Raw genomic sequence first — 57,671 nt, forward strand, 5'->3', positions numbered from 1 at the left:
TCACTGGCGTTTGCTATAATGTGGCTGCCTATGTACTGCTGAACAAAATCTATACAGCAAAGATCAACAGACCCTAGGCATTGCTTATCAAAATTAGCATAAGACAAATTACAACCCGTAATATAAGCAGAACAAAAATACATTTTGTTAGAAACATGATTGACAAAGTTTGCCTGTGAGAAATTAGCACCTTTTAGATCACAGTCTCTCAATTCAAGACCAAAACAGTTTGCCCCTTGGAAATTCGCCATTGAAAGCATGCTATTCATAAATGAAGCATCTCGTAGGTCTGCATAGATAAAGTTACATCCTTCAAAATCATTCGGCTCAATAAATGTACAACTAATGAATTTAGCATCACGTAAATTCGCTCGATTAAAATTACAACCAAAAAATTTACAGTGAGAAAAATGGTGAGAGCTCAAGTCTTGGCCTGAAAAATCAATTTGATCATACGTTTTATGAGAATAATTCAATGTTGTAACCTCTTGATTAAGTAAGATTAAGACTAACATATGCAGCCATATTGGCAATAAAGTAAACCCACATAATAACAAATAGTTACACGCCACTAAAATAGCCAAAATAAGGCATCAAACAGGCCCTATAAGGCAAGGGAAATGAAATCAGCCTAAGCGGCAGGCTAGGGGAAAATTACACGCCGGATATGGCCGCGTAGAGCCGGAAAAATCAAAGAGGGTTATATAATTTATGGAATATAAAATTTACTGGACGATTTACGTTCACATTTGTAAATGTAAGTTGTTATGGGGCAGAAGCGAGTTAGTCGTCCCCTCGGATAAACTTCCTCACAGAGGGAAAGTGACAGACTTTTTGCAACCAACCAAACCCTGCTGTTTTCCTGTTGCAGTAAATTGTCACAAAAATTTTACCCTTGTGACTTATTAATGAAAACAAATGGTTGCGAGGGTTTTGCGGGGGCGTCTAGCCGCTGATTAATTCCGAGCATTGCAGCTTGCTTAAGCTGGTCTATTTTGAATGTTACGGCTTATTTCTGCCGAGGTGACAAGTGGCTTGTTTTAGTAAATGGCCGACTTGTTTAGGATCACTCTTTAGGAGCAGTAACATGCGAACAACACATAAGCTTTCCGATGCCTTAATTATGCTACACACACAAAAACAAACGAAGCGAGGGTGGCTGCAAACCTATGTCATCCCTCATTCGTCAGTGAAGGTGCTGCAAATATGCACCTCTACACCGCAACAAGACCAAACGATGTGTTGTTTAAGCTGTTACTTTAATCGAAAAACTTTTCGTAACGGGCAATGTTACGGAGAGATAGACCAAGAACATTTTGTTATTCATTAATGGCTGGATCAAAAACGCTCCAAACCGTGCATTGCACCATTTGGAGCGTGGTTTTATTTAAGTAAATAGTAAAACTATTAGCTACGGCTAGTTACTTCAAGTAGATGATAACCAAAATCGGTACGAACAGGGCCTTGTACCGTATTTACTGGCGCACTAAACACCACTTTATCAAACTCTGGAACCATCATACCTGGGCCAAATTCACCTAATTCACCACCTTGCGCGCCAGAAGGGCAAGATGAAAATTGCTTGGCCAAATCAGCAAAATCTGCGCCATTTTCAATTTGAGCTTTAAGCTCGTTACATTGTTGCTCTGTTTCTACTAGGATGTGTCTTGCTGATGCGAGTGCCATATATAATTCTCTTATGTTTGATTAATAACAATAAAAGTTTACCTGATGCTCGGTGAATTACCACCCCAGCAAGACGAGTTTCTGCCTTAAGCTTAACTCGGTTCAAATAAACATATTCAACCGTAGAGCATAAATAAGGCGCGGATTAACGCGCCCTGCAAGGAGTTGAACTGAGATGCGCTACCTAGCTGTTAGTTAGACTTTTTACAAAAACAGGTTAGGATTACAATACGAGTGCCATTTACTCGGCCTTCAATATGCTCAGGATTATCAGTTAAAGAGATGCCGCGTACCGCGGTGCCACGTTTAGCCGTAAAGTTTGCACCTTTTACTTCTAAGTCTTTGATTAAAGTGACCGTATCACCAGCTTGTAGCACCGCACCATTACTGTCGAGAGTCGGTTTTAAATTCTCATCTGGCATGCCCGACTTAGCCCACTCAAGTACGTCATCTTCTAGGTACAGCATGTCTAGCATGTCACGGGCCCAATCTGTTTCGCTGCTTAAGCGCTTAAGTTGACGCCATGCCATAACTTGTACCGCTGGAACTTGACTCCACATACTGTCATTTAGGCAGCGCCAATGGTTGGCATCAGTAATTTCACCTTGGTCTACTTGGCTTAAACAGTGGCTACATAATGTAATGTTGCGCTCACCTAAGTTGCTGGCCGGTGTTACTTCATAAACGGCTAAATCAGTTTCAGAGGCACATAAATCACATTGAGTATTCATAAATATTGATCCTTACTGGTCATAAAAGTCAGCATCACTGACTGAGTAAATATTATTTTATTTTTGGTATTGCTGTTGGTTGTAATGTTTGCGGCACACCGAAATGTACTTATCATTACCGCCTATTTGAATTTGTTCGCCTTGGGTAAGCACTTCACCTTCATCATTCACCCGTATCACCATATTTGCTTTACGGCCACAATGGCAAATCGTTTTTAGCTCTATCAGTTTATCTGCCCATGCCAATAGATAGTGGCTACCTGCAAATAACTCACCGACAAAATCGGTACGCAAGCCATAACACAAGGTTGGAATTTTTAATTCATCAACCACTTGCGTTAATTGTTTTACCTGCGCTTTTGACAAGAATTGGCTTTCATCAACCAATAAACAGTCAATTTTTCTAGTCTGATGCAGAGCGCTCACTTGTTGAAAAATATCCGTCGTATTATCAAAAATATGAGCGGTTTGACTTAAACCAATACGCGAACTAACTTTACCCACTTGGTCTCTGTCATCAATGGCGGCGGTAAAAATCTGGCTGTTTAAACCCCGTTCATAATAGTTGTATGCCGACTGTAATAAAGAAGTCGATTTACCCGCGTTCATGGTGGAATAATAAAAATACAACTGCGCCATAATGCTACCGTCAGTTTAAAAAGCGCGTATTCTACCGTGAATAGGCTGTTGGAAAAACTGATTCAGGGCAGGGAATAGGGATAAACTTTACCGTCGTGCTCAATTTGGTTAATCAAATTTGATTCCGCTGCTGATTTTTTCTGGCCAAAGCGATCAAAAGAGACTAATTCTTCGAGGGGCAATCGATTCGCCCAGCCTTTGCTTTGTAGCTCGGGTTGTTCGAAAAACTCACTCACATAGCCAACACATAAATAAGCGATTGGCACCACGTGCTCAGGAAGCCCAAGAATATCTTTCATTGCTTGTTCATCAATTATACTGACCCAACCAACACCTAAACCTTCTGCTCGCGCCGCTAACCAAAAATTTTGTACCGCGCATACCGTACTATATAAGTCCATGGTGGGAATGGCTGTTTTGCCTAATACCACTGGGCCGCCGCGCTCGCGATCACACGTAATGCACAAATTAATCGGTGCTTCTAAAATGCCTTGAAGCTTTAATGCGGGATAAAGTTCGCGTTTCTTTCCTTCAAATAATGACTCAGCATGTTGATTTGCTTTTACAAACTCAGCATGGATTTGTTGTTTCACGGTTTGAGATTGAATGACTAAAAAATCCCATGGCTGCATAAAGCCAACCGATGGCGCGTGATGGGCGGCGTACAACACTCGACTGAATATTTCATCGGGAATGGCAGTAGGTAAAAATTGTCCCCGTACATCGCGGCGGTTGAAGATGGCTTTGTAAACGCCTGATTTATGCTCAGCTGCAAAGGGGCCGTTGTCATTTTTCAAGTGTGAAGTCCTTATTTCTTACCAATGATTATTAGGTTCATTGTGCAGTTACCATTGAATGAGCAATTTTACCCTACAAAAGTGCGCATTTTTAAATGGATAACGATATAATGCGTCGATTATTGCAAACGAGTACAGAGCATGGCACAGACAGGTATTTTCAATTCATTACAGATAGTAAAAATGGTTCCATTTGGGATTTATTTAGACGCAGGTGATCTGGGTGAAGTGCTTTTGCCAAGTAAATTTGCCCCCGCTGATGTCAGTGTTGGCGATGTCATTGACGTGTTTCTTTATACTGATTCTGAAGACATGGTGATTGCCACAACACAAAAGCCTTTCGCTTGTGCTGGTGAGTTTGCTTATCTAAAAGTGGTTGCGAATACTCAGCCCGGAGCCTTTTTAGATTGGGGTTTAGAGAAAGATTTATTAGTGCCGTTTAATCAGCAACGTGTGCCCATGGAAGTAAATCGCAACTACGTGGTGTATGTTTATCGTGATGAGAAAACGCAACGTCTTGCCGCATCGACAAAACTGGATCGCTTTTTAGATAAAAAAGTACCGAAATTTAAGAAAAATGAAGCGGTTTCAGTGTTGATCGCGCAGCGTACAGATCTGGGTTACAAGGCCATCATCAACAGTACTTTTTGGGGCGTTATCTACACTAACGAAATTTTTAAACCTATCCGTGTTGGCCAAACGCACACCGCTTACATCAAGCAAGTGCGCAGCGACGGCCGAATCGATTTAAGTTTACAGCCGCCAACACATGAAATTGTTGATGAATTAAGTCAAGCAATACTCGAGCACCTAAAACGCAACGGCGGTAATAGCACCCTGAGTGATAAAAGTGATCCTGCAGTAATTTCTCAGCATTTTGGTGTCAGCAAAAATGCATTTAAGCGCGCCATTGGTGGGCTTTTTAAAGCAGGGCGAATTGCGCTAAGCAAAGAAGGCATGAAGTTACTTGATTAAGTATAATCAAATAAAAACAAAGAGTTAAATAGTTAAAAGGAGCCGAATGGCTCCTTTTTTATACTCACACTTTTTTCAAATTGCCTGAGCTCGATTTAATGGGAGCATAGCCGCGCCAAACGTTACGGCATCTTTGTTGGTAACCTTCCGGAATATTTTTTGAGAAGGTTAGCTTATAATGACGGCCTGATTTAACGGCGAATATGTCACCTGAAATCTGAGTTTGTCCGCTAAAAATACGCTCAATTTCTGTTTGAAAGTAAGCGGGAAACATACCGCGTTTAATTATTATCTGGCCATTTTTTACGTTAACCCAAATAGGGGCTGTGATCCTAAGTAGCATGGTTTATCCCTTTACTTCAGTAAACTTAGGATAAGAAAACTCGTAACCAGAAACAAGCAGCATTTACCGAAGATCCACTGATGTATAAATAGAAAGCGTGGCTAAATCACTATGACCAGCATTTTTCATTACTGTTTGCAGCGGCTGGTTTTGTGCAATGGCATGGGAAATACCAGTATGACGCAAAGAATGGATACTGAATCCCCGCAACTCTTGCGCTTCATATGGCCATTCTTCTTCCATTGCATTGGCTGTTTTATCAAACACATCATTAACAATGCCGCGAATTGCTTCAATTCCTAATTGTGAATCTAGCACGCCGGCGTCTCGGCCATGAGTGCCAGCTTGATGACGCGTAAATAACGGAATTTTTTCATCAGGTAAAGGCAACGGGCTCAAACCAAGAAATTCACGATATGCTTTTAAAGCAATCATCACAGGCTCAGGGCAGGGAATAATACGACTTTTTCCTCCTTTACTTTGTGGAATACTAAATACCCAAACGCCACTGCGGTGTTTTTTAAAATTGCTCATTAATGGCGTAAAACCGGGACGGGCAGCAATTTCGGATACCCGAGGATAAAGATAGTAGAGCAGGGTAAACAACAACTTCGTTCGCTGATGTTTGTTCGGGTCTTCCTCTACTAAATCATCTACTTGCGCCGTGACATATTGCCATTGCACTTCACTTAATGCTTTGTCGCCATCTTCAGACTCGGTAACGCGGGTATTATTTACATTAAGGCGGCGAAGTAAAACCGCCGCAGGATTTTTTTCTGCGTATTCAACATCTGCTAAAAATAGAAAAAAACCACTTAGTAATGAAAGTTGTGCTTTAAGGGTGGCAGTTTTACGAATATAGCCGCCAGCACCGCGCAGAACAAAAGGGCGCCACTTAGGGTTAACCTGCACGAGATCTGTGTTTTTATCGGTAATAAAATAAGGGTAAGAAGTTGGAGCCACTAACTCTTCTGGGGGATCATTACAAAAGTCGATGAATTTTCGCATCATGATTCGGTCAACTTGTTTCAAACTGATTTTCTGAACGAACCAGATCCAATTAAACAGCAGGTTGAGCTCACTGCGAATTGATTTGAAGTTGTTTGGGCTGTAGCGATTCTCGGCTAAATATTCAAAAGCTAAGTGATATGAATAACTGGCATCCTCAATCTGTCTATCTAACTGAGTCACTAATGTGTTGACATCCGCAAGGCCGCTATCAAGATCTTCGGCGTGGGGGAACAAAGGTATAAATTGGTGCTGTATTTCCATCAAATAAATGATCCGTATAATTAGCGTTATACGGATCATTTTAACTGTATATAAATACAGTTAAAAGTACATTCACGTAAAATAATGACTTTATACGATTTCTACGTCTAATCTCGGCTTGTATCCACAAGGTTGGCAGTAGATTATTATGTTAATAGACAGTATTACTGCTCTTTGTCGTCATTAAGCGATACCACAGGCAATGGAAATCACATTAAACTAACGGGCTCCCAACAAAATCGATGCAATCGCTTTGTTTGTGGGTGTTATTTGCTCTATATGATTATTATTAAGCCAATTTATAGGAGTTAATGTGATCTGTATTTTTTCGCGTTTCTATGTGAAATTTAATTAAGATTTAAGGTGAATACTCACATCTAGAAAAGACAATCGCGATAACTAAATGCAATGTTTACTTGCTAGATACCTAATCTCACGAACTTTAACCATAACTGCACGTTAGCTTGTGATTGAGAGTTGCTATTGAGAATTAAACAGATGATGTTCTGACATCAGCTAGATGCATGTTGCCGCAGCTATTTATAATACAGATTGGAAAGTTCAACGCGTCATCCACAAAGCACGTTAGCTAACAAAAATATTAAGGCACACCTAACATTTGTGACGGCGTGCATTTCATTATTAAAATTATTGTCACGAATGTTAATGTTCTTGGCGATGTATTTGAGCATGAAGTATTTAAGCCTTAGGTTTCACACGAATTCATCTTGTTGTGGAGCATTGTCACAGCAATGACAAGAGTGTTGAAATAAATGAGCAAGACATTTACAACTCAAACCACGACGATAACACCAATGCGATCGGTTAAACGCTAGTTAGAGATTTAACACTGGTAGAGCACTCATGGCATAAACTGTCTGAGCTACTGTGATTATCGACCCAAAACCCCGCACATATCTAACTGCGCATTATGTATATTATGTTAAATAGGTGGTAAATATTGGCATATCACCATACCTTAACCTCATATAAATCACTCGTTTACAATATCTTAGTCTCTGCGCATATTTGTATATCTGTATTGCCCTTTGGCTAACGTTTTGTTTTGATGATTATCTGTTGGCAATGGACAACGGTTTAATAAATACTAAACTAATCAATACTATAATATTCCATGTATTTTATTATCTGATCCCAGCACAAGCTCCCATTGGCTGTGAACTCTATTGTCGGAGCCATTATGAAATCAGCTGACCAGCCCATTAATGAAATTGAACGTGTTACCGCCTTGTATGAATATGACATTTTGGACACAGAGGCTGAGCGAGTGTTTGATGATTTAACTGAGTTAGCTTCGGAGATTTGCGAAACCCCGATTTCATTAATAAGTTTAGTGGATCCCAAACGGCAATGGTTCAAGTCTAAAGTTGGCTTAACTGCAAATGAAACTAGCCGAGACATTGCTTTTTGCGCCCATGCTATTTTACAAGACGATGTATTTGAAGTATCAAACTCGTTACAAGACGAACGCTTTTTTGATAACCCGCTAGTCACAGGCGGACCTGAGATCCGCTTTTATGCAGGTATGCCTCTGAAAACACCAAGCGGACATAATATTGGCACCTTATGTGTGATCAGTGATCAACCAAAAACATTATCCCACCACCAGAAAAAAGCGCTAACAATATTAGCTCGTGAGGTAATTTCACAACTTGAGTTACGTATTCAAAATAAAAAGCTCGCACTTGCGAATAATTTCAAAACACAATTTTTATCAAATATTTCACATGAAATACGAACGCCGCTCAATGCTATTATTGGATTGTCTGATTTATTGTTAAAAAGTGACTCAGTGAAAAATCTAAATAGTGAGCTGCTCGGTTACATCGATCAAATTTCCTTAAGTGGCGAGCAGTTACTTGGTATTGTTAACTCCGTGTTAGATATCGGCAAGATTGAAGCCGGTAAGATGGAGCTTGAGTGCGCAGCAACCAATATCTCAGAAGCGATACATAGCACCATCGCTTCACTAAAACCTTTTGCCCATAGAAAAGGCGTAACCATTTATCTTGATGAGTCATCTCATTGCCCTACTCTAGCCAGTCTTGACCGGACTAAGTTTTCTCAGGTATTAAGTAACATAGTTAATAATGCGATTAAATTTACACCTGTGCGTAAACAGGTACATATAAGATATTTTTATAAAAATAACACCTTACACCTGAGTGTTATTGATCAAGGTATTGGTATTTCAAGCGAACAGCAGAGCCTTTTATTCAATCGATACATGCAAGTTGGCCATGCAGCTCAAGAAGGAACAGGTCTTGGGCTTTATATTTGCAAGAGTTTAATCGATCTTATGGGAGGGCATATTTATCTTCATAGTGAAATTGGCCACGGCACACAAGTCGATATTACTATCCCTATTGTGCCCCTCAAGGATGAGCATTTTGAACCGCTGAATGACCATCAACTCACTAGCCGCACTGTTGAGCATATTTTGGTAGTTGAAGACAATAAAGTAAATCAAATGGTCTTAGTTGCTATTCTGGATAAATTACAGATCCGTAGCACGGTTGTTGACACTGGTGAGGCGGCTATTTTAGCGGCCAAACACACGAATTTCGATGTTATTTTAATGGATATAAACTTACCTGGCATTGATGGAATTCAAGCAACCATTGAACTTAAAGCCCTAAATTTCAAAGGAAAAATAATTGCTTTGACGGCTGATGTTTTCCGAAGTCATGATGATAAAGCCTTATTCAATGACTTTTTAACAAAGCCAATTCAAATTGATCATTTGCACAAAGCGCTAATGAGCTAGTTAGCCCAGTTTAGTGCTAAGAGTTACATACATGGCAATCGGTAACCAAACGAACTCCTTTTTCACCTATTCAAATGCACAGTGTTAGGCGGATTGATACCTTGTCACCTAATGAGCTTTATTTGCCTCTGCTTGTGCTACTAGCGTCGTAAACTGTGCATTTTTATGTAATGAAGAAAACACAACATCGTGTTGCAAAAACTTGCCTTTACTATAACCGTTATCAACAGCTTTTCTAAGGGATCGTAAAGCCATATTGTGGTCGTTTGCGCTGTATAATCGTGCCCGATACACATTAAGATGAGAAAGTTTTACCCCGTTATTATTGAGATGCGCTACTTGCTCTAGGCCTTGTTGCCTTATTTGCGCTGCCTCAACCGGACGATTTTCTTGCTCTAAGCTATATGCAAGACTCCCGTAATAAAAAGCACTGCTTAGCAAAAGTTGATCATATGAATGGCTAGCTGTATTCAACGCAGAACTAAGATTTTTTATTGCTAACTTATAATTACCTGCATACATAGCAGCTACACCATATATGGCTTGTATGGCAGGAGTTGCTTTTTGATCGGAATGTTTTTGTAGATAGTCTTGTACTAATGTAAGTAAGTGTTGTTGTTGACCTTGGGTTAAGTACACGGCTTCATAAGCTGAAAATGTTTGCATAATGGGCCTGCCATCGAGTTTTTTCAGTGCTGCCTTCGCCTCATTAAACAGACCAAGATTAGCTAAGTTTATACTCTGATAAACCCAAATTTGACGTTGATTTGGTGTTATTTCTAGTCTTTTTTTACCCCAGTGGTAAGCGATCTCACTCTGCCCAACTGCTGTTGCAGTAGCAATGGCTTGTTGTGAATAATAGTAAGGCATGGGTTCGCTTAATAGTGAATTAATAATCTCGATATTTTTTTTCAACTGGCCATTTTGTAAACCTATGATTGCCTTTAAAAATATCAATTCATTGCTTTTTACTGTTTTTTGCTGTGCATTAAGTAACGCTTGTTTAGCCTGATTTATTTCATACTCTGCTAAATAAGTTTTTATTACCATTAAGTGAGCGGCTAAGTTTGTTTGATCGCTGCTTAATACTGTCTTTGCGCTGCGCCTGGCTTCTGCGTAGTCATGGGCATAAAACTGAATTTCACTCAGCCCTAATAATGAATCAGCCAGCTCTGGGGTCAGGCTTAAAGATCGATACAAGTGTTTTTTTGCTAACTTTAACCACATTGGATCATCGTCTTCACCAATGTATCTTTCGAGATAAAGAGCAGATAGAGCCGAGTACGCACGACTATGTTGGTCGTCAATAGTGATGGCTAGTAATAAAAGATCAATGGCTTTCGCGACTGCTTCTGGAGAGTGCCTTCGTGCTAAGCTTTGGGCTTTTTGGTATAAATCTTCGGCACTTTTGACGATGATCTCTTCATTGTTTAATTGTGTAAACATTTCTCTCAACAATGACAGCTGAACTTGCTCCAGCTGCTCTCGTGATACGTCGCTCCCACCGGACCATATTTGAATCCCATCTCTACCTCTAATTAATGATATTTCTATGTGGTATTTACCTGAATAAAGGCCATCAACCTGGCCCTCTATCAGGTAATCTGCTGCAAGCTTTTCAGCTATTTCGGTTGCCGACAGATCTTTTTTCGCAAGTGCTGCTGTTGAGGTGTGCGACACGATACGTAGGTTTGTAGAGCGGGTTAACAAGTAACTTAAATTCCAGGCGCTAGCCTCAGCTAAACCGCGCTGTCCTTGGAGTGCAATATTATTAGTAAAAGGTAATATTGCTATTGTATGGGGCTTCGAAACAGTACTGCTATGATAGAAAAAATTAATAATAAACAAACATATAGCAGATAGCGAAACGACAACCAGTAAACTTTTCCAGTCATTTAATAATGTGCATTTAATGTGGTCGCTTTTTTCGTTAGGCTCTGTCTCAGTAGCCTCACATTTTACTAAAGGAGTATCGCAAGGACTTGTTTCATTAACATGCTGTGCTACTTTTTCCACATATTGGTTAACCTTGGCAATAAATTTGTAGCCTTTTTTCGGCACTGTACTAATGTAGCGAGGATCACTGGCCTTATCAGATAAGGCTTTTCTTAGCTGAGCAATGGTTTGATAGATAGAAGAGTCTGTAACAATTCGATTTTGCCAAACTTGTTCAAGTAATTCGTCAGTGCTGATAACCTGTCCGGGTCGCTGGCAGAAATAGAGTAACAATGCCATCACTTTAGGTTCAATTGTTTTTTGCTGTTGTTGATTGATAATTTTATTTTCGCTGGCAACAACTACCCAGTCGCCTACCTTGTATTGCATAACCATCCTTTACACCGCTAACCAATTTCAGTTAGCTGCGTTAACTACTGAGAAAATCCCTACTCACTTTTTCGCCTTGCTCCACTCCATGGCATTTGTACGTTAGTGTTGTGATATTTTAAAGTCAGACATTGTTAATTAGCTCCTCTCAACGGCGAGCTTTACTTTTTTTTTACAATTAAGTTCATTATGTCCTAGTTAGATAAAAAACACCTAATGGATTTCTCAGTTCCTTCTGATCATTACCTTTAAGCTATTGTTTTTAATATTTATAAATCATTCAGATAACGCTTATGTTTCTGTTAAGATTTATAACATTTTACTCAATATTATGCCTCTCGTTTACCACGTAAACATATCAATTTAACTTTTAACGGATTCAAAAGTTAACCGTAACCAAGGATGAGTAGACTTAAGGTATAAAAATATGTCGGCTCAAAATGTTCACCAACGAAAACAGCTCAGTGTCATTATTCCTACTTACAACCGAGCAGAGCTGTTAAGGCACACACTTATTTCTTTGCAGTACCAATCGCTTTCGACTGAATTTTTCGAAGTTATTGTGGTTGACGATGGTTCAGTGGATCACAGTGAAGCAGTATGTCATGATTTTTCATCGGTTCTAGATATTAAATATTTTCATCAACAAGATAAAGGGTTCCGTGCTGGTAAAGCACGCAACATTGGCGCTGCTATTGCCGAGGGCGATTACTTAGTTTTTATCGATACTAGTGTTGTCCTTGCCAGCCATGCGCTTGCTCATCATTTAGCAACCCATCAGTCATCCCCTACTCCTATCAATATTATTGGTTATGTTTATGCCTTTGGCTTACGTGGTAATGACGTAGAGCCAGTGATCCCTATGATGAGTAGTGATAATGCCGATGCAAGCTTGGCCTATCTTAAAGATATTTCAGCCCTTGATCAAAGAGAGCCGCAATACCAATTAATGGGCTCTGATTTAAGCCGCTGGCCGGCCGCTTTTGATATTTTTTGGACCTGCCATGTCTCTGTTGAGCGCAAATTATTTATTCAAGTGGGTGGCTTTGATGAAAGTTTTACCTCATGGGGCGGGGAAGATGTCGACCTTGGCATTCGTTTATTTAAAGCCGGCAGTCAGTTTTATTTAGATCGTGATATTTGTTCGTTTCATTGGCCTCACCCAGAAGAAGGTGAAGATAACAAAAATGAGCAAGGTGTTCATATTGCACAAGATTTACATAAAAAATACCAACTATGGGAAACCAGCTTTTACGGCGATCTCTATGGTGAGCCCAATATGTCATTAAATGAAGTGATTGCGCGTTTTGGTGGCCGCTCACAACTGGAGTTGGTAGGTTAATATGGCTAATTATCAGTACCACTTTGTTTCTCGTCCCGATCAGATGAGTGAGAACATTGATTTACTCTTGAATAAATTTCGTCAAGCTAAGATAAAACTCGGGCAGCTCGGTTATATTTCTGGTATCCCGCGTATTGCCTTTAGCCAAATCACCGATGAAGGGTTGCCTGACAACCCAATAAATTTAGCTGACTTTTATGAGGCAATCGAGATAGGTAATCATTGTTATCTTGAGTCTAGCTGCACTCCGGCCTTTCACAGCCAAGCGGTTAAGCTTACGGTTGTAAAGTGTAACCAAGGCGCCAGTGGCACAATAAAAATTGGTAATAATGTGCAGCTGCAAGGCACGGCAATTGTTGCTTATGACAATGTCACAATTGGCAATAACGTCGTGTTTGGTCCAATGGTCACAGTGATGGATTGCAGTGGCCATACCCTCACAGGCCGCGGTCAAGCCGGTGAGGTAGCTAAGCTTAGTCCAAAAGCAGTAAACATAGGTGATAACGTTTGGATTGGTGCTAACGTGATGATTTTAAAGGGCGTTACCATAGGTGCGAATGCAATCATCGGTGCTGGTAGCGTGGTCTATCAATCTATTCCTGAGAACGCGATTGCGTTAGGTAACCCTGCCAACATTGTTAAACATATCAGTCCTGATTACATTAAGGCCGCATCGTGATGGAATTTATCAATCAAATAGGCTGGTTTATTAGGCTACACAAATGGCGTTATTTATTGATTTTTATGGCGATAGTGGCTGCGTCAGTATGCAGCTTAATCCCGCCGTTATTAATTGCCAGTCTTGTTGATCAACTGGCTAAAGCGCAAAGCTTTGACCTGCTAAACCTTTGGCCAACAGTATTGCAGCTAGTCGCCTTAGCCATTAGTACTTATCTGTTGCGTTTTTTCTGGCGCTATTATTTGTTTGGCAGTGCGCTAGAGTTAGAGCGCAACTTAATGGTGCAGCTTTACAGCCATTGTTGTCGTATGCCTGGCCCATTTTTCCAGCGTCATTCAAGTGCAAAATTACTTAATCACCTTAACTCAGATGTTAACGCGGTAAGTCAAGGGGTTGGCAATGGGGTTATATTCTTTGTTGATGCCTTTGTTATGTCAAGCCTAGTATTAGTTGTGCTGGCAACACAAATAAGCTGGCTGCTGACCTTAGTGGTATTGCTACCCTTGCCTATCCTTGCGCTCTCGATCAAACGCTACGGCCAACAAATGCAATCACGGATCCAACAATCACAGCATCAACTCAGTCTGTTCTATCAACAAGTACAGCAAACCGTTAATGGCATTAGTGTTATCAAAGGCCATGCTTGCCAAGGTGTTTCACAGCAGCAATTTGATCATCAGTTAGCGCAGTTAACCCAAGCTAATATTGAACAAGCCCGCGTTGAAGCTAAATACGAGCCGACAACGGCCATGGTCGCTGCGGGAAGTTTCTTTCTTACCCTAAGTGTCGGCAGCCTTTTAGTGGCGCAGCAGCAGATTACCTTGGGTGAGCTACTTGCCTTCAATCTTTATTTGGGCTATTTAATATGGCCAATGAATGCCTTTGGCTTTTTGTTTAGTACCTTAACCATGGCCAGTGTATCAATGAAGCGTATCGAGCAAGTGCTTAACGACGATCAGTTAGGTTATGCACACCAAGCGCCAACGGTGCCCACTAAACAGACAACCTTGATAAAATTAGATGTTGATTACTTTTCTCATCATAATCATCAAGTTGCCAATGAAGATTCTTTTGATGAACCCGACCAAGCTGCGCTTTTATTTAAAGACGTGCACTTTTCGGCGCAGCGTGGCCAAATTCAAGCAATTGTTGGCCCTGTTGCGTGCGGCAAGTCCAGTTTGCTACGCTTGCTGTTAGGCTCAAGCACGATTGAATCCGTGCAGCGTTCATTGCACCCAGATACCAATATTGCTTACGTGCCACAAGATTGCGCCTTGTTTACAGGAACTATTCGGGAAAACATTGCTCTTGGTGACCCCGATGCCAGCCTTAAACGAATCAAGTTTGCTGCTAATTTAGCTTGCCTAAGTAAAGATATCGACACTTTTCCGTTGGGTTATGATACGCAAGTAGGCGAGAATGGCAGTCAATTATCAGGGGGACAAAAGCAACGGCTCGCCATTGCTAGAGCATTACTGACTCAAGCAGACATTTTACTGTTAGACGACAGCTTATCAGCCCTCGATAACGCCACCTGTAGCCAACTTCTGTTCAATCTTAAATGCTGGATGGCGGGCACCAAGACTGTCATTTTAGCATCTAGCCGGTTTGACTTACTCAGTCAGGCTGACAGGGTGTTATTATTGCGCCCAGAGCACCAACCCTTATATCTACCCCATTCAGAATTACTCACTCGAGATAGCTGGTATCAGCAACAATATCAACATGGTCGTTCGACTGAAGGGAGTCATTAATCCATGAACGCATCGATTATTCTGCGCTTATTAAAATATGGTTTAAATCACAAAGCGACCTTATTTCGTGCTTCTTTATTGTTACTGCTAGCGACGGGCTTAGACATGCTGGCGCCTTGGCTAACCATGATTTATATTGACCAATTTGTCGCCGTTGATGATTACGAAATGAGCGCACTAGTCGGCATCGCGGTTATCTATATTGGCGTGATTATTAGCGCCAATGTGCTGTCTTATTTTCAATCCCTAAGTTATTTTGATTTATCGGCAAGTGTTATTAGTGAGCTGCGCCAAGCCAGTTTTCAGCACTGCTTAAAGTTACCCATGGCTTATTTTCATCAGCACAGTCATGGCGAAACCATTAATCGAATGACGCAAGATGTTGAAGCCGTGCGTCACCTATTCAAAAACATTATCGGGCGTACCATAAGAGATATTGTGACCATCAGTGCCGTTATTATTTCTATGCTGCTACTAAATATGCAACTGGCCTTAGTGTGTATTGCTTTTATTCCCGTGTTTATCGCCGTATTTGTTGCCTATCGCCACTTTTCATTACCATTACATCGAAAAATTAAACAGCAGTCAGCGAAAATAAATGGTTTTTTAAATGAGAGCTTACAGCAGGTTCTACTGTTACAGGTATTCAACGCGCAGCCTCGTTTTATTAAGCGTTTGAATGATAAAGCCCAGACAAATATTACACTGAGCCAACGTAATGTCACATTAGAAGCTTTATTACTCCGGCCTATGTTAGAGCTACTGGCTATTTTAATGATGGCTGCGCTTATTTTAAGTTTAGGGGCAATGCCAACTAACCTACTGGCTTTTGGCTTACTCTTCGCCTTTTTTGCTTATTTGGCTCGTTTCTTTGAGCCCATTATTAATTTAATGCAAAGCCAAGGTGAGCTACTGCAATCAGTTGCGGCCGCCGAGCGGGTATTTCAGTTACTTGACTATGAAATGGAATCACCTGGCGGCTCAATACTCTTAAACCATTGCCCAACTATCCGCTTTCATCAGGTAAATTTTGCATATGAGCAAGGTGAATCGGTGTTATCCAATCTTGATTTAACTATCGAACCAGGTGAATTTGTGGCCCTAGTAGGGCCAACAGGTAGCGGAAAAAGTACCATAGCACAGCTACTTAAAGGCTACTACCAAGTAAACAGTGGCCAGATCCAGTTGGACCAATACATCATTACCCAGTACCAAACCAACAGTTTACGTAAAGCCATAACCTTAGTCGATCAAAAGCCTTTTATTATGCAAGGGAGTGTTAGGCAAAATTTGTTATTGGATCTGGTCAATACCGACGACTCTCAGATCCATCATGTTTTAGCACAAGTTGAATTAGCCGCCTGGTTAGCCAGTTTACCTCACGGCTTAGATACCGTTATTGACAATAATTCGCCCCTGCTCACCCTCGGACAAAAACAGCTACTGTGTTTTGCCCGCGCTCTGTTACAAAATAGCTCTGTTATTATTCTCGATGAAGCCAGCGCAAGTTTAGATCCAGCGTCTGAACAAGCCATTGGTCGTGTTATTCAGCAACTGCGCGGCAAAGTTAGCCTCCTGGTAATCGCCCATAAATTAAGTAACATAAAAATGGCTGATAAAATCGTCGTGTTACAACAAGGAGTATTACTTCAACAAGGCAAACATGCCGATTTAGTACGCCAAGGCGGTGCATATCACCAGTTGTTAGCGTGTAATGATAGCCAACCGAACAACATTGTTGCTTAACGCTTTTAACTTAAATTGTAAATATAACATAAGGTTAGATTTATTCTTTTGATTTGAGCACATTATCGAAGTGTGCTATAGGCGTTCTTAACAAATAGCATGATGGCATAAATAACAACTGTTTCTTGGTAATTCTTAGTAAATAACTCATGGCTCATCATGATTGTGCCGCTAGCCTATCACTGCTAGAATTACCTGTATACTTATACAGGTAATTTAGTATGAAGATCATTCCTATCAAAGCAGCTTGTGGCATTACTGGTTTTGAGTCACCTGCTGCCACTTATACTGAGCAAGGGTTAACACTTGATGAATTGTTAATTGAACATCCCAGTGCTACTTTTATTGGCCGTGCGTGTGGCGACAGCATGCGTAATGTGGGCATCATGGACAATGACATATTAATTGTTGACCGAGCTTATCGCTATGCGCATTTAGATGTAGTGGTGGCTAATTACAATGGTAATTTTGTTTGTAAAATCATAGATATAAAGAATAAACGATTGATCTCTGGCAATGAGAGTGAAGCAGATATCATGATTCACGAACACGATGAATTTGTGATTGAAGGGGTGGTCACCCGCTCTATCCGGTTACATAAACCCAGTCATTTATTACTGGAATAATGGTCATGTTTGCCTTAGTCGACATTAACGGCTTCTATGCCTACGCCGAAGCCGTATTTGATTTATCATTACGCCATCGTCCCATCATTGTATTAACCAATAACGACGGTTGTGTATGTGCCATGAATCGACAAGCCAAGGCTCTGAACATTCCCCGCTTTGCGCCCTACTTTAAAGTAAAACAGCAATGTGAACGCCACGGTGTTGCTGTTCGCTCTAGCAACTATGAGTTATATGCAGATTTATCTAATAAGTTCAGTAACCTACTAACCCAATTTTGTAGCGATATGCATGTTTATTCGATCGATGAAGTATTCCTGAATTTATCTGGCATGACAAAGCTTTGGCCTGATTTAACCTTGTTGGGTCATGCTATTCGCCGCTGCATTTGGACCCAACTGCGCTTACCGGTTTGTGTCGGTATTGCCAACACCCTCACTCTGGCCAAAGCAGCTAACCATGCGGCAAAGAAAATACCGGAATATCAAGGTGTATGTACCATACATAGTGTTAAGCAACGCCAAGCTATTTTAACGCAAATGTCCCCGCAAGATGTTTGGGGAGTAGGCCGACGCATAGCCAAACGCTTGCCGTTACTAGCCGTGAACAATGCCTTTGAGCTAGCGCAAATGAACCCCCATTTTGCCCGCGCCCATTTTAATATTGACATGGCGAACACCGTTCGTGAACTTAATGGCGACGCTGTTAAAACATGGGATAAAGTCAGAGCGGATAAACAGCAAATATTCTCAACACGAAGTTTTGGCGAACGGGTAACAGATGCCCAGTCATTAAATCAAGCCTTAGTACAACATGGCGCCATTGCCGCCAAAAAGGCGCGCGAGCAAGGTAGTTTATGTCACACTATGATGGCCTTTGCAGCCTCATCACCGTTTGATGACAAACCAAGAGCATTTAAACACTTTCACCATTTTCATGTCGCCACCAATGACACCACTGTGATTGCCAACGCCTTAACCGATAACTTACACAAATTATTCCAACCAGGCGTTCCCTACTACCGTGTTGGCGTTGGGTTACTTGAACTCGCAAATGAGCAACATCAACAGCTTGATATGTTCAGTGGCAGTAAAAACAACCCCGCTCTGATGCAATGCATCGACACCATCAATGCGCGTTTTGGTCAATGTATCACCGTCGCAGGTGAAGGAATAACTAAACCTTGGTCAATGAAACGTAATTTTTTATCGCCCCAATACACCACACGATGGCAGCATATTCCTAAAATTCGCTGTTAAGCCAAATGCTCAAGTAAAGCGGTTACTTTCTTTGTTAAATAATCCCGGTGCGGATAGATCGCATAAATCCCCAATAAAGGCGATTGATACTGGGGTAAAACAACTGTCAGAGTGTCACTTTCTAAAAAAGGAGCAGCTGCAAAATCAGGAAGCAAAGCGATTCCAATGCCAGATGCAGCAGCCATTGCCGCTGCCGCGGCGCTATTGACTTCAAGCTGAGCATTAACTCGAACTTGCTCTGTATGACCATTAATTAGCAACGCCCACTTACTGCCCTCGCGGCGATTAGTGTCTACAACACAAGGTAAATCAGCCAGCTGCGAGAGCTTTTCAATCGGGGCATGGCGATCAATGAATGCTGGGCTAGCCACGAGCATTTGCTGACACAACCCTATTTTACGTGCAATCAAGTTCGAGTCGTCTAACCGACCAATCCGAAATGCCAAATCAAAACCGGCGGCAATGAGGTCAACATAATGATCATTAAGCACGAGTTCAATTTTCAGCTTGGGATGCAACTTCATAAAAGAAGGCAACGTTGCCATTAGTGTGGTTTCAGCAAAAGTATGAGGAGCACTAATACGTAAGCGCCCTGTTAATGAATCATTCCCGGTCGGGTTAAGCTGAAATAAACTATCCACTTGCTCGATAATAACCAAAGCATGCTGGTAAACATGGGAGCCCTGTTCAGTGATATGAATTGCCCGAGTGGTGCGATTGAACAAGCGAATATTAAGTAATACTTCAAGTTGAGCAACCTGCTTACTCACAATAGATTTAGTTTTCCCTAAATGCCGCGCAGCCGCAGTAAAGCTCCCCAACTCCACCACAGCAATAAATGTACGAAACAGTCCTAGTTGATTCACTTCATTGTCTCTTTTTAGTAAACAATGTTTCCATAATAATCCGCATTGTTTATTTAAGGAAGATGTCAAATACTGGCTATATCTGATAGAGGCATAAATGAACACTCAATAAAGTAGTAAAAGGAGAACTCATGTTAGTCAATGGGCATTGGCAAGCGGCTTGGGATCCGTACCAAGAAACAGATGATCAAGGCAACTTTAAGCGAGAGGCTGCCAGCTTTAGACATTGGATTACACCTGATGGCTCAGCGGGCCCAACGGGTAATAAAGGGTTTAAGGCAGAAGCCGGTCGTTATCACTTATATGTCGCGTATATTTGTCCGTGGGCGTCGCGTATACTGGCATTAGTCAAACTTAAGCAATTAGAAGATGTTATATCCATCAGTGTGGTCGAGCCATATTTAACCGACTTTGGCTGGTGCTTTGCTGGTGTTGAATCACGTCATGTTAGCGGTGCCACTGAAGACCATTTGCACCAAAAACCATACTTATATCAACTCTATTTACTCGCAGAGCCTATGATGACGGGCCGTGCAACAGTGCCCGTATTATGGGATAAAAAGCAAAACACCATAGTCAACAATGAGTCTGCTGACATTCTGGCAATGCTGGATAACGCCTTTACCCCCTGGGCAAAAAATAAAACAAATTTACGTCCTATTGAACAATTAGATCAGCTGAACCAGCTTAATGAATATTTATATACTGAGTTAAATAACGGTGTTTACCGAGCAGGTTTTGCCCAATCGCAGCAAGCCTATGAAACGGCGGTTGATGACGTATTTCATGCCCTTGAAGAGCTAGAAAACAGACTCTCTGATGGTCGATTATTTCTACTTGGCCAGCATTTAACAGAAGCTGATATACGGCTATTTGTCACACTCGTTCGATTTGACTGTGTCTATCATGACTTATTCAAATGCAATATTAAACCAATCCGAGACTACATCTGGTTAAGTCACTATTTATCCCGTTTATTCTACGACCATGAACTAGGGGAAACAGTGCACTTTGATCATATCAAGCAAGGCTATTACTCAGTTAAAGCATTAAATCCAAATGGTGTCGTTCCGAGTGGGCCAATCACGAACAGAATCGTAAACAAGGTGAAAAAAAGCCATGACCACTAAAATAGCGCCCGCTTTTTTTCTTTCGCATGGTTCGCCAATGCGTGTGATTGAGCAAAGTGCGGCCAATTCTTTTTTAAGGAAGCTAAGTCATAACATAGCTATACCTAAAGCGATTGTGATTGTATCACCCCACTGGGAAACGCAGGGAGTGGCTTTTACCCAGCAGAATAATTTAGCGACCATACATGATTTTTGGGGGGTTCCACCTCAGTTAAGTGAAATTATTTACCCTGCACAGTCAAATCATGAGTTACAACAACACCTTTCAAATTGCCTGACGGCGAAAAATATTAGCCACAGAGGTATAGCTAGAGGGCTAGATCACGGTGCATGGTCCGTTTTATACCTCATGTACCCAAACGCAGATATTCCTACTGTCGGCCTAAGCCTGCCAAAAAACTTCAGTTTAAAACAGTTACATCAATTAGGGGAGGCATTAATACCGCTTAGAAAACAAGGCATTATGATTATTACAACCGGTATGATTACCCATAATTTATCCGAATTTTCAACATCAGGCGAGCCCAGTGAATGGGCCAAATTATTTAGCCAATGGCTGAAAGAAAAAGTGAGCAAAAACGACATAGCAAGCTTATTGCAATATCGCAGCCTAGCACCAGCCGCGGCTTTATCCCATCCAACAGATGAACACTTACGCCCATTGTTTATTGCACTTGGCGCAGGAGCCGGAAATAAAGCTTCATTGATCCATGAATCGTGGGAGTTAAAAAATGGCAACAACACCAGTTGGCAATGGTAATAATAACGGCACATAAGTTTCCATTCGCCTTTCAACTGAAACACGGTAAAATATCATTAAGTTTTGTTTCATTGTGGATTTACCCTTATGTCATCCTTAGCAGATCAGTTATTAAAATCAGGCCTAGTGTCTAAACAGGCCGCGCGTAATGCTCAGTCTGAAAAGCGTAAAAAAAATAAACAAAAAAAGAAAAAAGGCACAATAGAAAAGACCGAGGTACAGCTTGAAGTTGAGAAGGCTGCCCTAGAACAAAAGCTCAAGGACGACGCCCTTAACGAGCAAAAAAGAGTCGCGGCAGCAGCTAAAGAGCAACAAGAGCGCGTAAAACAAATTATTTTACGTAACGCCTTGAAAGACACTGAAGGTGAAATTGAATATAAATTTACCTTTGAAAATGTAATTAAAAAGCTATGGGTAACCCCTAAATTGCAACAAGATCTCATTAAGGGTCTGTTAGCAGTTGTAACAGTAGACGAACGCTTTTATATCGTACTGGATCAAGTCGCTCAGCGCTTGAATACTATTGACGAAAGTGCGGTAGTATTACTGCATGAGAAAAGCGCAGCAACCCAAGCGCAAATTGATGAAGAAGTGGATGACCCTTATGCAGGTTATGAAATTCCTGATGATCTGATGTGGTAATGCCATAAGCATTTTTGCGATGGGTCCAGGCTTACCTTGGACCCATCGAAAAGTCTATAAATCCGGCTCTTCCGGATCGTCCATCGGCTCTAAACTCAGCGATAAACCCGATGACGTCGTCATGGTTTCTCCGTCTGATGTATTACTCTCCTCGCCTTGGCCTTTGTGATACAACTTAAAACGCAAACGTAAGTTGTTTGGTGAATCGGAATATTTAATCGCTTCTTCTTCAGTAATACGTCCTTCAATTGTTAAGTCAAACAAAGCCATATCAAAGGTTTTCATGCCTAGCTCTTTTGATTTTTCCATCACTTCTTTAAGTAAACTAAAATCACCGCGCCTAACCATGTCACGCACAGTTGGACTGCCTAGCATCACTTCAACCGCCGCGCAACGTTTCCCATCAACAGTCGGCACTAAGCGTTGTGACACAAAGGCACGTAAATTGTTACCTAAATCATTAAGTAGTTGTGGACGGCGCTCTTCTGGGAAGAAGTTAATAATACGATCCAATGCTTGGTTGGCGTTATTAGCGTGAAGGGTCGAAATAGCTAAATGACCTGTTTCAGCAAAGGCTAATGCATGCTCCATCGTTTCGCGATCGCGGATCTCGCCAATAAGGATCACATCGGGAGCCTGGCGCAGGGTATTTTTGAGCGCGGCATGAAAGCTTCGCGTGTCTACCCCTACTTCACGCTGGTTAATAATGCTTTTTTTATGCTGGTGAACATATTCAATCGGATCTTCAATGGTGATGATATGACCACCTTGAGTATTATTACGATGGTCAATTAAGGCCGCGAGAGATGTCGACTTACCCGATCCTGTACCGCCGACAAATAACACTAAGCCCGTTTTGGTTAAAATCACCTCTTTTAGCACTTCTGGCAGCTTAAGATCCTCAAACCGAGGAATATCCATTTTGATGTTACGGGCAACAATTGATATTTCATTACGCTGCTTGAAAATGTTAACACGAAAGCGCCCTACACCATGAATAGACAAAGCCAAGTTCATTTCAAGCTCTTGATCAAAAATAATTTTTTGTTCGCCATCCATAATAGAATAGGCTATTTCTTCTATTTGACCTGGCTCAAAGCGCGTTTTATCAATGGGTTTTAATACACCTTGAAACTTGCCACAAGCGGGCGCGCCGGTGGATAGGTAAAGATCGGAACCATCGTTATTCGCTAAGATTTTTAGCATTTGTTCAAACTGCATTGTTTACTCCAAGCCCTACAACAAAATGGGCTAACTAGGTTAAATAATTAATTATCGAGCTTGCCCAGCGTTTTTGATTAAAGGATCAAACTGGGCTTTAAAATGGGTCATAGCTTGTTCAGTGGCCCGAGTGAGCTGCGGATTTTTTAGCTCAATCATATTACGTTCTGTTAGGTTTAACTGAGTTAATGATAAGCCAAATTGAGCTTCAAACATCTTATGGTAATCACCTGAATCATAAACTTTTTGCAAACCTAATGACAATCGTTCAGCCAACCGCGGGTTCGCTTTATTGACAAAATAAAATAAGGGAAAGGGGTAATAAATCACAAAATTATTTTCAATCGCCAGCCCCTTATTTGGATGACTGGCTAACTCCTGAACTATTTCATTGGCTCCACGAGAAAAACAATCAAATCTACCCACACTCAGTTGATCAAATAAAATAGCGTATTTGGTACTTTTCCACAGGGTTAAACCGTTAGCTTCCATTATCGAGGTATCAGGCCAATCTTGATGCTGACCAATCACCAGATGAGAATCAATTAGTTGCCTTAAGCTTGCCAAACCATTAAAACGCGATTGTTTACCATTTTGAATTAAACAAACGCGATAACTCAACAAGGTGCCAGTCACGGGAAACCGCACTGGTATCGCAACACTTTCGCGAAACTTATTGGGCCCAAAAACGGCAATGTCAATGGTCGGTTGCTGCGCTAAATGGCGAATAACTCGGCCTTGTTCCATCGCGTCTGTGGCCACCAGCTCATAATCGCCAAACTCACTTTTAGTCACGTCTAACGCTTTAATCAAAAGCTCAGGCACAATGCTATTAGGGTGCGAAAGTAATTGCTCCCACACTACAATTTTTTCTTTCTCAGCCCATGCGTCAACACTAACAATGTAAGCTAAGAGTAAACAACTTCTTAAGAAAACCATATACTTGCCTTAATTCCTTTCGGATAAATTCTGACAGCTAGTGAGCAACCGTCTTTGCCAACAAAACGGTCTTTATTAATATTAGAACGAACCGTCCGAAGAGACCCTAATAACAATTAATTAACGTGATCTTACTGGCAAACTAACAGAATAAAATGTGACTATTTTATTATTAAGCAAAACTGCTAACATGCATACGGTAAATCACTGATAAATAGGAAAAGTGAATGAAGCGCCAGATAGCGTTAGTTGAAGATGAAGCCGCCATCGCAGCCAATTATAAAGCGGCCTTTGAGCGCTTGGGTTTTAACGTTAATATTTATACCACCCGTGCTCAAGCCTTGGATGAGTTTGCCAGTAAAGGCTTGCCCGATTTAGCCATTATTGATGTTGGACTGGCAGATGAGTATGAAGGTGGCTTTGATCTTTGTCGTCAGCTACGAGAACAATCGGCCACCCTGCCGATTATTTTTCTCACCGCAAGAGACAGTGAACTCGATGAAGTATCCGGCTTACGCTTAGGCGCGGATGATTACTTAACTAAAGATATCAGTCTGCCGCAAATGGTCGCACGTGTAAAAGCCCTACTTCGCCGCGTTGATGCGTTGAATAATCAAATAAATTCACCGAGTGATTCACTAACACGGGGCCCGATGCTAATCGACAACTTAACCATGACCATCAGCTGGCAAGGTCAACCGGTGGAATTAACACTGACCGAGTTTTGGATCGTACATGCATTGGCGAAATATCCAGGCCAAGTAAAATCAAGACAGCAACTGATGGACGCAGCTAACGTGGTTCAAGATGACAACACCATTACCACACACATCAAGCGGATCAGACAAAAATTCAAATCCCTTGATCAGTCCTTTGATCATATTCGCACCGCTTACGGCATGGGTTATCGCTGGAGCGCGGAGTGAAATTAAAAAAGCAGCTGCTATTTATTTCGATTTTAATGCTAGGGCTACCTTGGGCGGGTTGCCAAAGTATGCAAGAAATAACGCAAGTATTAGCACGTAGCCAAGAAAACCTGTTAGAAAATACACTGAGTGCAGCCAGTTTAGTGTTGAGCAATCAGAATGATGCCATTACACCGCGACATCACAACACCTTAGGCCCGGCAATCTATGCCGTGCCAGCACAAGATCAAATTCAACTTGATGGCTATCAAAATGATTGGCAACAACCCACGCCACCGTTCTATAAATTAGAACAGGGTCAACGCCAACTGAACATAGCTGCCCAGTACAGAGGTGAGCATCTATATTTATGGATCACAACCAGTACCGACCAAAACCGATTTGATCGCCCAGGTCATAGTGAACGAGAGCAATTCAAACTTAAAGGCCTCTCTAATCAGCAACAGATCTCTGAGTACACCTTAAGTACCGCAGGCTCAGGACTGTTTTATTTCTCTAGTTCAGCGAATAGCCAGAACCCGCGTTATAGTCACCTTGGATTTTGGCGTGAAGTGGCACAAGGGGCACAAATAGAAATAAAACTTCCCCTTAACCAATTTAACCGAGGCTTGAGCCTAGACTGGCAAATATACCAAGACAATAAGCAAGTATTTAGCCTAGGTACACAAAATACATTTCGGCCTTTATTGCATCAGGACAATAAAATAACCCAAATACTTGCCCCAGTGATCCAACAAGGAATTGAAGTGTACTTGGTAGATCAACAAGGTTGGCTGCTAAGCCAAGTAACAGGAAAGCGCATTAAAAATGACATACCGGGCTTTTGGTTAATGGAAAAGATCTATGCTTGGCTACTCGACACCAGCGCATTACCAGAATGGCGCCCATTATTTGAACGAAGCCAACTGGTCTATCCGCAATTCATTAGTCAATTTCAACAAGCTACTTGGTTTAGAGAAGGATATCGAAGCCACTTATTAATGGTTCAACCATTGCAATTGGATCCAACAACCACCCATTATTTAGTAGCGACTCAGCGCGGAGAGGTGCTTATCCGGTTGGCGGGCTCAGCCTTTAATCGCTTGTTTTTTATTAGCTTACTGGCATTTATCTTTACCGCAGGTGGGCTATTCGCGTATGCCAGTTGGTTAACATGGCGCATTAATAAATTAAGTGCCAGTGCTTTGCAACAACTGCAACAAGAAGCGGAGTTTACAGGTGAACTGCCATTAAACTTAAGCCAAGATGAACTGGGTAGTTTGTCTCGTAGCTTCAGCCAGCTACTGGCCTTAAAACAACAGCAAACCGATTACCTGAGTAGCTTAGCGGCTAAACTGTCCCATGAAATTAGAACGCCATTAGCAGTGATCCGTTCATCTATTGATAACCTTACCCAAGGACAAAATTTGGATGAAGAACAAATCACCTATATTCAGCGAGCAACCAATGGATGTACTCGTTTAAGTCAAATGATCACGGCGATGAGTGAGGCCAAAAGGCTAGAACAAAGCCTTAACGATTTTGAGTTAGACACTGTCACGATCAATGACATGCTGCAAGAGCTAACTTCTGCTTATCAACATACATGGCCATCACAGGCTTTTGTTTTTGTAGATAAAACGAAGAGACAGATAACAGCTGAAATATATCCTGAGCTACTGGTACAGGCGTTGGATAAGCTTATCGACAACGCCATTGACTTTGCTGAGGAAAAGAGTGAGATAGAGTTGATCTTGTCTGACAATGAACTAGATTGGCAAATAGAAGTATATAACCAAGGTAACTCAATACCCGAGAGCATGGCTCGCACTATCTTTGATTCGTTAGTTTCTGTGCGCGCGACTCAATCAGACAAAGCGCACCTAGGCTTAGGTTTGTTTATTGTTAGCATGATAGTGAAGCATCATAAAGGCACTTTCAGCGCGAAAAACACGCGACAAGGCGTGGCTTTTTCACTTAACTTCGCCCATTTTAGTCGCCTTATCCCAAAACGTTCAGATAAATAGTGGCATATGATCAAAATTAAACCCGATACCAAGCGTAATGCCTATACCCTAACTTTTGGCAGTATTATTGCGTTAATGTTATTACTGGCGGCCATGCTGACATGGCCCGCCTATTCCCTTAACTTGCTCCTGTTGTTTTTGGCTGCGTTTATTGCCGTTATATTGGGGGTAGCTAAAATACTCGAACCTGAAACCAGTTTAGAGCTAGATCAAACTGGGTTAACTTTTTTCCATGTCAAAGGTCACTTTCATTTAGCCTGGCAGGACATACAACGTTTCGATATTCCTACAGTTGGGGCAAGGGAGCCACTTCATTATCTAGGCATTAAATTACGCCACCCTGAAGCGTTGTTAAACTCTATATCCCCGCGTTTAACCAGCCATTTTATTGTTGAACAGAGGGCATTATTAGTACTGGCAATGCGTTACAACTCTGACTGCCCGAGCTGCGCCAGTGAGCATATGTTCGATGTGCGGGATTATTTAAGCCCTAACAAAACCCGTTATACTGGATTAAATGCAATGCTGGGGCATCGTATGGCTCTGCTCAATGAATTACTTGGCTACCACATCTACATCAGCGCTAGCTCATTGGATCGTCCCCTTGAAGATTTTTTACCTTTGATTAGAGAAATGCACCAACAACATCTACACCCATAACTGCAATTTATACTGGTGGGCAAAGTATAAAAAGGACCTATCACGGATTCTCACTTGCTTTTAAAGCATTTTACAACGATACATTAACTACTAATAAACGCTTTATTCGTTACTAAAGTGTCTTGTGAAGTTATGACAGCTGTCATTTTCACTTTGTAATATCAACCCTAAGAGTTATATATGACTAGGAAGCTAACATGTTAACGCAGCGAAAAACGATGAAAGTAATCGCGTTCACATTCATTTTTTTTGCTTTTCTAGTGGCATCCTTTTACATCCTGTTTAACAACATACAAAACGCTCAAGCCAGCTGGGAAAACTATATTCATCTTGAGATGGACAAGTCCGCCCATCTCAACCAAGCCATTATTGTTTCTGGATATGGAGGATTTATTCATAACTTTAAAAATGCGGTGATCCGGCGAGATTATAATTACTTAGAAAAAGCGGAGTCACAAATAAAACAGACTATCAGTGCCCTTGACCGTTACTTATCACTGACACCGGAGCATATTAATCAGGTATTAGATATTCAATACGTAATTGGCGAATATCAGGCCAAGTTGCCGATACTGAAAGAAATGATCGCCAGCGGTGCTTCGGTCACCGAGATCGATGAAAAAGTAAAGGTTGATGACACGCGAGCAATTGCGGCATTTAGGACCATTTTACACAGTGCAAAAGAGCATCCCCTGGCAATGCTACAAAAAACCGAGCAATCCTACAGCTCAACCACTTACAAACTACTAGTTATATTAAATTTTCTGATCATTGTAAGCAGCATAGCGATCGCTTTCATCTACTACCTTTACAAAAAATTAGCCATTAAGATGACAGAGCGAGAATTAATCATTCAATGTGCGCCTAACGCCATTTTGTCAGCCAATGAAAATGGCATCATCACTACGGCAAACCATGAGGCCATGAAACTGTTTGGCTTTAATGAATCAGGTATAAATAAAATTAGTGTGGATGATCTCGTGCCATCAGATGTGAAGTCAAAGCATCAAGCATTGCGTAATGAATTTCAACAGTCAGACCGAATTAAACCTATGTCACAACGTAATGCTATCTTCCATGGTAAAAAATTAAGTGGCGATCTATTTCCAGCTAAAATTGCCATTGCAACCTATTCCATCGATAACAAGAAACACAGTATCGTAATAATTAATGATCTCACTGAAGAGCTTAAGCATAAAAGTGATGCAACCACGGATCCCCTGACTAAATTAGCTAACCGTCGCGCCATTAATCAGCGTTTGATTCAAGCCTTAGCACAAGAGAAACGTCATCACATTGCCCTGTCCATTTGCCTGTTTGATATTGATCATTTCAAAAGTGTAAATGACCAACACGGCCACCTTGCTGGCGATGAAGTTTTGCAACAAGTAGCACGGGTAATGCAAGAGAATATTCGCGAAGTGGATTTTATTGGCCGTTGGGGCGGTGAAGAGTTTATCGCCATATTAACTGGCACAGGCAAACAAGGAGCCCTAGAGTTTGCCGAAAAAATCCGCAATGAAATTAAACTGCAATCACAAACGAAACGCTTCCCTGTCGCCATCACAATCAGTGCCGGCGTGACCTTATGTGATGGCAATCAGGATATAAAAACAGCCCTAAACAATGCCGATAAGGCATTGTATCGTTCTAAACACAATGGTCGAAATTGTGTCTCTATTGTTTAACTGCATTGGTCGAGTAAAGCTTCTAATTCAGCTAAATTAAATACTTGATGATCGGGCATAATGTTTGCAGCTATATCGGCTTGGTGATGATTGAGCCAGCAGGTTTTAATCCCCGCATTTTGACCACCTAAAATATCAGAATGTAGATTGTCTCCGACCATTAACACCCTTGATTTATCGGGCTCCCCCATCAGTTTCAATGCATGGTGGAAAATCGTTGCATCGGGCTTGGCTGTGCCCACCTGCTCAGAAATTACAACAGGCTCGAAAATGCCCTGTAACTGATTATGTTCAAGCCGAGCTTGTTGCATCGCAGTAAAACCGTTTGTGATAATACCCAATTTTACTTTACCGTGAAGAGAGTTGATAAGCTTGCGTGCGCCGGGTAATAAGGTGCAAACACGGGTCATAATAGCAATAAATTCATCATTAAGTTGCTTTGCCGAGACCGATAGTCGTTCAGCCCACAGTTCAAAGCGGCGTGTCTGCAGCTCAAACGCATTAATCTCACCATTTTGATAAGCCGTCCACAGCGGCAAGTTAGTTGCTTGGTAACAATTAAAGTCCGCTTGTTCAAACTCATGTCCATATTGATTAAATAAGGTTTTTAGCCCCAAAAAAGCATCAAAGTGAAACAAGGTATCGTCGGCATCAAACAAAATCCAATCATATTGCATCATCGTTATCCTTGGTAAAGCGGCGCATTAATAAAAGGTGCCATGGCCAACAAACAACCTTGCTCATAAATACTGCCACGGCTGGCTTGATGTTGTGTTAGCAGCGCAATGGCGCCGCCTTTTTGCTTAATATTGTCAGTATTGAATAGACGATCCATCACGTGCCCTAGTTCTTCGCCAGCGACTAAAGCTTGGTAGATCATATTTGGTAACGGTAATTGCGCCGTGCGACCGACAGACTGAAGTCCGCGATGCGCTATCACTATGTAAGCAAATGTCGCTGGGCCGTCAACAAAGTTGTCTACACCGCCTTCAATTGCCACATAAAAGTCAGCATCATGGTTGGTCTGACAATACTCAACTCGATTCACCGCGCCCAAACGTGTTTCTGCATCGGTCATGGGTTGGTCAGCCACGAGCGAGGGCGCATCAATCCCTTCACATACTACATCATGATCAGGATATAAACGCTGAATTGACACTTGCGCCGCATTTACTTTCACTGGGTTCTTTGACCCAACGACTACCGTCAGTTTAGATTTACTCATTTCACTCAAACCTATAAAATTTTCTCTATTATACTCAAATTGCCTTTTAACACGCCGCCTTCAGCAAAATAGACACAAATAAAAAGGGCTCTTATGAGCCCTTATGTATTAGCAAATTTATACTGGTCAATTACGCTGACTTATTGGCGTCCGCTTCACACGCAGCCGCCGTGAAAATGACGTCAGTAGAACTGTTTAACGCCGTTTCAGCAGAGTCTTGCACCACACCAATAATAAATCCAACCGCAACCACCTGCATGGCTACTTCATTACTAATACCAAATAAGCTACACGCTAATGGAATAAGCAGTAATGAACCGCCAGCAACACCTGACGCACCGCAAGCAGACACTGCAGCTAGCACACTTAACAATAATGCCGTCATCAGGTCAACTTGAATGCCTAGGGTGTTCACCGCCGCAAGGGTTAATACAGTGATGGTGATCGCCGCACCGCCCATGTTAATAGTGGCACCCAGTGGGATAGAAACAGAATAGGTATCTTCATGAAGCTTTAAACGGCTACACAATGCCATATTAACTGGAATGTTCGCTGCGCTTGAACGTGTGAAGAAAGCCGTTACACCACTTTCACGTAAACACTTCAATACTAGCGGGTACGGGTTACGTTTTATTTTAACGTAAACTATCAATGGGTTAACAACCAATGCAATAAACAGCATGGCACCTAGTAGCACCGCCAGCAGTTGGGCATAACCGGCGATGGCAGCAAAACCAGTTTGCGCAAAGGTGCCTGCCACTAAACCAAAAATACCAAACGGCGCTAAACGAATAATAAAGCGCACGATACTTGACACGCCGTGGCTGACATCAAGAAACACTTGCTTAGTCGCCGTTGTTGCGTGATGAAGAGCTAAACCTAAGCCCACACCCCAAGCTAGAATGCCGATATAGTTACCCGTTAGCAGCGCATTAACTGGGTTATCCACTAATTTGAATAGCAAAGTATGTAACACTTCACCAATACCTTGTGGCGGATTACTTCCTTCAACACCACCCGCTAAAACGAGCGTCGTTGGAAAAGCAAAACTAAATAACACGGCTGTCAGTGCCGCTGCTAAAGTACCCATTAAATAAAGCATGATGATTGGTTTCATGCTGGTATGGGCATTTTTCTTTTGGTTAGCAATTGAGGCAGCCACCAAAACAAATACCAATACCGGTGCTACCGCTTTCAAGGCGCCGACAAATAAATCGCCCAAAAATGCTACGTCCATTGCCGCACTTTTTGAAAAGCTAGCAACGGCCACCCCCGCTAAAATCCCTATTATTATTTGCAGTACTAAACTGCCATTTGCCAGCTTGGCAAACAGTGATGTTTGTTGATTCATGCTCTCGCCTATTATGTTTGTTTTTTATTCAACTGCATAAACAGTCGTTAGTTTTATATATTGCACTTGCAGTGGTGTTTTTAACTAATGGGAATAAAAATGGCAAGAATTAGGAAAAGAGATAGTTAATAAATATGATCTACGCCCATATCGACAATCAAATATGTTGATTTAACGCATAGAATTAAACGAAATGACTAAATCCATAAAAACAACTGACATTATTTTTATTTTGTGTCGAAAATATAATCAGCGCAGATAGTAAACAGCCCATGAGAAAATAGTCTATTCCTCATGGGCTTTATTTAATGAGTGCAAAGACTAAGCTAAGTCAACACTGAGCTCATAACTTCCATACTTACGCATATTAATCACGCCTGTATCGAAAATAAGGTATTGGCCCTTAATCCCCTGCAGCACTCCACTTACTTCTGGCACTTTATCAAGATTAAAGCTACTAATTTTAGTGGGGTATTCTGTCACTGGAAAATGGATCTCTTGTAATGGCAATTCCACCCGGCTAATCGCATCTTCGCCGTATTGCAGAGTTAACGCAGCAAGATGGGCTTCAATCTGTGGCAACAGCACCTCGGCTTGTGCCACTAAATCTAAATCATCTGCCTCACCTTTTAATAAGGCGCGCCAATTGGTTTTATCCGCCACCAGCTTGGCTAGCTCGACTTCAACTAAACCTGATAGCAAGCGGTTTTTCACCCGCAAAATGGCCAGTGCTTGTTTTGCACCTTGGTCAATCCAACGTGTTGGTATTTGGCTATGGCGGGTGATCCCTACTTTTAAGCCAGAAGTGTTAGATAAATAAATAAAATGATCGGTCATGCAAAACTGCTCAGCCCACTGCGGCTCACGGCAAGTGCCTTGAGCAAAATGACAAGTTTCGGGCTTCATTATACACATGTCACAACTGGCCAACTTTTTCATGCAAACAAAGCAATGCCCTTGCGAGTAACTTTTCTTGGTTTTTTTGCCACAGCTACTGCAGTAGATATTACCCGTATAGCTAAAAGCGAAGGGTTTTCCAATCAGGGGGTTAAGATGAATCTCTTGTTCGCCTATTGGCAAATAATACTGCACGGCTTTATCGGCTTGAGGGTCGCCTAGCTCGGCGCGCATTTTCTTCAACGTACCTGTGATGATAGTCATGGTCATTGCTCACTATTACTAACTTGCCTAGGGATAAATCATCAAAGAAACCATCTAAGCAATAAAATGAAAAAGCCCCTGATTGGCGATATACCAAGTAGGGGCTAAAAATTGGTTTACGCTTTATTCACAACAAGGTTTATTGAGCACCTTGGCTGCGAAGGTAATCATCGTAGCTACCGTGGAAGTCAACAATGCCTGTTGGCGTTATTTCAATAATACGCGTTGCCAATGATGAAACAAACTCACGATCATGAGAAACAAACATCAAAGTGCCTGGGTAGTTCTCAAGGGCTAAGTTCAAGGCTTCAATGGTTTCCATGTCCATGTGGTTGGTTGGTTCATCCATCAGCAAAATATTTGGTTTTTGCATGATCAGCTTACCAAACAACATACGACCTTGCTCACCACCTGACAGCACTTGTACCGATTTTTTAATGTCGTCTTGCGAAAATAACATACGGCCTAAAATACTGCGCAAGCTTTGCTCGTCGTCACCTGGTGATGACCATTGGCTAACCCAATCAAGTAACAACATATCTTCGCTGAAGTCTTCAGAATGATCTTGCGCGTAGTAACCAATTTGCGCATTTTCAGACCATTTAATGGTACCCGCCGTTGGCGTTAATTCACCCACTAAACACTTAAGCAGCGTGGTTTTACCGATACCGTTTGGACCAATAATGGCAATACGCTCACCCACTTCAACCATTAAATCTAAACCAGAGAACAGCTCTTCATCAAATTGATGACCAAGGCCTTTTACCTCTAGTGCCTGACGGTGCAGCTTCTTCTCTTGCTCAAAACGAATAAACGGACTTTGACGGCTAGAAGGCTTTACTTCGTCTAATTGAATTTTATCAATTTGCTTAGCACGAGACGTGGCTTGTTTAGACTTAGATGCGTTGGCAGAGAAGCGACTAACAAAGGTTTTAAGCTCGGCAATTTGCGCTTTTTTCTTCGCATTATCTGACAGCAAACGTTCACGAGCCTGTGTTGAGGCCGTCATGTATTCATCGTAGTTACCGTGATATAAACGCACTTCGCCGTAATCTAAATCCGCCATGTGAGTACAAACACTGTTTAAGAAATGACGGTCATGGGAAATGATGATCATGGTGCAGTTGCGCTCTTTCAGCACATCTTCTAGCCAACGAATAGTGTTGATATCCAAGTTGTTGGTAGGCTCATCGAGTAACATGATATCCGGGTCGGAAAACAACACTTGCGCCAATAACACACGCAGTTTTAACCCCGGTGGAATTTCACTCATTAAGCCGTAATGAGATTCAACCGGAATGCCTACGCCAATTAAGATTTCACCGGCGCGAGATTCAGCAGTGTAACCGTCCATTTCAGCGTATTCCGCTTCAAGGTCGCCGGCGCGAATACCGTCTTCATCTGTCATTTCAGCTTTTGCATAAATCGCGTCACGCTCAGACTGCACCGCCCAAAGCTCGGTGTGACCCATGATCACAGTATTGATCACGCTAAATTCTTCATAAGCAAATTGGTCTTGCTTTAGCTTACCAATACGCTCGTTCGGCTCTTTTGATACGTTACCTGAAGACGGCTCTAAATCACCGCCCAAAATTTTCATTAAAGTGGACTTACCACAGCCATTGGCCCCAATTAAGCCGTAGCGGTTGCCTTCGCCAAATTTAACATTGACGTTTTCAAACAGTGGCTTTGCGCCAAATTGTATGGTCAGATTTGCAGTTGTAAGCACGTTAATTTCCGATTATCTAAGGTAAATGTAGCCAGATTAGCCCGCGAAAGTGACAGTTCAATCAAGCTATGTAAAATAGCGGCGCATTATGTCATAGATGAGGGGCGGGTTGCATCCTGTTACCAAGAAATATCCCTAAGGTGTCAAAGCAAATACTGTTAAATGGCTGTCATTGAACCATCACAGCCAAAATAGCGTAACTAAGAGTATAAAGTGGGGAGTATAAAGTGGGCCTCCTAAATTGCACTGGATGGAAAAAACAATGAACCAAGTACTGGCGAAAAAACTGTTACACAGTAAATGGACAAAAGTGACACCTGAAAATAAAGAAAAACACTTTGCCATTACCGAAGTGGCATACGATGAAGACGGCAAGGTTATCCATTGCGTGACCCAAGCGGTTTACAGCGCTAATGAATATCCGATCAACTGGCGCGAGTTAAAAGACTCATCAATATGGCGCGTTGGCTGGGTATAAAACCAACGCAAAAGTTATGATAAGCTACCTACCTGTTTGACCAAAAAATCAAAGATAATGACCGCTATTTTATATTCCTTTCGACGTTGCCCTTACGCCATGCGAGCACGTCTTGCTATTGCGGCAAGCGGCCAGTCTGTTTCTTTACGTGAAATTGAACTAAAACATAAACCTGAGCAAATGTTAGCTATTTCACCTAAGGGCACGGTGCCGGTACTGCTACTGGAAAATGGTGATGTGCTTGAAGAAAGCATCGATATTATGCACTGGGCACTTAATTTGTCTGATCCCCTTAAGCTACTGCCATCTTCACCCGCACTAATGCAAGGGTGGATCAAACGCAATGATCTCGAGTTTAAAGGCTGGCTCGATAAGTATAAGTACGCCGATCGCTATCCCGAACATGATGAAGCTTACTATCGAGAGCAAGCTTGTCTGTTCATTGCAGAACTTGAACAGCAGCTAAGCCAAACCCACTACATACTCGGTCAACAACTCACCATGACTGATTTAGCCATCGCCCCCTTTATACGTCAGTTTTCAATGGTGGATGCGAAATGGTTTGCCAATGCGCCTTACCCTCACCTGCGCAGTTGGCTTGAGCAGTTGATCAACTCTCGTTTGTTTTTAAGTGTGATGAAAAAGTACCCTACTTGGCTTAATAGCCAAGAAAGTTTTAGTTTCCCATAGCACCCATAAAATTAAACTAAACACGCCGTTTATGCATTTCAACGCGCTTGGGTATATAATACCTCCTTTTTTTACCACACTGGGCCTTATACATGACTCAAGCGAACAATCCGCTGCACGGCGTCACCTTAGAAACACTGCTTACCGAAATGGTTGATTACTATGGCTGGGAAGAGCTAGGCGCTAGGATCAACATTCGCTGTTTTACCCACGACCCAAGTATTAAATCAAGCCTTAAATTTTTACGTAAAACGCCATGGGCACGGGCCAAAGTTGAAGCCCTGTATCTAGTGATGATTGAGAAGCCTTGGTAAACAATTGTAACCTCGCACTTCATTGTAAACTTCATTGTTCAAAAAGCGCAGTTTAATGAAAATACGTAAACTGCGTTCGTGTTATCTTGCTGATGCTTCAATGCACAGGCGCGACAAATACACGCATTTCCCTCACAGCTGGTGTGTCACTGATTTGTTTAATATGTGACTCACTCAAACTTGTGCCTATCGCCTTAATGCATTTCACTGACTGCTCCAGTCATACTGCCATTAGCCAAAGTACATAAAACAAGACATCGCTGCTTATGCTCAGAGCTGACAATTAGCTCTCCATCAGCATTCCAAGCGGCACTATGGCCACAAGCTAACCACCCCCCTGTTTGAGAGATATGATTCGATAGCAAAACGGGCATTTTATGCTTAACGGCAATACCAGCTAAAACTCGGGCATCCATTTCATAACCTGATTCGGATATAAGCGCGCTGGTAATGTAAATGTCAGCGTGATTATTTGCCGCATTCTCTGAGTGTTCAGGCGTCAAAAAATCAGCACAAATAGCCAAAGCAATTCGATACCCAGCAACCGAAAAACAGTAATCAGTTGCACCAAAACTACAATAGCTATGCTCGCCTTGATGAAGAAATTGTTTTGAATAAAATTCTACTTTTCCAGTTGGGAAGCAAATCACTGCGCCTATTGTGGGGTGACTATTATATTTTGCTAATGGGCAGCCAGCGATGATAGTAATGTTATGCTCCCTAGCTGCGTTAGACAACACACTAAAATCACTTGGATCTTGTCGAAACGTTAAGCTTTGTGCGTCACTTAACTCATATCCGGTAAGTGATAGTTCTGGAAACACAACGACGTCAGCGCCTAATGTTGACGACGCAGCGATATAGTTAAGATGAATCGTCAGATTAGCCGCAATATCTTTAGCCACTACAGGCGCTTGTACCAAGCTAATAGTTATCGGATTTTTACCCATATAAAGTCCTAACAAATACCGAGCTTATACTCAAAAGGTTTCATCGTTGTTTGGCGCTGGTGTAACTTAGCTTTGGTGGTAGTCACTTCGCACTAAGCAATTTCTTTGACAAATAAACCAACATTATTTGAACAACTTATTGCCGAGCCCCACAGAGCCCCATATTGTTACCGCACGATGTTCACTTAACTTGTTTATTTTCTTGATGTTTTAATGCGCACGAACGACAAACGCAAGCCTTGCGTCGTTGCGCAAGCGGGATCTGAGCTAACAAATCTTCGGGAAAGGTAATCGATGGGTCATTACACCAGCATGATCGGCTTACGTCTTTATTACCAAGATTTACACATGCATTCCCTTCACCGCAAATCGGACACACCAAAGGATCAGGGTTTTTATTCGTTTTGTTCAAAATCGCACTCTCAACTTAGCTAAGGTTTAGCTAACAATATCACCTTTAACACTATGATTAGAACAATGAGTAGCACCGCAGCGACACTGCGGCTGGTGCTGAGCGGATATTTCATGGACAAATGGAGTTCACAGGCATGCTACAACCTGTGAATAGATTAAGCTGCTTTTATCCTTTTACTTTAGCAGCATATTATTCCGCCATGTATTTTTAACCTCAGCGCTGTCTATACTCTTCATTGGCCCTATAATCAGCTAGGACTAATAGGTATTCATTTTCATTAATCTAAGCTTCATTGGCTAATGCGTTTATTCTTATTTGTGGTACTATCGCGCGCTCTCAATTCTCAACAGTAATTAGGATGTAGGTTGATGAAAATTGTCCGTTGGATTTTAGGTCGCATTATCTTGCTTTTAAACGCTATTTTTACGCCAAAAGGCATTAAACGCAGCCCAGTGGCGCAAACAGAAATTGATAGTCGCACAGCCAAAATGTCTTTGTATCAATTTAATGCTTGTCCATTTTGCGTCAAAGTTCGCCGCCAAATGAAGCGATTGTCAGTGAATATTGAATGTCGTGATGCGCAAAACGACCCACAACATAAAGCCGACTTGTTAGCTGGTGGTGGCCGCGTTAAAGTGCCTTGCCTACGCATTGATGAAAAAGGTGAAACGCGATGGCTGTATGAATCGTCAGATATTGTTGATTACCTAAACAAAGAGTTTGCGACAAAATAAGCCCAAATTGGTTTAAATCAGGTTATAATCTGCCCATCAATACCCCAGTATATTTTAAAGCAAAATGCCATGGTTTTTGCTTTCTAACCAGCACAGGAATTCTTTATGTCTTTAGATCCAACCCAACTAGCTAATATCGAAGCCTACGACGTGGAAAGACGCTTTCAATACCTCGTCAAAGAAGCGGTCAAGCAAGAAGAGCTTTGGATCCTAACCGACGAGCACGGTTGTGTCATGCTTAACACCGATGACGAAGACTGTGTACCTGTGTGGCCAAATAAAGAGTTTGCAGAAGCTTGGGCCACCGGTGATTGGGACCATTGTAAGGCAGAGGCTATTCCCCTTAAAACTTGGCAATCTCGCTGGACTCCTGGCTTAGAAGACGATCAACTGGCGGTGGTTATTTTCCCTAAAACCGATGAAGATGGCTTAGTGATCACACCCGATGAACTTGACTTTGAACTAAGCCAGCAACAACAGAAATTACGCAAAAAGCGCTAAGTTGATATTGAATAATCACCCGCTTTTCGCTCTATAGAATAAACAGGTAACAAAATGAATTTTACAAAGCAGATACAAGACTTTAATAACAAGTTAGACAAGTTTAAACGTAAACTTAGCGCGGCCTATGAGCGAAAAGATGAAGCCATGATCAAACATTTCAACCAAGAAATTGCCAAGGTTGAAAAGTTATTAAAGGCTGCTAAAGGCAAGCAAACCTACGAGATTGGCAATAAAGGCTCTGCCGTACTTAAAATGCCATTTAAACGTGTGCTAACCAAACAAGAGCAAGCCGATATGGGCGCATTAAAAAAGTCAGTTAAAGGCTTGATTGTGGTACATCCTATGACGGCTCTAGGACGTGATTTAGGCGTTAAAGAAGTAACAGGTTACGCACCTAAGCCTTTCTAAAAAATGCGTTTAATTCTTTTTAATAAGGAGCATTTATTGCTCCTTATTAATATTAGCCTATTGCCTCTGATTTTGATTATGCGACAGCCATCCTTTTTTGTTGCAACCAGTAGCAAATCATCCCCAGCAATAATCCCCAAAATGCACTGGCAATCCCCAATAAGTTAATGCCAGACGCCGTTAATAAAAACGCCATTAATGCAGGCTCTTTATCAGTGGAATCCACCAGCGCATTCATTAAACAGCGGCACAAAGTTGGCATTAAAGCTAAACCTGCTAAGGTCATGACCACCGCACTTGGAACAAGCGTAAACAGCGATACAAAGCTGGCTGCAAATACCCCGGCTAACAAATAAAATACGCCCATTGCGATAGCAGCTAAATAGCGTAATTTGGGGTCTTTATCTGCATTGTCACTCATACAAATCGCCCCTGTGAGTGCTGCTAGATTAAATGCAAACCCACCTAAAGGAGCCAGTATTAAACCAGTTAGTCCGGTTACAGTGATAATACGCGATGCATTAACCTGATATCCATTGGCCTTTAATACCGCAAACCCTGGCAAATTTTGCGATGCCATGGTAACAATGAATAAAGGGATGCCAACACTAACTAGAGTGAGCCATTGAAAGTCAGGGCTGATAAACGTTGGCGTTGATAGGCCAAATTCCATCATTGAAGTATCTAATTTACCCATTAGCGCACTGAGCAAAATTGAAATTACCAAGATCCCAGGGATCAAATAATGCCCCCAGTGAACCTTTGCGATGATATAAACCGCAAGCATAACTACCACTAGCAGCCATTCATCGAGTAACGCTGTGAATATCCCCAGCCCAAATTGCAACAACACCCCAGCTAACATGGCCGATGCGATGGCGGTTGGGATCTGCGATAAAAGTTTATCAAACCAGCCTAACACGCCTACCAAAGTGATCAATGCCGAGCAAAGCATAAAAGCCGCCACCGCTTGCCCAACTGTCACATCTTGTAATGAGGTCACTAATAGCGCAGCCCCGGGCGTTGACCAAGCAGTAACAATTGGCTGTTTAAAATGCCATGACAAACTAATAGTCGATACGCCCATACCGATGCCTAAGGCCCAAAACCATGAAGTGATCTGCTCCTGGGAGGCGCCAGCACTGGTTGCTGCTTGGAAAATAATGGCTGCTGCACTGGCATAACCAATAAAAACGGCAATAAATCCGGTACTAATGTGTGAAAATTTAATCTTCATCCTTTCTCCATTACTATTTGTGCGTTATAACATACAAACAACATAACACTTGTGCGCTATAACGCACAAGAAAAGATTAAGGAATAATATGCAACCGGATAAATCAGTTGGGGAAAACCTACGACAATTACGAAAAGAAAAAGGCTGGAGTCTAGACGTTGCAGCGAAAGCGACAGGCGTCAGTAAAGCGATGTTAGGTCAAATTGAACGGGGAGAATCGAGCCCCACTGTGGCTAAGCTTTGGCAAATCGCATCAGGTTTTAATACGTCTTTTTCTCGCTTTATTGCCCCGCCAGGCAGAGAAATACTTGAGAGTATGTTTAGAGATGCCGCCGAGTTGCGCCAAGAAAGCTTAAATAAGGGATTCTTTGTCAGCCTATTATTCCCTTTTGAACAAACCCTTGGCTTTGAAATTTTTGAAATTAGTTTGGCACCGCATTATCAGCACCAATCTGAACCTCATAATTTAGGCGTAACAGAACACATACTTTGCATTAGTGGTGAGATGGCTGTTCTCTTTGCTGATCAATGGCATCCATTAAAAGCGGGTCAGGCCGTGCGTTTTAATGCTCATCAACCACATGGCTATAAAAATTTGGGGACAGAGCAAGCCGTGTTTCATAATGTTATCCATTACCCTAGCAACCCATGAAGTAGGCTACGAGCAAGGCTTTTACCCAGTACATGATCTAGCATCGTACGCTGGTTTTTTGCTGTTTTTCCTTTAAATATAGATACAAAGGTAAACCAGAAGAAACACCAACGGTTAGGATTGCAACAATGGCGACCTGGTAATATTTGATTCGATTGCGAGTACCATCAACAATAATGAAAACCAGTGAAACGATCGCCGATACCAACACATCTAACCATGCAAAAGTACTGATAGCGTTTACTGTCGCTTGCTCAGCAAATAAAACAATGTCGACACCATTTGCGAACAACCAAGGTACAAAAGCGCCATAGGGCAGCACCGTACCAAGTATGGCTAATACTAAATAAAGTTTTGTCATAAACAATTCATGTGATTTCAGGCTGTTTAGAGGCCTTGTTTAGCCCGAGCAATAGCGGCCTCAATGGCTGACTTGGCTTGGGGACTGTTTTTCCAGCAGGTTGTGCGCAACATTGAAGCAACCATCTCTGCGATATCATCAGCTCGATATTTTGCTAAATCTGAAAACGTCTCTATGCCTATCTCTTCAAATCTTTTCAGCACCGTAGGCCCGACCCCTTTAAGCGCCAATAGCGCTTCGCGCTCTGAATCAGAAAATGCCATTTTACCTCCTTAAAGCCCAGAAATATTTATAAAATACAACATAATACATTGATTAATTTGCATAATATCCTATTTAGCTAATTTGGCAATACTGTTGGCCATGCCATTGAGTAACAGCCGATGCCATGGTGCAAAAAAATACCAATAGACTAGCCCCCAAAAACCCGCAGGATGCCAAAGTAAATCGATTTGTAGCACACAACGCTCTTCACTCAATGGCGTTAATCTGATTTGCATACCACCACCACCGGGCGCTTTCATGCCAAATTTCATAACCAATAAACGCTCATGGATCACGCTTAAGATCCGCCATGAGTCAACTCGCTCTCCCTCTATTAGTGCTTCCTTGCTGTCACGACCATGGTTTCTACCTTGCCCAGCAAAAATATGATCTATCCATTCGCGCATCGCCCACAAGAAATCACCATAAAAATAGCGATGTTCTCCACCTAGTAGATTCAGTACTTGCCAAACATCAGCGCAACTTGCATTTATCTCAAGTCGGTGGCTGGCCTTTTTGGCATAAAAGCCATGTAGCGAAGAGAAATTTCGAAATTCAGGCACACCATCCTGCCACTCTTTAGGGTAAACGGTAATTTTTTCAGTTTGTAATACTTCATCAATGGCTTGTTCAAAATTTAACAATGTCTGAGGTATCAACGATTGCAATGATTTACCATTACCTTGTAATGGCTCATCCAAACCTGCTAATAATGCTTGGGCTAATGATTTAGGCACAGAGGTAATAATGCCCAGCACTCGCTGCGTCCAGCTGATAGGTAAGCCGGGGATCGCGAAAATATGACATGGCTTACCCAAACGCTTAGCTAATCGTTGCATCATTTGCTGATAACTGAGCCAGTCGGGGCCAATGGCGTCGTAAATCTTGCCTGCTGACTCAGGAAGTGAGGCTAAGGCGGCCAGATAATACACCACATTTTTTATCGCGATGGGCGGGGCTAACGTTTTAATTGACGTAGGTGAAAAGAATACAGGAATATGCCCGACTACATCACGCATCACTTCAAAAGCAGCCGAGCCTGAGGCCACAATAATACCAGCTCGCAATTCGGTCACAGGAATAGCAGAGCTAGCCAGAATATGCCCCGTGGCGACGCGTGATTTCATATGCTCTGAATGAGGATTGCCTGAAACTAAGCTGCCTAGGTAGATAATGCGTGTTACCTGTGTGCCCTGCACTGCGGCCACTAAGTTACGAGCGGCTTGTTGTTCTACCTCACTGTATAATTCACCATCGCTCATGCCATGCATCATGTAATAGATAAGCTCGATACCATCAAGGGCTTTACTGATAGAATAAACATCGAGTAAATCCAAAGTGAATCGTGAACAAAGCAAATTGGGCCAAGGACTGGGCTTATCAGGATTGCGCGAACTGATACGCACCTGATGCCCTTGTGCTACTAACTGTGGTACTAAATGGCGTCCTACTGTTCCTAACGCGCCGATCACTAATATATTCATCCAGCAGGTCCTTATGCTCAGGGTTATTCTTCGCTATAATAGCCGTTACTTTAGCTTAATCGTTTAGCAATCATGAACCGTAAAAAGAAAATCAATCAAGAATTGAAGAAACGCCAAAAACAAGCCAATTCAAAAGTACACCACAGTAATAAACCAAAATATATTTCCAAAGCTGAGCGAGAAAGGATAGCGCAAGAGCAAGCACAGCTTCAAAATCAAACAGATGAGGCTAGCCCGACGAACAACGTGTAACTCCAGTATGCTCAGCCACACCTGCTGGGCTTTCTTGCCGAACTCTCTGTATATAAGCGTCAACCGCTGTTAGTTGTCATGACTCAGTGATGAAATACCCCCTTAAGCGAGCTACCAAGTATCATTGAATAATGATCAAATAAACGATCACAAACTTGTTACATTTGCGATTTATTTTTGCTAACATCCGCCACGCCTGCCTTGTGTAGAGTGCTACCACTTAGATGTTAATGCAGTAGGTTTATACAAAGTTAATACATGGATAGATTAACCCCTCAATTTGGAACCCAACGACGCATGACCTACTTTGTCATCGTTGCTTTGCTATTTCAAATTTTTATCTCTGCCACTGTGTTGCTAAATCCTGCACTCGTCACCCACTCAAGTTGGCTCAATTCTGCCCTTGGCGATAAAGTGTTAATCTGTACTTCAACAGGCTTTAAATGGGTCGACATCAACGAACTGGTCGAAACCAACCAAACTAATCTGAGTGAAAACACACCCACATCATCTAACCAAGCAAATACCGAGCACGACAGCGTTACTTTCACCTGTCCTTTGCTTAAAGCCTGTCAGTATTACGCACTATTAGCCGCTTTGTTAGTTTTAGTGCTAACGACTTGGTTAGCACGCAATAAAATCGCCATCCCCTATTACCTTTATATTTGTTCACTGCAAAAGGTTTATTTGCTAAACGCGCCTAAAACCTCTCCTCCCGCTCAATTTGTAGCCTAAGTCTGGTCAAACACACACAACCGTTTTTAACGTATTTGTTTTGTTGCTAAACACCAGTCTTAACCAATCTTAATTCAGTATAACGGGCTCTTCCAAGTAACAAACAATGTCAGTGATAAAGGAAAGTTTCGCCCCCCTACTTTACGCAACATTGCCTTTACCGCGCCATATATGCACGACGGCAGTATCAATACCTTAGAACAAGTACTTGAGTTTTACGCCGCAGGTGGCCGCAATATTGAAAGTGGAGAGCATGTCGGTGATGGTCGCTTAAACCCAAACAAGAGTGAATTTGTAAAAGGCTTTACCATGAGTGAGCAAGAAAAGTCTGATTTACTCGCCTTTTTACATGCACTCAGTGATGAGGCATTTTTAACCAACCCAAGATACGCCAACCCATTTGAACAGGATCTGGCAAAATGAAAAAACATACTTCAACCCGCCTTTTATGCCTGTTGCCGGCTCTATTTTATGGTCAAATAGCCACAGCTGAGGACGGCCAAAAACCTAGCTTACTTGAGCACACAACAGTGCAAGGAAACGTGTTTGCTCAAGGCGGTTATTATCAAGCAAGTGATGATGTTATCGCCGGACAAATTCCCGGCATTGTCACCAATACAAGCGCGCATAATATGGAGCAAGGCCTACAGCTGATGCATGCTGAGCTCGGCATGTTAGTCGCCCTTGAAAATATTGTCGCAGGTAAAATCATTCTGGGTAGTCATCACGGTGAAAATATTGAACTTGAAGAAATGTGGCTACAGCCTTATCTAGGGCAAAACTGGCAACTGCGTATAGGCAGGCAATTAAATAGAATCGGCTTATATAATGCCACACACGACCATGATTGGTTATTTCTAGACGCTAATTTGTCGCAACAAGCTTTTCTTGGCGGTCAATACAGTGATGATGGAGTGCAATTGACCTACGCCATTAATGCACATGATTTCACAGCTTGGGTCAGTCGTGGCAATCATTACCCAGCGACAGAAAAAACAACTGGATCGGCGCCTCAAGCTTTAGGTATCACTTACCGCTGGCATCATTTTGTGGCGCAACACCAACTCACATTAGTCAGCTCTTGGGCACGTTTCTCTGCTTCGCAAACCAGTCCACTTGGCTCTGATGGCCATAGCCATTCACATCACGCCAACATCCCAATTAGTCTGGCTGGCGATACTGAATTATTTACATTTGGGACACAGTGGCAGTGGCAGCAATTTGGCTGGGATCTTGAACTAATGGGACAAACCATTGACGCTTCGATAAAAGATACGCAGCAAATTGCCGCTCATTTAACAGCAAACAATATTGGTCTTAATTCGCAATGGTATTGGCAATGGCAAAACCTGCAACTAGGCCTGCGCTATGAGTGGCTAAAAACCGATAATACCCTTAGCCAAAACAGCCGTGACTTTAACACCGTTCTAAACAGCAAAAACCATAACCCAGAGCGCCTAAGCTTAGTTGCAAATTGGCAATTTTCACCCGGCCATTTCCTGCGCATACAGGGCAATCTCGACAATACAACACCAAGTCAAGAGCACGCTTATTGGCTAGTTTATCAAGGCAACTTAACCTGGTAACAACCTTTCATATCTAGGAGAAAACAATGAAAAAAACATTAATTAACGCCCTTGTAGCGATTGCATTTTTTGCCGCCATTCCTGCGCATGCACATGATTATGGCGCCAATAGCATCAAAATAGATCACCCTTGGAGTAGAGAAGCGCCGCCCAATGCTAAGGTGATTGCAGGCTTTTTCCAATTGAAAAACAACGGCACAGAAGATGACTTTTTGATTTCTGCAAGTACACCTGTTGCCGATCGCGTTGAGATCCATACCCATATCATGGAAGATGATATGATGAAAATGCGCCAAGTGAACAGCGTTCGCATCGGCGCAATGAACACGGTAATGTTTAAGCCGGGCAGCTTTCATTTAATGATTTTTGAACCAAAGCAGTCATTTAAAAAGGCGAGCGATTTCCAATGACATTGACGTTTAAACGCGCTGGCACAATAGAGATTGAAGTAGCGATTGAAGAAAACAACCACCAGCATGCTCATTAAGATCCGGTAAGTTTACCTTAGCTTGATAAAATCCAACCATCCCCCAATTAGGGGGATGGTTAACATTAGTTACCCCCCTTAGAAGCTGCGGCTGTATTGTAAGCCGACTAAAATTGCGTCAGCATGGGTTGTGCCCTTTAAGTTTGAAAAGCTTGATGTTTCAGTAACCTGGACATCTTCACCAAATAAATAAGTTGCCCCAAAATCAATGCTTGAGACTGAGCTGATATGGTAGCTAAAACCAGCTGAAAGCCAGTTGCGATCCGAATCTGGTACTGAAATAGACGTCACTTTATCTTGCGCACTGGTATCATGCATATAACCAGCTCGCAACGTCCAATCTTGATTTAAGTAGTAGGTCCCACCAATCGCGTAGTGCATGCCATTTTGCCATTCATAATCATTGATAATGCCATGACCTTTTGACTTCAATACATCAAACGATGACCAACCGATCCACTGCACACTGTAGTGTACCGCCCACTGTGGGCTGACTCGATGATAACCCGAAAACTCAATCATGTCGGGTAAAGGCATGTATAGGGTATCGTTTGAGATAGACGGGTTTGCAGGGTTACCGGCAAATAAAATGTCCCCTTTCGCTTCTAGTTTAGGGCTGTAACGGTAAGATAAGCCGTAGCGATTCGCCTCATTGACCTCATACACCACCCCGAGATTAAAGCCAAGGGCAAAACCATCTGCGTCAATATCCAAAATAGTACGTTTACCCGCAGGCGTATTAGCAGCTCGCTTCATTTCGCCCTTACCGTAAATCAGATCAAGGCCGCCACCGATGCTCCATTGAGCGTTGACGCGATAAGCTAAACTGGTGCCGATATTAAAGCTTTTAACATCAGTCAGGTCGCCAAATTCAGGCGCGGTAAAGCTAGAATTGAACTCTGTTTTGGTACCAAAATTTGAGTAAAGGTTCGCTCCCCAAGTAAATTGTTCATTAATGGGTATGATCACGTGTAAATTAGGCGCAACCGAGGTTCCACCAGCATTGCCATAATTTGAAGGAAAGCTTTGCCCAGGCGCAAAAGCAGAAGTGTAAGTTGCATTTTTAACACTAATATCGGTTTCCAATAGCACAAAACCTAGCGACATAGCTGCTTTATCAAACAATGCCATGGCGGCAGCATTACGTGCCATAACCGATGCATTATCAGCAATCACAGCATCACCAGCAAAAGCGCGACCTAAGCCAGTAGCAGATTGAGCATTCAGCTGAAAACCCGCCGCCCACGTTTGCGTGGCTAATAATGCCAATGAACCCGTAGCTAAACGCATACCAAGCTTGTGTTTATTTATCATATTATTCCCTATTTTGCTGTCTGCACGAGGGTGCTTATTTTTAAGGGCGGCGATTCTACAGGCTTACTGGAAAATAACAAATCACCCTTATCTCAAATTCACTGCTGTCTATTGAGTAAGACTAAAATTAGCAACCGCGAAAACAACTTAAACATTTAACATAGAATTAACATTAGCTAACTATTGGCATAGATAAAGCCGATCTGCATGAAATATTGAGAGAAAAAGGAACAAGTTGCGTTTTTTCATGAAACGAAAACGCATTTTGGTCACTTTTTGCTTTCTTTTTCGATGAATTTCATTAACATCCCTTGGGAATTTTTTACCTGAATTAGGTAGGATTGGGCGCAATATATCTCTCTTGTTGGGAAATAAATTACAAGCGGCCCCGTCAGTGCTAGACTGCACTGGCTTTTTTGCAACATTTAAAGCTATTTAGCGTACGCGCAATAATGCCATGGTGCTTGGTTAATTGAACAGGTACTAAAAAACAATAAAGTACGCTTTAGATTGTCTTTTCTTGACTTACAGCTCGACTGAAAAACGAAGGAATATCATGACCAAACCAACTTCAAAAATCATTTACACTATCACTGACGAAGCGCCAGCACTGGCGACCTACTCTTTCCTTCCTATCGTGAAGGCATTCACTGAAGCTGGTGAGATAGCAGTAGAAACAAAAGACATTTCCCTAGCTGGCCGTATCATTGCCAATTTCCCAGAAAACCTATCTGAAGCACAACGTCAATCAGACGCCCTTGCTGAATTAGGCGAGCTAGCTAAAACGCCAGAAGCAAACATGATCAAACTGCCGAATATCAGTGCTTCTGTACCTCAGTTAGTGGCAGCCATTAAAGAGCTACAATCACACGGTTATGATTTACCTGATTACCCAGCTAACCCAGCGAATGATGAAGAAAAAGAAATTGCGGCACGTTACGCAAAAATTCTTGGCAGTGCAGTAAACCCTGTATTGCGTGAAGGTAACTCAGATCGCCGCGTCGCTGCCCCTGTTAAAGCTTATGCACAGAAAAACCCACATTCTATGGGTGTTTGGAGTAAAGATTCCAAATCACACGTTGCGCATATGCAAAGTGATGACTTCTTCGGTAGTGAGCAATCAGTAATCGTTGAACAAGCTGATGACGTGAAAATTGAATTAGTCGCGAAAGATGGCACTGTTTCAGTATTAAAAGCATCTACCCCACTTAAAGCAGGTGAAGTCATCGACTCTTCTCGCATGAGTGTTAAAGCACTGCGCGCTTACTTTGAAAAAGAAATTCAAGATGCTAAAGATTCAGGCGTATTACTTTCTCTTCACTTGAAAGCAACCATGATGAAAGTGTCTGACCCTATCATGTTTGGTCACGCTGTTTCGGTTTACTTTAAAGATGTATTTGAAAAACACGCTGAGCTGTTCAAAGAGCTGAAAGTGAATACCAAAAATGGTTTTGGTGATGTTGTCGCTAAAATTGCTACCCTACCAGCGGATAAGAAAGCCGAAATCGAAGCAGATATCGCAGCGGTTTACGCTAAACAGCCACCACTAGCAATGGTTGACTCAGATAAAGGCATCACTAACCTTCACGTACCAAGTGATGTGATCATTGATGCATCTATGCCTGCGGCAATCCGCTCTTCTGGTCAAATGTGGGGCCCTGATGGCAAGCTAGCAGATACGAAAGCGATGATCCCTGATCGTTGTTACGCTGGCATCTACCAAGAAACGATTCAGTTCTGTAAAGAAAATGGTGCATTCGATCCAACGACTATGGGTAACGTAGCCAACGTTGGCTTAATGGCACAAAAAGCGGAAGAATACGGTTCACACGACAAAACGTTTGAAGTACCAACAGATGGCACTATCCGCGTGGTAAACCAAGCAGGTGAAACTGTGATGGAGCATGCGGTTGAAGAAGGTGATATCTGGAGAATGTGTCAGGCGAAAGATGAACCAATCAAAGATTGGGTTAAGCTTGCTGTTAACCGCGCCCGCGCTACCGGCTCGCCAGCTATCTTCTGGTTAAACGAAGCGCGTGCTCACGATGCTAACCTAATCAAGAAGGTAAACACTTACCTAGCAGATCACGACACTGCAGGTCTAGAAATTAAGATTTTATCTCCTGAAGATGCGATCAAATATACCCTAGATCGCGTTAAAGCAGGTCAAGATACGATTTCTGTAACAGGTAACGTACTGCGTGATTACCTAACTGACTTGTTCCCTATCCTAGAGCTAGGTACCAGTGCGAAGATGCTTTCTATCGTACCGCTACTAGCGGGTGGTGGTTTATACGAAACGGGTGCGGGTGGTTCAGCGCCTAAACACGTACAGCAGTTTGAGCAAGAGTCACACTTACGTTGGGACTCATTAGGTGAGTTTTTAGCCTTAGCTGTGTCTATTGAAGATTTAGGCCATAAAAATGACAACGCACAAGCGCTGATCATTGCTGAGGCACTAAACCAAGCAACCAGTAAGCTACTAGACAGCAACAAGTCACCTATGCGTAAAGCTGGTCAACTAGACAACCGTGGTAGTCACTTCTACCTAGCAATGTACTGGGCACAAGCGCTAGCAGCGCAAACTCAAGATGCTGCGCTACAAGCACATTTTGCTCCAATGGCCAAAGCACTTGAAGACAACGAAACAACTATCCTAGCTGAGATTGCTGCTACTCAAGGCAAGCCTTCAGATATCGGTGGTTACTTCCAGCCAGACTTTGCAAAAGCATCTGCGGCAATGCGCCCAAGTGCAACCTTAAATAGCATCATCGGCTAATCAATGGTTTTCAACTAGTCATTGATGATAAAAAGCAGGCTTCGGTCTGCTTTTTTTTATCGTGAATGTTAAGTTGCGTTCAGGGAGAACAGGTGGCACATGAAATGGTTTTTATTGTTACTCAGCAGTTATTTATGTAGTCATATAGCGTTGGCAAGTCCAGAGCAAGACGCATTTTTACCCTACTACGCACAACAGCCATTCACTGGAGACTTAGATGAAATTAAACAGCGACGTGTTTTACGCGCCCTGGTTAGTTATAACAAAACAGACTTTTTTATTCGTAAAGGTAAAATCCTCGGTCTACAAGCTGAGCTGCTCAAACAGTTTGAAAAGAGTATAAATAAAGGGGTGAAAAAAGAAGTTGATAAAGTGAAAATTAAATTCATTCCCGTCCCTTTTGATCAGCTAATCCCTGCTCTTAATGAAGGACGAGGAGATATTGTTGCTGCTTTTCTAACAAATACCCCGCAAAGACAAAAAGAAGTTGCATTTGTGGCGAGCCTGAGCAGCCAAGTAGATGAACTGCTCATTACAAGCCACAAACACCGAGATGTGAACCAACTTACGGATCTCGCAGGCATGACGATTCATGTGCTTGATGACAGTAGTTACATTGAACATTTACACACCATAAATCGCATTTTATCCAAGCAAAACTTAGCGCCAATTGAAATTATTCCAGCCAATAGCTTTTTAACATCAGAAGACCTGGTAGAAATGCTCAATGCTGGCATGATCCAGGCGACCGTCATCGATCAATATAAGGCCGAATTATGGCTGAAAATATTTACCGAGCTTAAAGTACATCGCCAACCTATTAGTATTAATAATCAAGTCGGATGGGTAACAAGAAGCAACAACCCCAAACTCAATAAATATGTATCAAGGTTTATTGATGGGCAGGCAAAACAAGGCACGCTCTTGGGGAATACATTATTTAATCGTTATTATAAAAATGTAAGCTGGGCCAAATCAGCCAATCAACTTGGCAATAAAGACAGTGCTGTTTATCAGCAATTTGTTTTAGCAGCCGAAAAATACCATCTCGATGCCATTGCCCTATTAGCTCAAGCTTATCAAGAGTCGCACTTTAACAATAACTTGGTAAGCCCCCGTGGAGCGGTTGGTATTATGCAACTATTGCCAAGTACCGCTAAAGATATGGGGGTACGAGACTATCGATCTCTCACTGGTAATATTGAAGCCGCAGCCCGTTACATCGTTTGGTTGAAAAAGCACTACCTCAACGATCATCAAGTCAGCGATGAAAATGCCCTTGCCATGGTTTGGGCATCGTATAATGCCGGTCCCAATAAATTTGCTAAAATGCAGCAACGCGCTGAGGCAATGGGACTGAATAAGAACATTTGGTTTGGTCAGTTAGAAATTGCCGCAGGCTTAGAAACAGGAAGGGAAACGGTGCAGTATGTATCAAACATCTATAAGTATTATTTAGCTTACAAGCTGTCTTTAGCCCTTAGACAAGAAAAACAAGCGGTAAAATTACAGCTAACACATTAGTTTATTGTAACGTTAACCTTTTTAAACCAATTATCTGGGGCTAAATAACTATCTATAATGGCTTGATAGCGCCCCGTTTCCTTAAGATGATCTAAGCCTGCATTGAAGTCTTGATTAAGTTTCGCGTCAGAGAAAATAACCTTATAGTCAACGCTGTTGAAAATGGGGTGCAAAGCCATTTCCGCCTCATAATTAACGCCTTGATTGATGGCAAAATATTTAAATATTTTCTCGTCTAGGACAATGGCATCGGTACGTTTGGAAAGCAACATCCTTATTTGCAGATCTTGTCGTGACTTTTCGCTATATCTACTATTCCTTTGCACCACCTCCCCATAGTGTGGTTCAAGATAGCTTGTTGCGTTTTGAAACGCGACAATCGACAACCCCGCTAAGTCTGCAATGTTGGCTATTTCTATGTTCGAAGATTTAAGGGTGACCGCTATGTTTTTATACCTAATATGGCTATTTGAATAGAAGCCAGCAAGATAGCCTGATCCTTCATTCACGGGCGCTGCGGCATCAACAAAACCGCTAGCCAATGAAGGAATTAAACGAGCAAAAGGAACAAATACTGGCGTCAGTGTATGGCCCTTGTATGCGAGTGACTCTTTAATTATCTCTAACTCTAAGCCTGATTGTTGATCAGATAAGTAATAGGGTGGCAAAGCAAGTCCAACGGCTAGGCGAATTTCTTTAGCTTGGCTAAAACTTGGCGCTGAAATGAGCAAGCCTATTAACCATTTACCAATGAATTTCATAAAGTCTTTTTCAGGCATTGTTGAGAACCATTATCGAATCAAAACCTAACAATAGTATAGATAGGCATAAAAACTTGAGCCTGAGATAATCACTTGGAAGCGACATAAGTCACTGTTTTGGTTTTTTTTAGCCAGCAGCGGAACGTTATCATTTCTTACTGCTGAATTTAACAGCACAAAATGAATAAACAATGACCAAGTAAATCATTTTCAATAAAAAACCCTTGCCTGCATGGCGGGCTTTGGTAAACTACGGCTCGTTCTCAAGTGACGAGGACAATTTAAGAAAAAGAAATGCTCGCTTAACTCAGTTGGTAGAGTGCCGCCATGACATGGCGTAGGTCACTGGTTCGAGTCCAGTAGCGAGCACCATTTCTTTTATTCTTATGCTCGCTTAACTCAGTTGGTAGAGTGCCGCCATGACATGGCGTAGGTCACTGGTTCGAGTCCAGTAGCGAGCACCATCTCCCCCTTTTATACTTCCTATTCAAATCACTCCTAGCCATAGCCTTAACTAGCATTATTTAGCAAATTATAATGTTACCAATATGTTAAACAGAAATATTTAAATTAGATACATATGTGGATGCAACTTAGTTATTTGGTCATATTCACTAACCTAGCGGGTTTTATCTAGCGGTAAATATACGACAGGGGTCTATCTTTTTTAACATAAAGCTTACCTAAGTTTGATTTAGATATTACCGAGTGAGAGCATTGATTGGTTAGATGTTGTACATCTGCCACATAACTCATTATGTCTAAATTAACTGCAAGGAAAGCATTTAATGAATCTGCACAAGAAAACCACTTTGTGCCTGGCCGTTAGCGCCGCACTACTCTCGTTCACAACCAGCGCCGCCAATGCACAAGCTGGCTTCGATGATAACTACCCACAAACAAACCGTATTATTGTTAAATATAAACAGCCAAGCTTTGGCGTCATGCGCGCTGCTGTATCGCAAGTGCGCCGCATGGAAGTAACAGAAGCGCTAACAGCTAACACAGGTTTTGTTGCTGACTACAAACGTACAACCTTAACCGGCGAAGAAGTTTATGAGCTAGATCAGTGGCAGGACAACCAATCCCTTGAACACATATTACGTGACTTAGAGAACAATCCGGATATTGAATACGCTGAGCCTGATCAGCTCATGTTTGCTATGGCCAATACGAATGATCCTAGCTTTAATAAGCTATGGGGTTTAACCAATGTGGCTGGTGGTATGAACTTCGTTGATGCTTGGCAATATGCCACAGGTAAAGGTGTTAATGTTGCTGTAGTCGATACTGGGTATGCCAAACACAGTGATTTAGAAGCCAATACAGTAACAGGCTATGATTTCATCAGCAACGCCACCATGGGCAATGACGGCAATGGCCGTGATGCCGACCCAAGTGATGCTGGGGACTGGCTTAAAGCAGGTGAATGTGGCAATAACTATCCAAAGCGTGACTCTGATTCATCTTGGCACGGAACCCATGTAGCCGGTACCATCGCAGCTGTTGCAAATAATAGTAAAGGTGTTGTTGGTGCTGCTTACGACGCCAAAATAGTGCCTGTTCGTGTTTTAGGCAAATGTGGTGGCTATAGCTCAGACATTGCTGACGGTGTACTTTGGGCTGCTGGTGCTCGTGTACCAGGCGCACCAGTTAACCCTAACCCAGCTAAAGTTATTAACTTATCTCTAGGCGGACCAGGCACTTGTGCGCGAGTGTCACAACAAGCATTTAACACGGCAAGGAACTTAGGCGCAACAATTGTGGTTGCTGCAGGCAATAGTAATAAAAATGCAGCTAATTTCACTCCCGCCAGTTGTCAGGGCGTGATCACTGTTGCAGCTCTTGATCAGTACGCTAACAAAGCAAGTTACTCAAACTTTGGTAAGGATGTCGATATCGCCGCACCAGGTGGTGAAACTCGCTACGGCTCAGCAGGTGGAATTTACTCGACTATTAATGCCGGTAAAACGGTACAAGCTGGTGAGAGCTATGCCGCTTATCAAGGCACAAGCATGGCTGCACCACATATTGCAGCACTGGCGGCTTTAATGTATGAAGCCAAACCAGACATCACTCCTGATGAAGTTGAGCGAGTCATTAAGCAAACCGCCAAGCCATTTGCCGATCCAAACCGATGCATCGATTGTGGTAGCGGTGTTGCAGATGCGAAAGCCGCGCTAGCCTTGCTCGCTACGGGTGTCGTCCCATCTGTCGAGCCGACTGTTGCACCAACGCCAACGCCTACTCTCGCCCCAGTACCAGCAGGACATTGGGATCCAGCGAAAGTTTATGTCAAAGATAACGAAGTTATTTATAACAACGTTAAATGGCGTAGCAAGTGGTGGAACCAAGGCGTTGAGCCAGGCTCTACGCAATGGGGGCCATGGGAAAAACTAGGCTCTGCTGGCACACCGACTCCAGCGCCAACTGCTGCACCTACGCCAGCACCGACACCTAAGCCAACGGCAGCACCGACACCAGCTCCGACACCTGAGCCAACGCCACAGCCAACAGCGGCCCCAACGCCGCTTCCAACCGTTGCGCCAACACCCGTACCGAGTGTTGATCCAACCCCAGTGGATAGCTGGAATAGCAATCTAGTCTATGTAGCAGGTGATGTTGTAGTACACAATAATAAGGTTTACCAAAGCAAATGGTGGAACCGAAACAGTGAACCTGGCACCGAGCAATGGGGGCCATGGCGCTTAATCACTAAATAATTGTGTTTAGTGCCCATTAACATTAGGGCTTTGGCCCTAATGTTAATTTTTTGGAGTGATCATGCGACAATTATTAATTCTAGCCACTTTGTGCTTTGGAGCTGTTGCTCACGCTGAAAGTAAAGTACAAAATGAAACTCGATTATTATTGCAATATAAAGCAGATAATCCTGTTTTGAAGCAAGACGTAGCCAATATGATAGAGCAATATGCTTGCCCTATTATTACTGTCCAAGCACGCAGTGATAACCAAGCCATCATTACACTAACATGTGAACTATCGGCAAAAACAAAAAACCAATTAATTGAGCAGCTAAGCCAAAGTCAAATGCTCATTTATGCAGAATTTGATCAAATCATGACCCATCAACAACCCATGCCATTAACAAAATAGTTAAGTATTACTTCATGTTACCCTTTAAATTGATTTATCATCTGTGCATTCAATTTAAACCACCATAGGAATCCGACATGATTAGTAAATGGGCAGCACGCTTTTTCCAAATGGCCCAACTCGTTGGTTCGTGGAGTAAGGATCCTTCAACTCAAGTAGGCGCAGTGATCACAGAGAAAAATCGCATCGTCTCGGTTGGCTTTAATGGCTATCCTCGCGGTATTTCAGACAGTGCTGAAACTGATAGCCGTGACATGAAACTACTGAAAACTTTGCACGCCGAGGAAAATGCCATTTTGTTTGCCAAGCGCGATTTGGCTGGCTGCGAGATTTGGGTGACACACTTTCCCTGTCCTAACTGCGCAGCAAAGATTATTCAAACAGGCATCGCTACCGTCCATTGTCCAGAGCAAACAGACGACTTTTTGTCTCGCTGGGGTGACAAAATCCAAGTAAGTCAAGATATGTTCGAACAAGCAGGGGTAACAGTCGACTGGCTACCTTTAAAGGATTTCTAATCAGCTTTTTTTTGATTTACTTTGAAACCCTTTAATAGAGCGCTTATTTAAACTGCGCCTGTTAGCTTGTTTGTCCCGTGGCGCACGCTTAGGCGTTGCGCTACTGGGTTGGTCTGTGACAACAAATCCGGCCAGTGTTTGCGTAGGTAAAGCTCGCCCAGTTAACTGACGAATGGCGTGGAGATACCCTGATTCGCCATGACAAACCAATGAAATAGCCAAACCCGATGCTCCTGCTCGCGCCGTGCGCCCAATCCGATGCACATAGGTCTCGGCATGACTAGGCAAATCAAGATTAATCACTATCGGTAATGCTACGAGATCGATACCTCTGGCAAGTAAATCTGTCGCCACCAACACCTCTACCTTTCCCGTTTTAAAATCAAATAAGGTATTAGTACGCACCTCTTGGTCTTTATCTCCGTGTAAGGCTGCCGCGTTAATTCCAGCCTTAACTAGTTTTTTAGTTACGGCGTCGACACTGTCTTTTACACTAATAAACACCAATACTTGCTGCTTGGATTGTGCTTTTAATAAAGCGATTAATGCTTGTGCTTTACTGCCTTTATTGACCAAAAACAGCTGCTCTTCAATTTTTGGTGCAAGGAGATCTGCGGCACTAATCCTTAAATGCTTTGGCGTAGTTAATATTGTTTGCGCTAATGCCTCAAGTGGGGCTGGCATAGTGGCAGAAAACAACAAGGTCTGCCGCCTAGTCGGCATGGCTTGAAGCAGTTGCTTAAGTTTTGGCCAAAAGCCCATATCAAGTAAGCGATCCCCTTCATCTAATACCAGTAATTTCAGCTCAGTAAAACAGATTAACTGGTGCCGGTGAAAGTCA

General features: G+C 42.3%; 57 protein-coding genes, 2 tRNA genes and 1 pseudogene (1 of these 60 running past the window's edge). 35 read left to right on the top strand and 25 right to left on the bottom strand.

Annotation, left to right across the window (positions count from 1 at the left end):
* A partial coding sequence (locus tag K1M91_RS00005) for a pentapeptide repeat-containing protein (RefSeq protein ID WP_232799755.1) occupies positions 1 to 476 on the bottom strand: 476 nt, incomplete at its 3' end.
* Between the two features lie 611 nt (positions 477 to 1,087).
* On the opposite strand from K1M91_RS00005, the gene K1M91_RS00010 reads away from it, so the two are divergent.
* Positions 1,088 to 1,330, top strand: coding sequence for a hypothetical protein (locus K1M91_RS00010; RefSeq protein WP_232799506.1), 243 nt, complete (start codon positions 1,088 to 1,090; stop codon positions 1,328 to 1,330).
* Between the two features lie 77 nt (positions 1,331 to 1,407).
* Here the strand turns inward: K1M91_RS00010 and K1M91_RS00015 are convergent, their stop codons facing one another.
* The 4 genes from K1M91_RS00015 to bluB form a co-directional block, all read right to left on the bottom strand.
* Positions 1,408 to 1,686 (bottom strand): peptidylprolyl isomerase, encoded by a 279-nt coding sequence (locus K1M91_RS00015; RefSeq protein WP_232799507.1) that lies wholly within the window; start codon positions 1,684 to 1,686, stop codon positions 1,408 to 1,410.
* 191 nt (positions 1,687 to 1,877) lie between these two features.
* On the bottom strand, positions 1,878 to 2,417 hold the full coding sequence (locus tag K1M91_RS00020; protein ID WP_232799508.1) for an alkylphosphonate utilization protein: 540 nt from the start codon (positions 2,415 to 2,417) through the stop codon (positions 1,878 to 1,880).
* Between the two features lie 57 nt (positions 2,418 to 2,474).
* Positions 2,475 to 3,056 carry a thymidine kinase gene (locus K1M91_RS00025; protein ID WP_232799509.1) on the bottom strand — a complete coding sequence of 194 codons (582 nt, stop codon included), beginning with the start codon at positions 3,054 to 3,056 and terminating at the stop codon, positions 2,475 to 2,477.
* Between the two features lie 62 nt (positions 3,057 to 3,118).
* Positions 3,119 to 3,853 carry a 5,6-dimethylbenzimidazole synthase gene (gene bluB, locus K1M91_RS00030; protein ID WP_232799510.1) on the bottom strand — a complete coding sequence of 245 codons (735 nt, stop codon included), beginning with the start codon at positions 3,851 to 3,853 and terminating at the stop codon, positions 3,119 to 3,121.
* A gap of 141 nt (positions 3,854 to 3,994) precedes the next feature.
* Here bluB and K1M91_RS00035 point away from each other — a divergent pair, with 141 nt between their 5' ends.
* Positions 3,995 to 4,828, top strand: a complete 834-nt coding sequence (locus K1M91_RS00035; RefSeq protein ID WP_232799511.1) for a S1-like domain-containing RNA-binding protein — start codon at positions 3,995 to 3,997, stop codon at positions 4,826 to 4,828.
* 64 nt (positions 4,829 to 4,892) lie between these two features.
* Here K1M91_RS00035 and K1M91_RS00040 read toward each other — a convergent pair whose 3' ends face one another.
* Entirely contained in the window at positions 4,893 to 5,171 is a 279-nt protein-coding gene (locus K1M91_RS00040) for a DUF3634 family protein (protein WP_232799512.1), read from the bottom strand.
* 63 nt (positions 5,172 to 5,234) lie between these two features.
* Complete coding sequence (locus K1M91_RS00045; RefSeq protein ID WP_232799513.1) at positions 5,235 to 6,443, bottom strand: site-specific integrase; 1,209 nt, start codon at positions 6,441 to 6,443, stop codon at positions 5,235 to 5,237.
* A gap of 1,288 nt (positions 6,444 to 7,731) precedes the next feature.
* Between K1M91_RS00045 and K1M91_RS00050 the strand changes: the two genes are divergently transcribed.
* The gene (locus K1M91_RS00050) at positions 7,732 to 9,231 is read left to right on the top strand and encodes a GAF domain-containing hybrid sensor histidine kinase/response regulator (RefSeq protein ID WP_232799514.1); all 1,500 of its coding nucleotides are present in this window, start codon (positions 7,732 to 7,734) and stop codon (positions 9,229 to 9,231) included.
* Between the two features lie 108 nt (positions 9,232 to 9,339).
* Here the strand turns inward: K1M91_RS00050 and K1M91_RS00055 are convergent, their stop codons facing one another.
* Positions 9,340 to 11,556, bottom strand: a complete 2,217-nt coding sequence (locus K1M91_RS00055) for a winged helix-turn-helix domain-containing protein (RefSeq protein ID WP_232799515.1) — start codon at positions 11,554 to 11,556, stop codon at positions 9,340 to 9,342.
* Positions 11,557 to 11,983: 427 nt separating this feature from the next.
* Between K1M91_RS00055 and K1M91_RS00060 the strand changes: the two genes are divergently transcribed.
* From K1M91_RS00060 to K1M91_RS00085, 6 genes are all read left to right on the top strand, one after another.
* Entirely contained in the window at positions 11,984 to 12,898 is a 915-nt protein-coding gene (locus tag K1M91_RS00060) for a glycosyltransferase (protein ID WP_232799516.1), read from the top strand.
* A gap of 1 nt (position 12,899) precedes the next feature.
* On the top strand, positions 12,900 to 13,577 hold the full coding sequence (locus K1M91_RS00065) for an acyltransferase (RefSeq protein ID WP_232799517.1): 678 nt from the start codon (positions 12,900 to 12,902) through the stop codon (positions 13,575 to 13,577).
* On the top strand, positions 13,577 to 15,331 hold the full coding sequence (locus K1M91_RS00070; protein ID WP_232799518.1) for an ABC transporter transmembrane domain-containing protein: 1,755 nt from the start codon (positions 13,577 to 13,579) through the stop codon (positions 15,329 to 15,331). The genes K1M91_RS00065 and K1M91_RS00070 overlap by 1 nt, the downstream gene beginning before the upstream one ends.
* 3 nt (positions 15,332 to 15,334) lie before the next feature.
* Entirely contained in the window at positions 15,335 to 17,077 is a 1,743-nt protein-coding gene (locus K1M91_RS00075; protein WP_232799519.1) for an ABC transporter ATP-binding protein, read from the top strand.
* Between the two features lie 221 nt (positions 17,078 to 17,298).
* A complete protein-coding gene (umuD, locus tag K1M91_RS00080; RefSeq protein WP_232799520.1) occupies positions 17,299 to 17,703 on the top strand; it encodes a translesion error-prone DNA polymerase V autoproteolytic subunit in 405 nt (134 codons plus the stop codon).
* A 5-nt stretch (positions 17,704 to 17,708) separates the two neighbouring features.
* A complete protein-coding gene (locus tag K1M91_RS00085) occupies positions 17,709 to 18,962 on the top strand; it encodes a Y-family DNA polymerase (RefSeq protein ID WP_232799521.1) in 1,254 nt (417 codons plus the stop codon).
* On the opposite strand, the gene K1M91_RS00090 is transcribed toward K1M91_RS00085, so the two are convergent.
* On the bottom strand, positions 18,959 to 19,828 hold the full coding sequence (locus tag K1M91_RS00090; protein WP_232799522.1) for a LysR family transcriptional regulator: 870 nt from the start codon (positions 19,826 to 19,828) through the stop codon (positions 18,959 to 18,961). The two genes, K1M91_RS00085 and K1M91_RS00090, sit on opposite strands and share 4 nt — an antisense overlap.
* A 131-nt stretch (positions 19,829 to 19,959) precedes the next feature.
* Here K1M91_RS00090 and K1M91_RS00095 point away from each other — a divergent pair, with 131 nt between their 5' ends.
* The 3 genes from K1M91_RS00095 (at position 19,960) to K1M91_RS00105 (ending at position 22,360) form a co-directional block, all read left to right on the top strand.
* Positions 19,960 to 20,958, top strand: coding sequence for a glutathione S-transferase C-terminal domain-containing protein (locus tag K1M91_RS00095; protein WP_232799523.1), 999 nt, complete (start codon positions 19,960 to 19,962; stop codon positions 20,956 to 20,958).
* Positions 20,948 to 21,718 (top strand): class III extradiol ring-cleavage dioxygenase, encoded by a 771-nt coding sequence (locus K1M91_RS00100; RefSeq protein WP_232799524.1) that lies wholly within the window; start codon positions 20,948 to 20,950, stop codon positions 21,716 to 21,718. The genes K1M91_RS00095 and K1M91_RS00100 overlap by 11 nt, the downstream gene beginning before the upstream one ends.
* Positions 21,719 to 21,805: 87 nt before the next feature.
* Complete coding sequence (locus K1M91_RS00105) at positions 21,806 to 22,360, top strand: DUF2058 domain-containing protein (protein WP_232799525.1); 555 nt, start codon at positions 21,806 to 21,808, stop codon at positions 22,358 to 22,360.
* 54 nt (positions 22,361 to 22,414) lie between these two features.
* Here K1M91_RS00105 and K1M91_RS00110 read toward each other — a convergent pair whose 3' ends face one another.
* The gene (locus tag K1M91_RS00110; protein WP_232799526.1) at positions 22,415 to 23,581 is read right to left on the bottom strand and encodes a PilT/PilU family type 4a pilus ATPase; all 1,167 of its coding nucleotides are present in this window, start codon (positions 23,579 to 23,581) and stop codon (positions 22,415 to 22,417) included.
* A 51-nt stretch (positions 23,582 to 23,632) separates the two neighbouring features.
* Complete coding sequence (locus tag K1M91_RS00115; protein WP_232799527.1) at positions 23,633 to 24,520, bottom strand: hypothetical protein; 888 nt, start codon at positions 24,518 to 24,520, stop codon at positions 23,633 to 23,635.
* Positions 24,521 to 24,747: 227 nt separating this feature from the next.
* Here K1M91_RS00115 and pdsR point away from each other — a divergent pair, with 227 nt between their 5' ends.
* From pdsR to K1M91_RS00135, 4 genes are all read left to right on the top strand, one after another.
* On the top strand, positions 24,748 to 25,446 hold the full coding sequence (pdsR, locus tag K1M91_RS00120) for a proteobacterial dedicated sortase system response regulator (RefSeq protein ID WP_232799528.1): 699 nt from the start codon (positions 24,748 to 24,750) through the stop codon (positions 25,444 to 25,446).
* Positions 25,443 to 27,452, top strand: coding sequence for an ATP-binding protein (locus K1M91_RS21490; protein ID WP_232799529.1), 2,010 nt, complete (start codon positions 25,443 to 25,445; stop codon positions 27,450 to 27,452). The genes pdsR and K1M91_RS21490 overlap by 4 nt, the downstream gene beginning before the upstream one ends.
* A 6-nt stretch (positions 27,453 to 27,458) precedes the next feature.
* Positions 27,459 to 28,112, top strand: a complete 654-nt coding sequence (locus K1M91_RS00130; protein WP_232799530.1) for a DUF2982 domain-containing protein — start codon at positions 27,459 to 27,461, stop codon at positions 28,110 to 28,112.
* 197 nt (positions 28,113 to 28,309) lie between these two features.
* On the top strand, positions 28,310 to 29,800 hold the full coding sequence (locus K1M91_RS00135; protein ID WP_232799531.1) for a diguanylate cyclase: 1,491 nt from the start codon (positions 28,310 to 28,312) through the stop codon (positions 29,798 to 29,800).
* Here the strand turns inward: K1M91_RS00135 and yjjG are convergent.
* The 5 genes from yjjG to K1M91_RS00160 all read right to left on the bottom strand — a co-directional run bounded on the left by yjjG (position 29,797) and on the right by K1M91_RS00160 (position 35,266).
* Positions 29,797 to 30,477, bottom strand: a complete 681-nt coding sequence (yjjG, locus tag K1M91_RS00140) for a pyrimidine 5'-nucleotidase (RefSeq protein ID WP_232799756.1) — start codon at positions 30,475 to 30,477, stop codon at positions 29,797 to 29,799. The two genes, K1M91_RS00135 and yjjG, sit on opposite strands and share 4 nt — an antisense overlap.
* Before the next feature lie 5 nt (positions 30,478 to 30,482).
* Positions 30,483 to 31,025, bottom strand: coding sequence for an inosine/xanthosine triphosphatase (gene yjjX / locus K1M91_RS00145; RefSeq protein ID WP_232799532.1), 543 nt, complete (start codon positions 31,023 to 31,025; stop codon positions 30,483 to 30,485).
* Positions 31,026 to 31,155: 130 nt separating this feature from the next.
* The gene (sstT, locus tag K1M91_RS00150; RefSeq protein ID WP_232799533.1) at positions 31,156 to 32,376 is read right to left on the bottom strand and encodes a serine/threonine transporter SstT; all 1,221 of its coding nucleotides are present in this window, start codon (positions 32,374 to 32,376) and stop codon (positions 31,156 to 31,158) included.
* 321 nt (positions 32,377 to 32,697) lie between these two features.
* Positions 32,698 to 33,528, bottom strand: a complete 831-nt coding sequence (locus tag K1M91_RS00155) for a DUF2797 domain-containing protein (RefSeq protein ID WP_232799757.1) — start codon at positions 33,526 to 33,528, stop codon at positions 32,698 to 32,700.
* Between the two features lie 148 nt (positions 33,529 to 33,676).
* A complete protein-coding gene (locus tag K1M91_RS00160) occupies positions 33,677 to 35,266 on the bottom strand; it encodes an ABC-F family ATPase (RefSeq protein ID WP_232799534.1) in 1,590 nt (529 codons plus the stop codon).
* A 262-nt stretch (positions 35,267 to 35,528) separates the two neighbouring features.
* Here K1M91_RS00160 and K1M91_RS00165 point away from each other — a divergent pair, with 262 nt between their 5' ends.
* The 3 genes and pseudogenes from K1M91_RS00165 to K1M91_RS00175 form a co-directional block, all read left to right on the top strand.
* Positions 35,529 to 35,744, top strand: coding sequence for a TIGR02450 family Trp-rich protein (locus K1M91_RS00165; protein ID WP_232799535.1), 216 nt, complete (start codon positions 35,529 to 35,531; stop codon positions 35,742 to 35,744).
* 57 nt (positions 35,745 to 35,801) lie between these two features.
* Complete coding sequence (locus K1M91_RS00170) at positions 35,802 to 36,434, top strand: glutathione S-transferase (RefSeq protein WP_232799536.1); 633 nt, start codon at positions 35,802 to 35,804, stop codon at positions 36,432 to 36,434.
* 92 nt (positions 36,435 to 36,526) lie between these two features.
* Positions 36,527 to 36,724, top strand: a pseudogene (locus K1M91_RS00175) (VF530 family protein); the annotation flags it as partial.
* A 218-nt stretch (positions 36,725 to 36,942) separates the two neighbouring features.
* On the opposite strand, the gene K1M91_RS00180 reads toward K1M91_RS00175, so the two are convergent.
* Both K1M91_RS00180 and K1M91_RS00185 read right to left on the bottom strand, forming a co-directional pair.
* Entirely contained in the window at positions 36,943 to 37,698 is a 756-nt protein-coding gene (locus K1M91_RS00180; RefSeq protein WP_232799537.1) for a carbon-nitrogen hydrolase family protein, read from the bottom strand.
* 181 nt (positions 37,699 to 37,879) lie between these two features.
* The gene (locus K1M91_RS00185) at positions 37,880 to 38,077 is read right to left on the bottom strand and encodes a cysteine-rich CWC family protein (protein WP_232799758.1); all 198 of its coding nucleotides are present in this window, start codon (positions 38,075 to 38,077) and stop codon (positions 37,880 to 37,882) included.
* 404 nt (positions 38,078 to 38,481) lie between these two features.
* Between K1M91_RS00185 and K1M91_RS00190 the strand changes: the two genes are divergently transcribed.
* The 3 genes from K1M91_RS00190 (at position 38,482) to K1M91_RS00200 (ending at position 39,759) form a co-directional block, all read left to right on the top strand.
* On the top strand, positions 38,482 to 38,847 hold the full coding sequence (locus tag K1M91_RS00190) for a glutaredoxin (RefSeq protein ID WP_232799538.1): 366 nt from the start codon (positions 38,482 to 38,484) through the stop codon (positions 38,845 to 38,847).
* Positions 38,848 to 38,952: 105 nt separating this feature from the next.
* Positions 38,953 to 39,348 carry a DUF2750 domain-containing protein gene (locus tag K1M91_RS00195; RefSeq protein WP_232799539.1) on the top strand — a complete coding sequence of 132 codons (396 nt, stop codon included), beginning with the start codon at positions 38,953 to 38,955 and terminating at the stop codon, positions 39,346 to 39,348.
* Positions 39,349 to 39,402: 54 nt separating this feature from the next.
* Positions 39,403 to 39,759, top strand: coding sequence for a YibL family ribosome-associated protein (locus K1M91_RS00200; RefSeq protein WP_232799540.1), 357 nt, complete (start codon positions 39,403 to 39,405; stop codon positions 39,757 to 39,759).
* Positions 39,760 to 39,835: 76 nt separating this feature from the next.
* Here the strand turns inward: K1M91_RS00200 and K1M91_RS00205 are convergent, their stop codons facing one another.
* Positions 39,836 to 40,996, bottom strand: a complete 1,161-nt coding sequence (locus tag K1M91_RS00205) for a benzoate/H(+) symporter BenE family transporter (RefSeq protein WP_232799541.1) — start codon at positions 40,994 to 40,996, stop codon at positions 39,836 to 39,838.
* Between the two features lie 88 nt (positions 40,997 to 41,084).
* Here K1M91_RS00205 and K1M91_RS00210 point away from each other — a divergent pair, with 88 nt between their 5' ends.
* Positions 41,085 to 41,648, top strand: coding sequence for an XRE family transcriptional regulator (locus K1M91_RS00210; RefSeq protein ID WP_232799542.1), 564 nt, complete (start codon positions 41,085 to 41,087; stop codon positions 41,646 to 41,648).
* A 37-nt stretch (positions 41,649 to 41,685) separates the two neighbouring features.
* Here the strand turns inward: K1M91_RS00210 and K1M91_RS00215 are convergent, their stop codons facing one another.
* The 3 genes from K1M91_RS00215 to K1M91_RS00225 form a co-directional block, all read right to left on the bottom strand.
* Positions 41,686 to 42,009 (bottom strand): DUF2834 domain-containing protein, encoded by a 324-nt coding sequence (locus K1M91_RS00215; RefSeq protein WP_232799543.1) that lies wholly within the window; start codon positions 42,007 to 42,009, stop codon positions 41,686 to 41,688.
* Between the two features lie 26 nt (positions 42,010 to 42,035).
* Positions 42,036 to 42,272, bottom strand: a complete 237-nt coding sequence (locus tag K1M91_RS00220) for a helix-hairpin-helix domain-containing protein (protein ID WP_232799544.1) — start codon at positions 42,270 to 42,272, stop codon at positions 42,036 to 42,038.
* Between the two features lie 69 nt (positions 42,273 to 42,341).
* Complete coding sequence (locus K1M91_RS00225) at positions 42,342 to 43,757, bottom strand: DUF2867 domain-containing protein (RefSeq protein WP_232799545.1); 1,416 nt, start codon at positions 43,755 to 43,757, stop codon at positions 42,342 to 42,344.
* 72 nt (positions 43,758 to 43,829) lie between these two features.
* Here K1M91_RS00225 and K1M91_RS00230 point away from each other — a divergent pair, with 72 nt between their 5' ends.
* The 5 genes from K1M91_RS00230 (at position 43,830) to K1M91_RS00250 (ending at position 46,740) form a co-directional block, all read left to right on the top strand.
* Positions 43,830 to 44,009 (top strand): DUF2986 domain-containing protein, encoded by a 180-nt coding sequence (locus K1M91_RS00230; protein ID WP_232799546.1) that lies wholly within the window; start codon positions 43,830 to 43,832, stop codon positions 44,007 to 44,009.
* A 258-nt stretch (positions 44,010 to 44,267) separates the two neighbouring features.
* Positions 44,268 to 44,744: a hypothetical protein gene (locus K1M91_RS00235; protein ID WP_232799547.1), complete on the top strand. Its 477-nt coding sequence runs from the start codon at positions 44,268 to 44,270 to the stop codon at positions 44,742 to 44,744.
* A gap of 171 nt (positions 44,745 to 44,915) precedes the next feature.
* Positions 44,916 to 45,167, top strand: a complete 252-nt coding sequence (locus K1M91_RS00240) for a hypothetical protein (protein ID WP_348983253.1) — start codon at positions 44,916 to 44,918, stop codon at positions 45,165 to 45,167.
* On the top strand, positions 45,164 to 46,330 hold the full coding sequence (locus tag K1M91_RS00245; protein ID WP_232799548.1) for a TonB-dependent receptor: 1,167 nt from the start codon (positions 45,164 to 45,166) through the stop codon (positions 46,328 to 46,330). Before K1M91_RS00240 ends, K1M91_RS00245 begins: the two co-directional genes overlap by 4 nt.
* Positions 46,331 to 46,356: 26 nt before the next feature.
* Positions 46,357 to 46,740 (top strand): copper chaperone PCu(A)C, encoded by a 384-nt coding sequence (locus tag K1M91_RS00250; RefSeq protein WP_232799549.1) that lies wholly within the window; start codon positions 46,357 to 46,359, stop codon positions 46,738 to 46,740.
* A 155-nt stretch (positions 46,741 to 46,895) separates the two neighbouring features.
* On the opposite strand, the gene K1M91_RS00255 is transcribed toward K1M91_RS00250, so the two are convergent.
* Positions 46,896 to 48,131 carry an outer membrane protein transport protein gene (locus tag K1M91_RS00255; RefSeq protein ID WP_232799550.1) on the bottom strand — a complete coding sequence of 412 codons (1,236 nt, stop codon included), beginning with the start codon at positions 48,129 to 48,131 and terminating at the stop codon, positions 46,896 to 46,898.
* 556 nt (positions 48,132 to 48,687) lie between these two features.
* Here K1M91_RS00255 and K1M91_RS00260 point away from each other — a divergent pair.
* The gene (locus tag K1M91_RS00260) at positions 48,688 to 50,910 is read left to right on the top strand and encodes an NADP-dependent isocitrate dehydrogenase (RefSeq protein WP_232799551.1); all 2,223 of its coding nucleotides are present in this window, start codon (positions 48,688 to 48,690) and stop codon (positions 50,908 to 50,910) included.
* Between the two features lie 99 nt (positions 50,911 to 51,009).
* Complete coding sequence (locus K1M91_RS00265) at positions 51,010 to 52,434, top strand: transporter substrate-binding domain-containing protein (RefSeq protein ID WP_232799552.1); 1,425 nt, start codon at positions 51,010 to 51,012, stop codon at positions 52,432 to 52,434.
* Here K1M91_RS00265 and K1M91_RS00270 read toward each other — a convergent pair.
* Complete coding sequence (locus K1M91_RS00270; protein ID WP_232799553.1) at positions 52,431 to 53,213, bottom strand: transporter substrate-binding domain-containing protein; 783 nt, start codon at positions 53,211 to 53,213, stop codon at positions 52,431 to 52,433. The genes K1M91_RS00265 and K1M91_RS00270 overlap by 4 nt on opposite strands.
* A 278-nt stretch (positions 53,214 to 53,491) precedes the next feature.
* Between K1M91_RS00270 and K1M91_RS00275 the strand changes: the two genes are divergently transcribed.
* From K1M91_RS00275 to K1M91_RS00295, 5 genes are all read left to right on the top strand, one after another.
* Positions 53,492 to 53,567: transfer RNA gene (locus tag K1M91_RS00275), tRNA-Val, on the top strand.
* Positions 53,568 to 53,583: 16 nt separating this feature from the next.
* Positions 53,584 to 53,659 (top strand) — tRNA-Val (locus K1M91_RS00280).
* A gap of 324 nt (positions 53,660 to 53,983) precedes the next feature.
* Positions 53,984 to 55,918 (top strand): S8 family serine peptidase, encoded by a 1,935-nt coding sequence (locus K1M91_RS00285; protein WP_232799554.1) that lies wholly within the window; start codon positions 53,984 to 53,986, stop codon positions 55,916 to 55,918.
* A gap of 61 nt (positions 55,919 to 55,979) precedes the next feature.
* Positions 55,980 to 56,312 carry a hypothetical protein gene (locus K1M91_RS00290; RefSeq protein WP_232799555.1) on the top strand — a complete coding sequence of 111 codons (333 nt, stop codon included), beginning with the start codon at positions 55,980 to 55,982 and terminating at the stop codon, positions 56,310 to 56,312.
* Positions 56,313 to 56,389: 77 nt separating this feature from the next.
* A complete protein-coding gene (locus tag K1M91_RS00295; protein WP_232799556.1) occupies positions 56,390 to 56,830 on the top strand; it encodes a cytidine/deoxycytidylate deaminase family protein in 441 nt (146 codons plus the stop codon).
* On the opposite strand, the gene K1M91_RS00300 is transcribed toward K1M91_RS00295, so the two are convergent.
* Positions 56,831 to 57,671, bottom strand: partial view of a DEAD/DEAH box helicase gene (locus K1M91_RS00300; protein WP_232799557.1) — the 3' portion only. It continues 395 nt past the right edge of the window; 841 of the gene's 1,236 nt are visible here — the last part of the coding sequence; the start codon falls outside the window, past its right edge; it ends in the stop codon at positions 56,831 to 56,833.

It is taken from the genome of Motilimonas sp. E26 (assembly GCF_021278025.1).
Taxonomy (GTDB): Bacteria; Pseudomonadota; Gammaproteobacteria; order Enterobacterales; family CBDFNC01; genus Motilimonas.

Excerpts from the sequence above, each read along its gene's own strand:
- K1M91_RS00010 (WP_232799506.1), top strand. The coding sequence starts at position 1,088 with ATGCGAACAACACATAAGCTTTCCGATGCCTTAATTATGCTACACACA.
- K1M91_RS00015 (WP_232799507.1), bottom strand. The coding sequence starts at position 1,686 with ATGGCACTCGCATCAGCAAGACACATCCTAGTAGAAACAGAGCAACAA.
- K1M91_RS00020 (WP_232799508.1), bottom strand. The coding sequence starts at position 2,417 with ATGAATACTCAATGTGATTTATGTGCCTCTGAAACTGATTTAGCCGTT.
- K1M91_RS00025 (WP_232799509.1), bottom strand. The coding sequence starts at position 3,056 with ATGGCGCAGTTGTATTTTTATTATTCCACCATGAACGCGGGTAAATCG.
- K1M91_RS00035 (WP_232799511.1), top strand. The coding sequence starts at position 3,995 with ATGGCACAGACAGGTATTTTCAATTCATTACAGATAGTAAAAATGGTT.
- K1M91_RS00040 (WP_232799512.1), bottom strand. The coding sequence starts at position 5,171 with ATGCTACTTAGGATCACAGCCCCTATTTGGGTTAACGTAAAAAATGGC.
- K1M91_RS00045 (WP_232799513.1), bottom strand. The coding sequence starts at position 6,443 with ATGGAAATACAGCACCAATTTATACCTTTGTTCCCCCACGCCGAAGAT.
- K1M91_RS00055 (WP_232799515.1), bottom strand. The coding sequence starts at position 11,556 with ATGCAATACAAGGTAGGCGACTGGGTAGTTGTTGCCAGCGAAAATAAA.
- K1M91_RS00060 (WP_232799516.1), top strand. The coding sequence starts at position 11,984 with ATGTCGGCTCAAAATGTTCACCAACGAAAACAGCTCAGTGTCATTATT.
- K1M91_RS00065 (WP_232799517.1), top strand. The coding sequence starts at position 12,900 with ATGGCTAATTATCAGTACCACTTTGTTTCTCGTCCCGATCAGATGAGT.
- K1M91_RS00070 (WP_232799518.1), top strand. The coding sequence starts at position 13,577 with ATGGAATTTATCAATCAAATAGGCTGGTTTATTAGGCTACACAAATGG.
- K1M91_RS00075 (WP_232799519.1), top strand. The coding sequence starts at position 15,335 with ATGAACGCATCGATTATTCTGCGCTTATTAAAATATGGTTTAAATCAC.
- umuD (WP_232799520.1), top strand. The coding sequence starts at position 17,299 with ATGAAGATCATTCCTATCAAAGCAGCTTGTGGCATTACTGGTTTTGAG.
- K1M91_RS00085 (WP_232799521.1), top strand. The coding sequence starts at position 17,709 with ATGTTTGCCTTAGTCGACATTAACGGCTTCTATGCCTACGCCGAAGCC.
- K1M91_RS00095 (WP_232799523.1), top strand. The coding sequence starts at position 19,960 with ATGTTAGTCAATGGGCATTGGCAAGCGGCTTGGGATCCGTACCAAGAA.
- K1M91_RS00100 (WP_232799524.1), top strand. The coding sequence starts at position 20,948 with ATGACCACTAAAATAGCGCCCGCTTTTTTTCTTTCGCATGGTTCGCCA.
- K1M91_RS00105 (WP_232799525.1), top strand. The coding sequence starts at position 21,806 with ATGTCATCCTTAGCAGATCAGTTATTAAAATCAGGCCTAGTGTCTAAA.
- K1M91_RS00110 (WP_232799526.1), bottom strand. The coding sequence starts at position 23,581 with ATGCAGTTTGAACAAATGCTAAAAATCTTAGCGAATAACGATGGTTCC.
- K1M91_RS00115 (WP_232799527.1), bottom strand. The coding sequence starts at position 24,520 with ATGGTTTTCTTAAGAAGTTGTTTACTCTTAGCTTACATTGTTAGTGTT.
- pdsR (WP_232799528.1), top strand. The coding sequence starts at position 24,748 with ATGAAGCGCCAGATAGCGTTAGTTGAAGATGAAGCCGCCATCGCAGCC.
- K1M91_RS00130 (WP_232799530.1), top strand. The coding sequence starts at position 27,459 with ATGATCAAAATTAAACCCGATACCAAGCGTAATGCCTATACCCTAACT.
- K1M91_RS00135 (WP_232799531.1), top strand. The coding sequence starts at position 28,310 with ATGTTAACGCAGCGAAAAACGATGAAAGTAATCGCGTTCACATTCATT.
- yjjG (WP_232799756.1), bottom strand. The coding sequence starts at position 30,477 with ATGCAATATGATTGGATTTTGTTTGATGCCGACGATACCTTGTTTCAC.
- yjjX (WP_232799532.1), bottom strand. The coding sequence starts at position 31,025 with ATGAGTAAATCTAAACTGACGGTAGTCGTTGGGTCAAAGAACCCAGTG.
- sstT (WP_232799533.1), bottom strand. The coding sequence starts at position 32,376 with ATGAATCAACAAACATCACTGTTTGCCAAGCTGGCAAATGGCAGTTTA.
- K1M91_RS00165 (WP_232799535.1), top strand. The coding sequence starts at position 35,529 with ATGAACCAAGTACTGGCGAAAAAACTGTTACACAGTAAATGGACAAAA.
- K1M91_RS00170 (WP_232799536.1), top strand. The coding sequence starts at position 35,802 with ATGACCGCTATTTTATATTCCTTTCGACGTTGCCCTTACGCCATGCGA.
- K1M91_RS00180 (WP_232799537.1), bottom strand. The coding sequence starts at position 37,698 with ATGGGTAAAAATCCGATAACTATTAGCTTGGTACAAGCGCCTGTAGTG.
- K1M91_RS00190 (WP_232799538.1), top strand. The coding sequence starts at position 38,482 with ATGAAAATTGTCCGTTGGATTTTAGGTCGCATTATCTTGCTTTTAAAC.
- K1M91_RS00195 (WP_232799539.1), top strand. The coding sequence starts at position 38,953 with ATGTCTTTAGATCCAACCCAACTAGCTAATATCGAAGCCTACGACGTG.
- K1M91_RS00200 (WP_232799540.1), top strand. The coding sequence starts at position 39,403 with ATGAATTTTACAAAGCAGATACAAGACTTTAATAACAAGTTAGACAAG.
- K1M91_RS00205 (WP_232799541.1), bottom strand. The coding sequence starts at position 40,996 with ATGAAGATTAAATTTTCACACATTAGTACCGGATTTATTGCCGTTTTT.
- K1M91_RS00210 (WP_232799542.1), top strand. The coding sequence starts at position 41,085 with ATGCAACCGGATAAATCAGTTGGGGAAAACCTACGACAATTACGAAAA.
- K1M91_RS00215 (WP_232799543.1), bottom strand. The coding sequence starts at position 42,009 with ATGACAAAACTTTATTTAGTATTAGCCATACTTGGTACGGTGCTGCCC.
- K1M91_RS00220 (WP_232799544.1), bottom strand. The coding sequence starts at position 42,272 with ATGGCATTTTCTGATTCAGAGCGCGAAGCGCTATTGGCGCTTAAAGGG.
- K1M91_RS00225 (WP_232799545.1), bottom strand. The coding sequence starts at position 43,757 with ATGAATATATTAGTGATCGGCGCGTTAGGAACAGTAGGACGCCATTTA.
- K1M91_RS00230 (WP_232799546.1), top strand. The coding sequence starts at position 43,830 with ATGAACCGTAAAAAGAAAATCAATCAAGAATTGAAGAAACGCCAAAAA.
- K1M91_RS00235 (WP_232799547.1), top strand. The coding sequence starts at position 44,268 with ATGGATAGATTAACCCCTCAATTTGGAACCCAACGACGCATGACCTAC.
- K1M91_RS00240 (WP_348983253.1), top strand. The coding sequence starts at position 44,916 with ATGCACGACGGCAGTATCAATACCTTAGAACAAGTACTTGAGTTTTAC.
- K1M91_RS00245 (WP_232799548.1), top strand. The coding sequence starts at position 45,164 with ATGAAAAAACATACTTCAACCCGCCTTTTATGCCTGTTGCCGGCTCTA.
- K1M91_RS00250 (WP_232799549.1), top strand. The coding sequence starts at position 46,357 with ATGAAAAAAACATTAATTAACGCCCTTGTAGCGATTGCATTTTTTGCC.
- K1M91_RS00255 (WP_232799550.1), bottom strand. The coding sequence starts at position 48,131 with ATGATAAATAAACACAAGCTTGGTATGCGTTTAGCTACGGGTTCATTG.
- K1M91_RS00260 (WP_232799551.1), top strand. The coding sequence starts at position 48,688 with ATGACCAAACCAACTTCAAAAATCATTTACACTATCACTGACGAAGCG.
- K1M91_RS00265 (WP_232799552.1), top strand. The coding sequence starts at position 51,010 with ATGAAATGGTTTTTATTGTTACTCAGCAGTTATTTATGTAGTCATATA.
- K1M91_RS00270 (WP_232799553.1), bottom strand. The coding sequence starts at position 53,213 with ATGCCTGAAAAAGACTTTATGAAATTCATTGGTAAATGGTTAATAGGC.
- K1M91_RS00285 (WP_232799554.1), top strand. The coding sequence starts at position 53,984 with ATGAATCTGCACAAGAAAACCACTTTGTGCCTGGCCGTTAGCGCCGCA.
- K1M91_RS00290 (WP_232799555.1), top strand. The coding sequence starts at position 55,980 with ATGCGACAATTATTAATTCTAGCCACTTTGTGCTTTGGAGCTGTTGCT.
- K1M91_RS00295 (WP_232799556.1), top strand. The coding sequence starts at position 56,390 with ATGATTAGTAAATGGGCAGCACGCTTTTTCCAAATGGCCCAACTCGTT.